Source organism: Flavobacterium sp. RSB2_4_14 (assembly GCF_051547085.1).
In the GTDB taxonomy this organism is placed as follows: Bacteria; Bacteroidota; Bacteroidia; order Flavobacteriales; family Flavobacteriaceae; genus Flavobacterium.
In genome coordinates this window covers 1-57,671 of record NZ_JBPTTL010000010.1, presented here as the reverse complement: position 1 = coordinate 57,671, position 57,671 = coordinate 1, and the positions used below count along the sequence as shown (strand labels likewise).

Here is a 57,671-nt window from a genome sequence, read left to right as displayed (position 1 = left end):
ATCGGCAATTGATCGAGCAAAATTTATGTCTTCATTGTCCCATTCGATTGCTTTTTCTATTTTTTCAAAACACAATATTCCTTTTATTTTTCCATTTATAATTATTGGAGTGTCTAGTAATGACTTAATATTATTTTTGGGTAAATAGTCTTCACAAAGCTCTTTGGTAATGGTATTGTTATAAACATTTGATGCAACAATTTGATTACCAGTTTCTAGATTCTGAAAATAAAAAGGATATTTTAATTTTTCTACAAAAAAGTTTTTTTCAAAACGGTCACCATTGAAATAATACATGTTTTCACAGCGTAATCCTTCAGAATGGTATGCCCAATAACCAATTCTATCAATAGAGCAATTTGTACCAGCTACTTTTAAAATATTTTTGAGAATTCCATTGAATGTATCTTTGTTTGAATAGCTTTGAGAAGTTAATTTCTTTAAAGTTTCATTGTGTTTTCGAACTTTTTTACTTCTATTATAATGTTCAAGTTCTAATTTTTTCACTAAAGTAATATCTCTTGCAATGGCAGAATAACCTACTATCTCTTTGTGTTCATTCTTTTTTAGTGTTACTTTTTGAGATACCCAAACCAAGTCACCGTCTTTTTTTACTAAAGGAAATACTAGATCACTAAATTCGTTCTTTTCCTCAGGAGTATCTTTATAAAAATCTATGACATATTCCAAATATTCTTTCCCTATAAACTTATAGAAAGGTTTGTTTACAATCTCTTCTTTAGGATATCCAAGTGTCTTTTCTGCAAATTGATTTACATATGTAATAGTCGCATTTAAATCTATTTCATAAATTAAATCTGCAGCCGACTCTATTAGACTTCTGTATTGATCTTTTACTTTAATTTGTTCCGTTACATCTTGCCCGATACCGATTAAAATATCATCAGAATATTTTTTGTCTTTCCATTGTATGTATTTGAAATCTCCATTTTTACACCTTAGTTTTCTAACATAAATTCTATCGTCTATATAATTTTCGTGATAAGCTTCTCCAATAAATTCTTTATCTTGTGTTAATTTCCAATATTGATCACCCATTACTTCTTCTGCAGAGTATCCTAAAATATTTTCAATTGATTTACTACAAAATGAAACTTCTCCTTTTCTGTTGGTTGTTAAAATAATTGATGCACCATTGTTTACGACAATATCAGAGAAACTAAATTTGTTGTAATTTTCGATGTAGGTCAAATAATTTCCGATATGGAAAACTATAATCGCAATGAAAGTACTGATTAAAACGATGAAATTGTTTTTTTGGATTAAATCCAATTGATAGGCAGAAATTAATATGCTAAAAACTAATATTGTAAAAAACCAGTAGTGATTTATTTTTTGCGAAACAAAATAGGAAATGAAAAAAAAGAGAATGAAAGCTACATAGGTTGCGAATTCATAGGGATTGAAAAAAACAGTATAGCAAACAAATGAAAAATAAAGAATAAAGAAAAAAGCAAAAAAGGCATATATGTTTTTGGATATAAATGTACTTCTTGTAGAGAAAAAGTAAAGTATCAATAGAAACGCACCAATTGAATAATTGAATGCTAAATAATTAGTAGCGCGTGCCTCAAATAAATATAAAATAGTTTCAATTAGCGGAATTGTAAACCCAAAAAACAGTATGAAAAGTTTGTAGCGTTCATCATTTGTTTTGAACTCTGAATATTTTGCGCTAAAATTTAATTGTTTTTGTATTGTTTTATCTATGGCAAAGTAAAGAATGATGAGAAAAACTACGATACAACCGATTGCAAAGTAATTGTTGAAGAGCAATGAGGATAATAGATTATTCAATGAAATGTAGGTTTTATTGTCAACGATTTAATTTATTATTAAAATATGTAAGCATATGATTTACACAAATATAAAAATACTGTTTACATTTTTTATATTCTTATCCATTATTTTAGGAAAACCATTTTAATAATCGTTTTATAGTCTGTAATTTCCCATCATATGGTGCATATCGTGTAGGTAAATCAAGCCAGTTGGCTTTTTTGACAACTGCTTTGCGATGTGAAAAAATATCGAAACTCAATTTTCCATGATAAGCACCAATTCCACTGTGACCAACACCACCAAAAGGCAATCTTTTATTAGTAAAATGAATTACAGTATCGTTAATACAACCTCCACCAAAAGAGTAATTTTGAATTATTTTTTTGGCAAATGATTTATTTTCACTGAAAATATACAACGAAAGTGGTTTTTCATATTTGGAAATAATTTTATGTAAATCTTCTTCTGTTTTATAACCCAAAATAGGAAGTATTGGACCAAAAATTTCATCGTGCATTACCAAACTTTCCAAACTTGGTTCGTCAAGAAGAGTAGGAGCAATGTAGCAATCTTCCCGAGAAGTTTTTCCGCCTAGAAGTACTGTTTCATTTTCCAACATAGTAGTCAATCGTTTCCAGTTCTTTTCATTAATAATTCTTGGATAATCAGGTGAAACTTCTGGATTTTCTCCATACGCATTAGTGATTTCTAGTTTTAAAAAATCAATCAATTTTGACTTTATATTTTCTTGTACTAAAAGATAATCGGGAGCAATACAAGTTTGTCCTGCGTTGAGGAATTTCCCCCAAACTATTCTTTTGGCTGCTAATTTTAGATTAGCACTACTGTCAATAATACAAGGATTTTTACCGCCAAGTTCAAGAACTACAGGTGTTAAATGCTCTGCAGCCGCTTTAGCCACAATTTTTCCAACTGCCACACTTCCCGTAAAAAAGATAAAATCCCAACGTTGAGAAAGTAATTGTTGTGAAATTTCTAAACCACCTTCAACACATTCGACATGGTTTTTTTCAAAAACTTCACTGATGATTTTTGCAATTATTCGAGATGTGTTTGGTGTAAGTTCCGAAGGCTTTACAACTACTTGATTTCCTGCAGCTACAGCCGCTATTAGTGGGCAAAGTGCTAACTGATAAGGGTAATTCCATGGTGCAATTATTAAAACTTTTCCAAAAGGTTCTTTGTAAATAAAATCGGTTGATGGAAAATTTAATATGGAAGGTAAAACCACCTTTGGTTTAGTCCAATTGTGAATATTTTTTATGGTAAACTTTAATTCAGCTAGAATATAACTCGTTTCAGTCGCTACAGCTTCAAATGCGGGTTTTTTGAAATCATCATACAATGCTTTGATAATATCTTCTTCATAAATCTGAACTGCATTCAGTAGTTTTAGTAAGGATTGCTTTCTGTAATTTACATCTGTTTTGAATGACATTTTAATAGGTATTTGCCATGCTAAGATAGTTTTTTTTAAAGATAAAATTATAATTTTTGAAATCAAATGGAATTCCAAATTGCATCTTTGGGTGTTGGTGCTATAATTTCTATAGTTTCTTTTGTAACAGGATGTGTGAAAACTAATTTACGAGCATGTAGATGAATGCCACCATCAGGATTACTTCTGTCAAAACCATATTTTAAATCTCCTTTAATAGGACAACCTATAGCTGAAAGTTGTGCCCTAATTTGATGGTGTCTTCCAGTATGAAGGTTTATTTCTAGTACAAAATAATTGTTGAGTGTGGCTATGATTTTATAATCCAAACTCGCTTTTTTACTTTCGGGAACTTCTTTTAAATGGGCTTTGGAAGTATTATTTTTTTCATTTCTTTTCAAAAAATGAATAAGAGTATCTTCTGTTTTCTCAGGCCGATTTTTAACTACAGCCCAATAGGTTTTTTTAGTTTCTCTTTTACTGAATAATTCATTTAAACGAGTAAGTGCTTTACTAGTTCTAGCAAAAACTACAATTCCTGTGGTTGGTCTGTCCAATCGATGAACCACGCCAAGGAAAACTTCGCCAGGTTTGTTGTACTTTTCTTTGAGGTATTCTTTTACTACTTCAGATAAAGGTTTATCGCCCGTTTTATCGCCTTGAACAATATCGCCAACGCGTTTGTTGATGACAATAATATGATTGTCTTCGTGAAGAATTTGGAGGTTATCTTTGGTGGAGATTATTTTTTCAATCAAAATGAGCTAATTACTTTTCACTAATCACTTTAATACTGCTCATTCGCATTCGGGAAATCTTTAGCTTTTACATCGGCAACATAATTTCCAATAGCAGTAGTCATTTGCTCATATAAATTCAAATAGCGACGCAAAAATCGTGGACTAAATTCATTGTTCATTCCCAGCATATCATGAATGACCAAAACTTGTCCATCAACGCCACCACCAGCACCAATTCCGATGACAGGAATGGAAATGTTTTTGGCAACTTTTTCGGCTAATGAAGCTGGAATTTTCTCTAAAACTAAGGCAAAACAGCCAATTCTTTCTAACAATCTAGCATCTTCCAATAGTTTTTCGGCTTCGGCTTCTTCTTTAGCACGAACCGTATAAGTTCCAAATTTATAAATAGACTGTGGTGTTAAACCTAAATGTCCCATGACAGGAATTCCAGCATTTAAAATTCGTTTGATACTTTCTTTTATTTCACTTCCACCTTCTAGTTTTACAGCATGTCCACCACTTTCTTTCATGATTCTAATAGCTGAACGTAAGGCTTCTTTCGGGTCAGATTGATAACTTCCAAAGGGTAAATCAACCACTACTAAAGCTCTTTCTATGGCACGAACTACTGACGAAGCATGATAAATCATTTGGTCGAGTGTTATAGGTAATGTAGTTTCATGACCAGCCATAACATTACTGGCAGAATCTCCAACCAAAATTACATCAACGCCAGCAGAGTCAACAATTTTTGCCATGGTGTAATCATAGGCAGTGAGCATTGATATCTTTTCGCCATTGGCTTTCATGTCAAATAATGACTTTGTGGTTATTCTTTTATAATCTTTTTTTGCAGTTGACATGACAATGGGTTTTGATGAGGTAAAAGTATTAAATCTAAATGGATGTTAATGAAATTAAACTTATGGGCTCAATTATTTAAAAGTTTATTTATTATTTACTTTCCAGAGCTTCCTTTGCTTCCTTTGCTTCTTTATTTTTTTTCGCTTTATTTTTACCAATAGGAATTCCAGCATTTAAGTATAAACCTCTGTTGTACTGCGCTGGAGTATTGGCTACTTTATAAATATCTTTTAATCCAAGATAATATTGAACGCCAATATTCATTCCATTTCCTTTCATCAAACGATAACCTGCGCCAAAATTTAATCCAGCATCTATTCGATGATAATTGTCTCTGGTTTCTAATGTATAAGTAAGATCTTCAGAATCTTTTATGGTTTTTGTAAAAACGTCTTTAGCATTGTATAATAATCCAAGCTCAACACCAGCTTTTACGAAAATATTATTTTTAAACTTGTATTTCATTAAAATAGGAACATTAAAGTACTTTAATTTTCTCTCAACAGTTGCTCCTTCAAAAGTATTGTCAAGTTCGGGATTGTTAAGACTATAAGCTGGAAGTCCTTTAATTCCCATGGGTGATTTTACTAATACTCCTGTATTTATCATCCAATTTGGATTTTTCAGTTTAAAATCAAAATAGAAACCAAGATTAAATCCAGTAACGGCTTTTCCTTCACTCAAACCTTGAATGTCTGAAAAATTTAATCCACCGTCAAGACCAAATTCTATTTTGTCTGAATTTAATTTATCTCCAAAAATTAATGAAATAAGAACTTGTGAATTAGCGGTTGAAGTAATAAAAAATAGCCCAATTATGATTATGATTTTTTTCATTGGTTTGTTTATGTTAAAGTCCGAAACGGTATTGAAGGCCGGTAATAAACTGGGTTCGAGTTCCTAAAAATCCTAATTCAGCTCTTATCATAAAATGCTTATTGTATTGATATTGAGATCCTACAAGAAAATTCCACATATCTTTAGGCGCTTTATCAAGTGAATACTGTACCGTTGAACTTTCTAACGTACTCAAAGCACCATCTATACCGGTTAAAAAATTTCCCGCAGTTTCGAGTGCATTATTGGCAGTATTATACCTAGCAGCATTTACAGGATTAGCTTGTTGTGTTGGGGTTAAACCATTCCACCAGGCATCCACCGCTACCTGTTTTTCTTCTACTTTTACAAGACCTGCATCAACTTTGGCTTGCGCATCACTACCTGATATCAGGTCTGATAATGCTAGTGAACCACTAGTCTCACTATTTAAATCAACTCTAAAAGCACCTACCCAAACGTTGATACTACTATCTGGTTTTTTAAAATTGAAAGTTTTTCCCATCCTAGGTCCAAAAACAAAACTTTGTGCCGGTTCAGTTAATCCGTCTAAATCACTCCAAGCAAAGTTTATATCTAATGCTAACCAACCTCCACCAACACCAATGGTAGGAGTCATACCAATTCCAAAAGTCGTACCGCTGAAATCTGCTTTAGTGCTAAAATTATAAATTTCACTCCAATTATTACTCTCATCGGGTACCCAAATCCCTGCGCTGATATCAGTTGAAGATGCAACTTTACCCAAGATACCATAAACATTTAAAAAAGGGAAAACCCAAACATCAGGCCTAATACTAATAGAACTAGCACTTGCTACAGCACTATTGAAACGAACTATTTGGTCTAAATTATATTGTGGTCCATTGTTGAAACCAACATACAAATTATCAATAACGATATCAGATTTTTGCCAGAAATAATTGACTGAAATACCTGCAGAATAAGGCAAATGATAGCCCATTTGTGTTACTTTTTTTCCCCAAATTGGTAAAGAGTAAGGGTATTCAGCAGTCTTTAAACTATCAATTTTAGAAGCATTTTTCTTTCCTACCACTTTATCGCTATAAACTTGAGCAAAAGCAGTACTATTTACTAATAAAAAAATAATTGCTAATAACTTGAATTTTTTCATGGCTTGTGATTTTTAAATTTTAATAATTCTTTAACAAAATTAGTTATTTTATTTGATTCAGAGAGGAAGACTTATTATTTGTAAAATTTTAATTTGAAATTAAATTCATTGAAATAACGCTTTTCATGATTAACTTTGCAGTCTTAAAAAATATAATGAAATGCCTAAAATATTAATCATTGAAGATGAAGCATCTATTAGAAGAGTTTTAACAAAAATTCTTTCTGAAGAGAGCAGTACCTATCATGTTGATGAAGCCGAAGATGGAAATATTGGTTATGAAAAAATCAAAAATAATGATTATGATTTGGTGTTGTGCGATATCAAAATGCCAAAAATGGATGGCGTTGAATTACTCGAAGCAGTAAAAAAAATCAAACCCGAAATTCCTATGGTCATGATTTCTGGTCATGGCGATATGGAAACTGCCATTCAAACCATGCGTCTTGGGGCTTTTGATTATATTTCAAAACCACCAGATTTGAACAGATTGCTTAATACGGTGCGAAATGCATTAGACAAAAAGCAATTAGTTGTTGAAAATAAAATTCTAAAGAAAAAAGTTTCCAAAAACTATGAAATCATTGGGGAAAGTGAACCTATTAATCATATCAAACTAATGATTGATAAAGTAGCACAAACCGATGCTAGAGTTTTAATAATTGGACCAAACGGAACAGGTAAAGAATTAGTAGCACATCAATTACATCAAAAAAGTGAAAGAGTTAACGCACCAATTATTGAAGTTAATTGTGCTGCTATTCCTTCTGAATTAATTGAAAGTGAGCTTTTTGGACATGTTAAAGGCGCCTTTACTTCTGCGGTAAAAGACAGAGCAGGAAAGTTTGAAGCTGCCGATGGCGGAACTATTTTTCTAGATGAAATAGGTGATATGAGTTTATCAGCACAAGCCAAAGTTTTAAGAGCATTGCAAGAAAGTTTAATTCAAAGAGTTGGAGCAGATAAAGATATAAAAGTTGATGTTCGCGTTATAGCAGCTACCAATAAAGATTTGAAAAAAGAAATTGCCGAAGGTCGTTTTCGTGAAGATTTATACCACAGATTGGCAGTCATATTAATCAAAGTACCTTCTTTGAACGAAAGAAGAGATGATATTCCGTTGTTGATAGAATATTTCACCACAAAAATAGCTGAAGAGCAAGGCAATGTTCCCAAATCATTTTCTAAAGAAGCCATCCTGCTTTTGCAGGAATACGACTGGACAGGAAACATTCGTGAATTAAGAAATGTTGTGGAACGATTGATAATCCTCGGTGGAAACGAAATTTCTGAAACTGATGTCAAGTTGTTTGCCAGCAAGTAAGGCATTAGCCAAGAGCCAATAGGCAATAGAATTTTAAAAGTAACGAGCTAATGGCTATTGCCTTTTGCCTAATCACTCAACAATGAATTTAAAAAAAATAAACCCATTACTCCAAAAAGCTCTCATTGAAAACGGTTTAACCGAAGCCAATGAGATGCAACAAGCAACATTTTCTACCATCAAAAGTGGAGCTGATGCTGTTATACAATCTGCTGGTGGCACTGGAAAATCTTCAACTATTGTGATTAATGTGCTACAACGAATGGAAAAATCCATTGGAGAAAGCACCAGAGTTTTGATTATGGTTGAAAATAAAGAGAAAGTACTGGAAATGGAAGAACTTTTTTTAAAGTTTGGAACCTTTCATGATTTGAGCATCCTTGGTGTTCATGACAAAGGCGATATTGATTATGATAAAAATATTATATCCTTAGGATTGGATGTGCTTATTGGCACACCAAACAAAATTAACGCTATGTTTTCCTCAGCAGGATTTAATATAAACACCATTAAAATGTTGATTATTGACGATGCAGAAATTCTTTTTAGAAATCGAATGGATGCTGTCATTTTACGTTTATCCAATAGCATCGAAAAAACACAACGCTTGTTCTTTTGTAATCAAATTACCGAAAGAGTAGAAGTATTGGCAGAAAAAATAATGATTGAACCTACTTTCTTTGAAATGGATGAAGAAGATTAGTCTAAATCATAAACTATAAACCATAAACTATAAACCCGAAACCAAACTCATGGGACTAATAAAAATATTTTCCGGAAACGAAATTTTAGCATTGTCTTTGCAACAAAAAATCGAGGCAATAGGAGTAAATACAGTTATTCGAAATAACAATCAAGCTAACGTCATTCCTAGTATTCAAACCGAGAAAGCAGTGGAATTATTCATTCAAGAAATTGATTTTGGCAAAGCAAATCCAGTAATTGAAGAGTTTCGGTTGAGTATATAAAATTTGTATATTTGTTTCAATATTTATCACATTATCATGGATATAGCAGCAAAAAAAATCGAATTAATGGATTGGTTACTTCATATTAATGATGAAAGTAAGCTCAAAAAAATATTAGCATTAAAATCTATTTTAGATAAAGAGGTTGTGGCACATACAATTAGCGGTTATCCAGTTGATAAACAAGAATATATTCAATTGGTTAAAGAAGCCGATGAAAGAATTTCATCTGGGAAATATACAACAATTGAAGATTTAGAAAAAGAGATTGAAAGTTGGTAGTATGCATAAGCCAATCAAAATTTATTGGGATAATCAAGCCAAAGCCGATTTAAAATTAATCTTTGAATTCATCAAGTTAAAATCACTGCAAGGCGCTAGAAATTTAGTAAAGGATATTGTCAATCAGAGTAAAAATATTCATTTTACGGAACAATACCAAGTTGATGAAATACTTGGAGAGCCATTCAGAAGAATGATTGTTCGAGATTATAAAATCATTTATAAAATTCATTCTGAAACCGAAATCAGAATACTTCAGATTTTTGATTCTCGACAAAATCCTAAAAAACTAAAAAAGTAAATTTAATGGCGGAATAATTTCTGTTTAGTATTTAGTTATTTAAATACTTTCAACCGACTAACCAAAAGTGAAATAAATATTCCGAAAACCCCAATTAGTGCAAACGAATATTTCAAATTGGTTAATTCTGCTATAAAACCTATTAGCGGTGGACCAATTAAAAAGCCAAGGAAACTTATGCTCGTTACTACTGTTAAGGCAATGCCTGTTGGGACTTTTTCATTGTTTCCTGCGATGTTAAATATTATGGGAATTACATTTGAAACGCCAAAACCAACCATCATAAAAGCTATCGAACATGGAATTAAATAAGGCAATAAAACAGCCATGTATAATCCAGATGAAATGACCAATCCGCTTATGATTAGCACTTTTTTGGCGCCAAAATTTGCAACCAAAATATCACTCAAAAATCGTCCAGAAGCCATGCTTATCATGAATATAGTATAACCAAGTACGACTAAAGCGCCAGGTGCTTTTACAATTTCTTTAAAATAAACACCACTCCAATCAAACATAATCCCTTCGCTAGCCATACCACAAAAACAAATTACACCAAGCCAGACCAAATTTTTATCTGGATTTTTCCAAAAGGAATAACTCGATTTTTCTTCTTCCTGTTTTGATTTGCCTTTCAGAATAAATTTATAGTTGAATAGAACTATCAAAAGCACTAAAAAAATGGCAAAAATAAAATGTTGAAATGGACTTAATCCAAATGATATCATCAGAAAACCAACTAATGCTCCAAAAAAACCAGCCAAACTCCACGAACCATGAAAAGAACCAATGATGGGTTTTTCAAAGAATTGTTGGGTGTAAACGCCTTGAGTATTGATAGCAATATTACAGTAATTACTAATAAAGCCAAATAAAAATAATCCTATTGCCAATTGCCAACTGTTAGTTGCTAAACCCAATGAAAGCAAACAAAAACTATATAATAGTAAGCTTATAATTGATATATTCCTACTTCCATATTGGGTAACTGCTTTGCCCGAAAATGGCATAGCAACAAGTTGACCAATCGGTAAAACAAAAAGCAAACTACCTAATACTCCTTCGCTTAAATTTAAAGTCGATTTAATATCTGGAATGCGACTTGCCCAAGTAGAAAAGCAAAACCCCATTCCAACGAAAAACAACGAAGTAGCCAACCGAACTCTATTAAGATAGGATTTTTTGATTTTCCCAAAGGACTTAGTAATCTTAGATTTTGGTTCTAAATTGCTAGGGAAATTATCATTTGTCTGAGGCATAGCAATTGTTTTGGTTGTCTAAAAAAAATAAGTTTTACTTTCAAAATTTCAAATTTAATGCTTTGAATCTAATTTTTCAGGATTTAAACTTCAATTTCTAAATTAAACTATCTTTGCAGCTTTAAAAAAATAAGTAGGTTGAAGTCTTCTAACTTCCATCTTCTAACTTCCAACTAAAATAAAATGATTACAGTTAACGATATCTCCGTTCATTTTGGCGGAACTACTCTTTTTAGCGATGTTTCTTTTGCCATTAATGAAAATGATAAAATTGCCTTGATGGGTAAAAATGGTGCCGGAAAATCAACACTTTTAAAGATAATTGCTGGCGAAGCAAAACCTTCAACTGGGAATATTTCAGCACCAAAAGATGCTGTTATTGCCTACTTACCACAACATTTATTGACTACAGATGGCGCAACGGTGATGGAAGAAGCTTCAAAGGCATTTGGCGAAATCTTTAAAATGAAAGCAGAAATAGATGAAATCAACGAGCAATTAACCATTCGCACCGATTATGAAAGTGATGAATACATGAAATTGATTGAAAGAGTGTCTGATTTGAGCGAGAAATTCTATGCAATTGAAGAAATCAATTATGAAGCTGAAGTTGAAAAAATTCTGGTTGGTTTAGGATTTGAAAGAGAAGATTTTACTCGTCAAACTTCTGAATTTTCTGGAGGTTGGAGAATGCGAATTGAATTAGCCAAAATTCTTTTACAAAAACCAGATTTGATTTTGCTCGATGAGCCAACCAATCACATGGATATTGAAAGTATTCAATGGTTGGAGGATTTCTTGATTAATTCGGCAAAAGCGGTTGTAGTAATTTCGCACGATAGAGCATTTGTAGATAATATTACCAATAGAACTATTGAAGTGACTATGGGAAGAATTTATGATTACAAAGCCAAATATTCTCATTACTTAGAACTCAGAAAAGACAGAAGAATTCACCAACAAAAGGCCTACGATGAGCAACAAAAAATGATTGCTGAAAACCAAGAGTTTATTGATCGTTTCAAAGGAACTTTTTCTAAAACGTTATCAGTGCAGTCACGCGTAAAGATGTTGGAAAAAATTGTTCCTGTTGAAATTGATGAAATTGATACTTCAGCATTGAAATTAAAATTTCCACCTTCAATTCGTTCGGGTCAATATCCTGTTGTGGTGAAGGATTTAGAGAAATCATACGGTGATCATCTAATTTTTAAAGACGCTAATATCGTAATCGAACGTGGTGACAAAGTAGCTTTTGTAGGCAAAAATGGAGAAGGAAAATCGACTATGATTAAAGCCATTATGAAAGAAATTGAGATTAATGGTGGCAGTGTAGAAATTGGACACAATGCGCAAATTGGCTATTTTGCTCAAAATCAAGCCTCATTGTTAGATGAAAATGCTACAATTTTTTCAACCATTGATGACATTGCAGTGGGTGATGTTCGTACCAAAATAAAAGATATTTTAGGTGCTTTTATGTTTCATGGTGATGATGTGACTAAGAAAGTAAAAGTGCTTTCTGGTGGAGAAAAGACACGTTTAGCCATGATAAAATTACTATTGGAACCAGTTAATTTACTTATTCTCGATGAGCCATCAAACCATTTGGATATGAAAACTAAAGACATCATAAAAGATGCTTTACGTGATTTTGATGGAACATTGATTTTGGTTTCTCACGATAGAGATTTTCTTGATGGATTGGCCACTAAAGTTTTTGAGTTTGGTCACAAACGTGTGAAAGAACATTTTGAAGACATCAAAGGTTTCTTAGCACATAAGAAAATGGAAAACTTAAGAGAGATTGAAAAATAAAGATAATTTTTGTAACTTAGCATACTATATTTCGAAAAAATTAATTTGAACAAAATGAAAAATATTTTTTTGCCAATTGCTATTCTATTGATTAGCTTTATTACCGTTCCCTCTTTCTCTCAAACTGATAAGGGTGAACAAGGATTAGGTTTGCCTGGAGACGGTTTAGATCTTTATGCTGTTTTGGAAATTTTCCAAAAGTCAAAAACCATTGAAGATTTCGAGAAAACACTAAACGACGAGAAAACAAAAGTCAATAATTTAGATTTAAACAATGATAAAAATGTTGATTTTATCAAAGTTGTAACCAATAAAGATGGTGATGATTTTTCATTTGTTTTACAAGATCCCATTAGTAAAACTGAAACACAGGATGTAGCTGTTATTTTGGTCTCAAAAGATAAAAATGGTAAAGTCTCAATACAAATTGTGGGTGATGAAGAGTTGTATGGTAAAGATTTTGTAGTGGAACCAAAATCAAGTAGTACAGGTAGCACCGCTAATCCAGGATACACTGGAGAGAGTGTCGCCAAAGAAGTTGAAACGGCAGCTAAAACATCCACAACTACAACAGTTGTAGTAGAATCAACACCAATCGTTCAATATGTGTATTCACCTGTCTATGTACCATATTATCCTCCTTATTATTATGCATATTATCCTCCCTATTTTCATCCATGGCGTACAATAGCATATGGAGTTTATTGGTCCAATCATTCTTATTGTCATGGATATTATCATGGCGGTTATCACGGTAATGTTTATGTTCACAATTCATATCATTATAATAATTATCATAATAATTATAGAAATAATTCAGTTACTGTTAATCACTATAATGTAAATGGGAACTATAGAAATAATGGAAATGTAAGTAATAGACCTGCAACACGTCCTACAACTGGTAATACTGTCTCCAATCGTCCATCAACTGGAAATACAGCAACTACGCGTCCTTCAACAGGAAATACAGCATCAACAAGACCATCAACGGGAACTTCAAATAGTGCTGCATCTAATAGAGCTTCTGTTAGCAATAATTCTGCTTCAACACGTCCTTCAACGGGAACTTCGAATAGTGCTTCGTCTAACAGAGCATCAATGAATAATAATTCTGCATCTTCAAATAGAGCATCGAATATGTCATCTTCTTCAAACAGAGCGTCATCAAGTAGTTATTCTCGACCATCAAGTTCTTCTAGTTCCTATGGTGGAAACCGAAGTAGCAGTAGCTACAGTGGTGGCTCAAGTAGTAGAAGTTATGGTGGCAGCGGATACAGTGGTGGTCGCGGTGGTGGCGGTGGCGGCCGAGGTGGAAGAAGATAACTTAATTTTCTATAATCAATTTAAAAATATCAGTTTCCAAAACATCAGTATCATTATCTTCACAAAGCAGCAATTCAATATGAGTTGCTGTTTTTTTATATAAAGTCAATCCTTCAAATTTATTCTTTTCACTAATCTGAAAATAATTTTCAAGTTTCATGGTTTCTAAATCGATAGTTCCAATGATACTTCCCAAAACTTCGCCATCTTCATAAGTAGAAGTAGTATCTTCGGCAGCAGCCAAAAAATAAATTTTGTTTTCAACTAAAATAGCATCGGTAAAGGAAGTTTCTATATTTTTTATTTTAGGCAATTCAAATGGAATGAATTTAAATTTTGGATTTTCGGGGTCGTCATTGGCATAAATAATTCCATTTTTACTAGTACCACCATTTCCTCGCTGAAATAAATAAATAGTTTTATCTGTAGTAATTAATCCTTCAATATTGAGTTCGTCTTCATTTATGTTTAATTCTGATTTAATTTTTTTATAAAATTCCGCAAAACTTTTCTCTTTTACTTTCTTTGAATTTATATTGAACTTGAAGATTTGATTTCTTTTCTCGGTAGAACCCGAACCTAATAGGATTAAATCATTTCCTTTTAAAGTTATGGACTCAAAATCGGCTTTATCTTTTTTGATTATATTTTCTTGTGGATTTGAAACTAATCCAATTTTATTCAATTTTTCTTCTACAATTTTATATTCATATAAATAGGTGCTATTATCTGAAATAACATAAATTGTATCGTCATGATAAACTAGTCCAGATGCTGAACCAATTCCGATGATTTTAAACAATATTGAAAGTTGAATTTTTTCCATAAGTTTACAAATATAAAAACTAAGAGTATGCAAAATATCAATCCCGAAGATTTTAGAGTAAAAACTGCAATTGATTTGTCCAAAATTCCAACAGAACTCTCCATAAATAGTAGTAAAAAGCAGGAAGAAATTGCACTTGACGAAATTCAAAAAAAGTTGAGTTTGAAACAAGATGCGATGTATGCTCACAACCGTCATGCGTTTTTAATTTGTTTGCAAGGCATGGATACCAGCGGAAAAGATAGTTTGATTCGTGAAGTTTTTAAAGAGTTTAATCCACGTGGTGTGGTCGTTCATAGTTTTAAAACCCCAAATTCTACTGAGTTGGAACACGATTATTTGTGGAGACATTATTTGGCTTTGCCAGAGAAAGGAAAATTTGCTGTTTTTAATAGAACGCATTATGAAAATGTGTTGGTTACAAGAGTTCATCCAGAATATATATTGTTTGAAAATATACCTGGAATTGAGAATGTTTCGGATATCACGCCTCAATTTTGGGAAAACAGAATGGAACAAATAAATAACTTTGAAAAACATATTGCTCAAAATGGAACGACAATTTTGAAGTTTTATTTCCATATGAGTAAAGAAGAACAGCGCAAAAGATTGCTCAATCGATTAGAACAACCAGAAGATCAATGGAAGTTTTCGACAGGTGATTTGAAAGAACGCGAGCGTTGGGATGATTATATGAAGTATTATGAAGAAGCAATAAACAATACCAATACGGATTATGCACCATGGTATATAGTTCCAGCCGATGATAAAGGAATTGCACGTTACATTGTAGCCAAAGCTATTTGGGAAAAATTGAATTCCTTAAAAGATATTGAAGAACCCCAATTAGACCAAAAAGTAAAAGAAAATATTCAATTTTATAAAGACCAATTGAAGAAATAAAAAAAGGTTCGCTGTATGCGAACCTATTTTTTACTGACTATATTTTGATTTACAATTTGAAACCATAAGCCACACGAATACCCAATTGTCCAACACCTTGTCCAACTGTTCCGTTATCGTTCAACATTGGAAAGTCTGAATAATGCTCATAACGTAAACTAATATCGATATGTTTTGTTGCGTAACCAATACTTGGCGCAATTAAAAATGATGTTTTGTCATAATCATTAGTCACTGCAAAAGCTGCACCAGCTTCTCCCATAACATAAAATTGATCATTCCAAACGAATGCTTTGAAACCCGCTTTTACTGGGATAAATCCTAAATCATTATCTTGTCCGCTAACAAATAGGTTAGAAAAACCAGTTGTTAAAGTCACAGAATATCTTTTTGATAAATCGTATTGCAATCTTGCATCAGCACCAAGTGCAAAGTCATAAGGATCTTGAAATATATATCCTGCGTTAATTCCAATTCCTAATTTGAATCCTTGATCATAGTTTTTAGTATCTGTATTCTCTTGCGCTAAAATTGTATTGGCAGAAAAAAATGAAATAGCTAAAATTAATAGCATTTTAAACGTTGTTGTAATCTTCATAATAAATGTTTTTTAAGTTTTTGTCTTGTGTTTGATAGTTTATTTACTATCAAATTAACGGTGGCAAAAATACTTTTTCAAACAGCGAGATTTGTTACATATTTTTTTTCATTTGTTGCAAAATTATTTTGTCAAAAAAATGAAAGTAAAATGGATATTTACCAATTATATTTGTCCACAAATTTTACATTTTGAATTTATCTCAATACACCCGCGAATTTCGTTACAACCTGCAATTAGCTTATCCCGTTATCATAGGAATGCTAGGGCACACCTTAATTGGTATTGTCGATAATATTATGGTTGGCAAATTGGGCAGTACAGAGCTTGCTGCTGTTTCTTTGGGAAATAGTTTAATATTCGTAGCCATGTCTATTGGTATTGGTTTTTCCACTGCGATTACTCCAATTGTAGCAGAAGCCGATGCTGAAAAAAATCCACATAAAATACGTTCTGCTTTTCATCATGGGCTATTTTTATGTACCGTTTTAGGCATTGCACTTTTTGGACTTGTAGTTTTGGCAAAACCCATTATGGAGTTGTTACACCAACCAGAAGATGTAATTGCTTTGGCAAAGCCCTATTTAGATTGGGTCGCTTTTTCCTTAGTTCCATTAATTATTTATCAAGGTTATAAACAGTTTGCTGATGGATTGTCGATGACCAAAGTCTCTATGTATGCTATTATTATGGCTAATATTCTTCATGTTATAATCAATTATTGTTTAATATATGGAGTTTGGATTTTTCCTAAAATGGGAATTATTGGGGCAGGATTAGGAACCGTAATTTCAAGAATAGCGATGGTTGTTTTTATGCATATAATTTTGTCTCGAAAAGAACAACTAAAGCAATATTTTCAAGAGTTTAGTTTTGATGAAATTAAAAAAACAACTCTAAAGAAAATCATTGATTTGGGATTTCCTTCTGCTTTGCAAATGCTTTTTGAGGTGGTACTTTTTACAGCTGCCATCTGGCTTTGTGGTAATATAGGAAAAACAAGCCAAGCGGCCAATCAGATTGCGTTGAGTTTAGCCTCTATGACTTTTATGGTAGCCATGGGATTGAGTGTGGTTTCTATGATTAGAGTGAGTAATCAAAAAGGATTGAAAGAATACAAGCAGCTGATTATTATTGCACGTTCCATCTTCTTATTGGCAATTATTCTTGAAATCATATTTGCTATTTTGTTTGTGGCGTTGCATCAAATCCTACCTTATCTTTTCTTGAATATGGATAACCAATTACAACTTTTGGAGAATAAAGAAGTGATTGCCATTGCTGCCAAATTACTTTTGGTTGCTGCTGTTTTTCAAATTTCAGATGGCATTCAGGTGGTTGTACTTGGTGCGCTGCGTGGTTTGCAAGATGTGAAAATTCCAATGTATATTACCTTTGTAGCGTATTGGGTTGTAGGGTTTCCAATTTCATTTTATTTAGGTGAATACACAGAACTTAAAGCAGTTGGCGTTTGGATTGGGTTGTTAGCAGGATTAACTGTTGCTGCCATTTTTCTGTTTATTCGATTTCATTATCTGACTAAAAAGTTAGTTGTAGAAAATGCTAACTCATAATTTGTAACTTCCCAATAAGAGTTACGTATAACCAACGTATAATTTAAAAATTCATCAAATGATACTTTCACTTATTATTGGTATTATCTTAATTGTTATCAGCTTTACACTTAAAAATAGTGACAATCCGATTTCAAAATTCGCTAATCTTTTTAGGATATTTGGTGTCGTGGTAATTTTAATTGGATTATCAGCTTCTTCATTTAAACAAATTGATGCCGGAAAAGTAGGTGTAAAATCACTATTTGGAAATGTACAACCCGATGTGCTAGAAAGCGGTTTGCATGTTATAAATCCACTTTTGGATATCACTATTTTTGATGTACAAACCCAAAACTATACCATGTCTGCTATTCATTCCGAAGGAGCACAAGAAGGAGATGATGCTATCAGAGTTTTATCCAACGACGGATTGGAAGTAGTGATTGATTTAACCGTTTTATATAGAGTTATTCCAGGCGATGCTCCAAAAATTTTAAAAGGAATTGGCGAAAATTACACTGATAAAATTGTGCGTCCTGTTACCAGAACACGTATTCGTGATAACGCTGTTTTTTATGATGCTGTGGCATTGTATTCCACTAAAAGGGAAGAATTTCAACAACGTATTTTTAAAAGTATTGAAGACGATTTCAAAAAAAGAGGACTACTTTTAGAACAACTTTTAATACGAAATATCAATCTTCCAGCTTCGGTAAAAACAACCATTGAAAGTAAAATTAATGCCGAACAAGATGCACAAAAAATGCAATTTGTATTGCAAAAAGAAAAACAAGAAGCCGAACGTAAAAGAGTAGAAGCGCAAGGTATAGCGGATTATCAAAGAATTATTTCAAGTGGATTGACCGATAAACAACTGCAATACGAACAAATAAAAGCTCAGAAAGAAATTGCTACTTCTGCCAATACCAAAATCATTTTTATGGGAAAAGGTAGTGCGCCAGTAATCTTATCTGATAAATAGTAACTGTTTGTTGTTTAGAGTTGAACGACAAACCATAAACCATAAACAACAAACCAAAAACAACTAATTAAAAATGGAATTACCAAAATTTGTACTAGCCGATAACTCTGATTTTCCCGATGATATCTTTATTATACATCTTGATTTCCCTCGATTTATTATCAATTTAAAAGATGATGAAGTGGAGTTTCTGGAAGATTTAGAAGGAGAAGATGAAAAAGAATTAGAGTCAGAAATGGAGCATTTAATTACCTTGGCTGGCGAATTCTATGACAAAGAAATGGAAGGTTACGAGGAGTAGTTTTTAGTTTATTTCTTTAACTTTTAAAATAAGCATTCAATAAATTCATAGCCGCAGCAAAAGGCGATAGTTCATCATTTGCTACGGCTTTTTTGTTTTCTTCCAATAATTTTATGATTTCTGGATGGTTGTAAAAGCTATTTTTTAACTGTTCATTGATGGTTTCCATCATCCAATATTGGTTTTGTTCTTTACGTTTTTCTTGGAAATAATTATTGGCTTGTACCAATTCAAAATAACTGGAAATCGTTTGCCACACCCCGATAATTCCCTCTTTTGTAATAGAACTACAGGTGGCTACAGTAGGCGTCCATCCCGATTTTTTTGCTGGGAAAAGATGCAAGGCTCGGTTGAATTCGGTTTTTGCCAATTTGGCTTTAGCAATATTATCACCATCGGCTTTATTGATAACAATAGCGTCGGCCATTTCCATAATTCCGCGTTTAATGCCTTGTAATTCATCGCCAGCACCTGATATTTTCAACAACAAAAAGAAATCTACCATACTGTGAACCGCAGTTTCACTTTGACCTACACCAACCGTTTCTATAATAATAGTATCAAAACCGGCTGCTTCACAAAGTATAATGGTTTCACGTGTTTTGCGAGCCACACCACCAAGAGTTTCTCCCGAGGCACTCGGCCGAATATAAGCGTTGGTGTCTTTGACCAATTCTTCCATTCGGGTTTTATCACCAAGAATGCTTCCATGACTTATCGTACTGCTTGGGTCAATAGTCAAAACAGCCACTTTTTTCCCTAATGATGTTAATGTAGTGCCAAATGCTTCAATAAACGTGCTTTTCCCAACGCCTGGAACTCCTGTAATTCCTATTCTAATGGATTGGTTAGCATGTGGTAAGCAGGCGTTGATTATTTCATTGGCTTTGGATAAATGTTCAGGATTGGTGCTTTCCACTAAAGTTATGGCTCGGCTTAGCGCTGTGATGTTTTTAGCCAATATTCCTTTGACCAAATCTTCAGAAGACGGTTGTGCTTTTCTACTTTCCACAATTTTTTCCAAAGCCGATTTACTAAAACTCTCCGGTTGTGGAATTCCGTCTTTTTCTGTTAGTGCCGATTTTTTATTATTGTTTTGCAAGAGATTGTTTGTCTTTTAGTAATTACAAATTTACATTAAAAATAAATTACCACGAAGTTTGAATTATTTCTTTGTTATTTGATTGTTAATTCTTTGATAAAATGTGTTCCTGCATTCAAGTCAAAACTTTACTTTTGCAGCATTAAAATAACCATTGTGGCTTCAGAAACTTCTATTCTAGAAAACAAATCCGAGTTAGTTCAAAAAACCATTTTCTCCATCTTGTTTTCCATCAGTTTTGCTCACTTGCTCAACGATTTAATCCAAGCCATAATCCCATCTGTTTATCCTATTTTAAAGCAAAGTTATAATTTAACCTTTTCGCAAATTGGATTAATAACTTTTGCTTTTCAATTTTCAGCGTCCATTTTGCAACCATTTGTTGGGTATTACACTGATAAAAATCCAAAACCATTTTCACAGATATATGGCATGCTATTTTCAATGGCAGGAATAGTTTCTTTAGCTTTTGCCAATAATTTTTATTGGATTGTAGTTTCAGTTGTTCTAATAGGAACTGGTTCTGCTATTTTTCACCCAGAATCGGCTCGAATATCAAATTTAGCATCGGGAGGAAAACGTGGTTTAGCACAATCAATTTTTCAAGTTGGAGGTAATTTAGGCACTGCTCTTGGACCACTTTTGGTAGCTTTAATTGTAGTTCCCAATTCTCAGAAATACATTTTGGTATTTGTCATTGCGGCATTTATAGCTTTAGGAATTATTTCTAAAATAGCCTTTTGGTATCGTGATCATTTGGTACTTCGGAATAATAAAAAAGGAGAGTTTATCAATTTTCATAACCTGTCCAAAAGCAAAGTCAAATGGGCAATAGCGGTGCTCTTAATTTTGATTTTTTCTAAGTTCTTTTATTCAGCAAGTCTATCAACCTATTATACGTTTTATGTTATAGAAAAATTCAATCTTTCTATACAGCAAGCACAGTTTCACATGTTTATTTATCTTTTTGCCTATGTGCTTGGAACGGTTATTGGCGGACCATTGGGCGATAAATTTGGGCGTAAATATATTATTTGGTTTTCGGTTTTTGGAGCGGCACCTTTTGCGCTTTTATTGCCATACGCTAATCTTTTTTACACCGATGTTTTAATGATAATTATAGGTATTATAATTTCATCTGCTTTCCCTGCTATCATTGTTTATGCACAAGAATTAGTCCCTAAAAAACTTGGAATGGTCTCCGGACTTTTCTACGGTTTCGCTTTCGGAATGGGCGCATTGGGTTCTGCTTTGTTGGGTTTCCTTGCTGATTATACTTCTATACAGTTTGTCTATAAAATATGTTCATTTCTTCCATTGATGGGAATTATATGTTACTTTCTACCCAATTTGAAGAAGAAATAATGTCATACTGAGTTAGCCTGTGCTGACGAAGGAAGTATCGAAGTAAGGAGCGAATCGTCTGCGCATTATTGAATTCCATTTTCCTGCTTTTCGTTCTATCTTTTATACCTGACAGGTTTTAAAAACCTGTCAGGTATAAATTGAAAATACAAATTATGTGAAGTAATCAGGGCTAAATAGGATTTGTCTTTTTCTTTTGTATTCGCTACATTTACCTCTCAATTTTTTATACAATGTCACTCAATCCAGAAGTACTTCAAAAACTCACAGCGTTACTTGGTGAAAATCATGTTTTCACCGATCAAGAAACCTGCAACCATTATGGTCACGACGAAACCGAAGATTATGTTTTTCCTCCAAGCGTAGTGGTTAAACCAGCCAATGCAAAAGAAATTTCAGAAATTTTAAAACTGGCCAACGAATATAAAATTCCAACAACACCCATCGGTGCAAGAACAGGTTTAAGTGGTGGTGCTTTATCCATTTACAAAGGAATTGGTCTCTCTACAGAACGCTTGAATAAAATTCTCGAAATCGACGAACAAAATTTACAAGTTACAGTTGAACCCGCAGTGATTACACAAGTTTTGCGCGAAGCTGTTTCCGAAAAAGGATTGTTTTATCCAGTCGACCCAAGCAGTATGGGAAGTTGCTGGATAGGCGGTAATGTAGCCGAAAATTCAGGTGGAGCACGAGCGGTAAAATATGGTGTAACCAAAGATTATGTTTTGAACCTTGAAGTGGTTTTGCCCAATGGTGAAATTATTTGGACTGGTGCCAATACGTTAAAAAATTCAACAGGATATAACTTAACACAATTGATGGTAGGAAGCGAAGGTACATTGGGTGTTATTACCAAAATTGTTCTAAAGTTATTACCAAAAAACAATCATAATGTTTTAATGCTGGTTCCATTTTACAAAGCCCACGAAGCATGCGAAGCAGTATCAGCTATTTTCCGTGCCGGAATTTTACCTAGTGCTTTGGAGTTTATGGAACGTGATGCTATTGACTGGACAGTTCGATTTGTAGAAGGCATTAGCGTAACCATTAAACCCGAACACCAAGCGCATTTATTGATAGAAGTGGATGGTAATTATCCAGAAATCTTGATGCAAGAAGCCGAGAAAATTTTATCGGTGGTAGAACAATTTGAAATCGATGAGGTTTTGTTCGCTGATACTGAAGACCAAAAAAATGCCTTATGGAAAATGCGTCGTGCTGTAGGTGAAGCGGTAAAATCAAATTCAATTTACAAAGAAGAAGACACCGTTGTGCCGAGATATATGTTGCCCGAATTATTATCAGGAATCAAAAGTATTGGAGCAAAGCATGGTTTCAAATCGGTGTGTTATGGTCACGCAGGCGATGGGAATTTGCATGTAAATATCATTAAAGGCGACATGACAGATAACAATTGGAATACTCAAGTTCCTCTTGGTATTCGTGAAATATTTGAATTGACGGTTTCTTTAAAAGGAACATTATCTGGCGAACACGGGATAGGATATGTGCAAAAAAACTTTATGGATATTGCTTTTTCCAAAGTTCATTTGGAATTAATGGAACGTATAAAACACGTTTTTGATCCTAATAATATTCTCAATCCAGGAAAGATTTTCCCTGATGAACTTTAAGTTCTAAACCACAAAGCTCACAAAGATGTTATTCCTTGTGAGCTTTGTGCCTTCTTAGTGTTCTTCGTGGTTAAATGATTAATCTCTTTTAGGAGTATTTTTTTTATCGCGTTTTTCAGCTTTCTTTTCTTTTGCGGTCTTCAGAGGTTCTTTTTTCACCGCTTTTTGAGTGTCTTTTCCTTTTGCCATGATATAATTTTTAGATTAATTTATAAAAGATAGAAGTAAAGATAAAGAATATTTTGATTACAATCCCAATTCTTTTCTCACGTTTTCATCAAATAATGTTTTAAATGCCGCTAACTGATTGGCATCGTCAAAGTTGAAAAACTTCCATTCATTATTTGTGCTTTCATCCATAACGGCTACAAATGTGGTTGTTTTCTTTACGTTAAAACTATTTCGATTGGGCTCGAAAGTGACCTCTTTTGTTTTGTTGATTTCCTGCAACCAAGTTTTCTTTTCGGTAGCCATTTCTGAAGATAGTTTGGTTTCAAAAAAGTAGCGCATAGGATTTCTACACGTAATGACACAAAACGATTTACCAGTTATTTTTTTAATAGTTCCAAACTGAAACGGAACAGTTTCTACTTGCAATCGCAAACGGTATTCCTCGTTTTCATACTGTTTTTCAATACTTTCTAGCATTATATTGAGACCAATGTCTTGAACCATTTTTGGATAGGAAAACGAGACTATTGTTTCAAAATCCATTAAATAATTGGCTTCGTAAAGTTTTTTTGTAGCCGTTTTTAAGTCAGTACTGTTCTGTGAAAAGCAGTTCCAAAAGACAAATACAAAAAGAAAAGATACGAGTTTTGTTTTCATCAGTATATGATTTTTTATTGAGAATTTAGATTTAAGTATGTGCAATTAAATTGAATAAGCAAGTTTACTCATTCTTAACTCTTGTGGAGTGAAGCATATCTAGTTTCCAACCATTTTCTGTTAAAATAGCGGTGGCACTTTCTAACCAATGAGCTTTTCTGATGATTTTATTATCAACTGAAATTGTTGCATAATTTTGGTAAGCTATCCATGCAGTTTTATCTTTTATTTTAATATCTATAACTTCAATTTTATTAATTCGATTTGGTTTCGGAGTTTTTAGTTTGGCCTTTTCAATATAGTTTACAATAGAGTCATTGTTCCAAATTTCACCATTTTCCAGCAGCAAAAAGTCTTTGGTATAAAATTGTTCAATTTTTTCAGCATTAAATTTAGCCCACAGTTCATCAAAAGATTCTTGGACTAGATTTGTTATTTCCATTTTATGGGTATTATTTGAAACTTGACTGAATGCTATATTTGTTATAAACAGTAACAATATTGTGCTATAAAATTTATTCATATTAGGTACTTTTAAATGAAGTATAAAATTTAGTTTGATAGGCTATTTGTAAAAATTTACATTTGTAAAAATATAAAAAAAATCCTCAATAGTTTTCTAAAGAGGATTGTATGAGTTTTTTTGGTTACAATTCTTCGAGCTGAATTCTTTTTTTGAATTGCTTTAATTGTTTGAAATAGGTTGGTGTTAATCCCGTTACTCTTTTAAATTGGTGTGATAAATGAGCCACACTGCTATATTCCATCAAGAAACTAATTTCAGTAAGCGTTAACTCGTCATACAAAAGCAATTCTTTAACTCGTTCTATTTTATTGATAATGATATAATTGACTATGGTTGTTCCAGTGACTTCTGAAAAAAGATTGGAAAGATGGGTGTAATTATAATCTAATTGTTCGCTTAGGTATTCAGAAAAATTTACTTTCGGATATTTTTCGGCATAATGTATAAGTTCGATAATTACTGTTTTTGTTTTTTCGATTAGCATTGATTTTTTATCATCCATCAATTCTAATCCTTTTTTTAACAATGCTTTGCGAAGTGATTCTCTGTCTTCGGCGTGGATGTTTTTTTTGAGTGTAACTTCGCCTAATTCAATGCTGGTGAACCCCAATTTTAATTTTACTAATTCTTCTTTTACTGCCAATTTACAGCGAAAGGAAACCATGTATTTAATATGTATTTTCAAGATAACTGAATATTTGAGTTAAAATAGATCAAGCTAAAAGTAGCCTATTGTCATTGTCTCAAATTCAAGTAAAGGTACTCTATTTGTGCGCGCAAAATTAATTTGTTTTTTTAGCCCTCAATTATACATTTCTAATTTAGATTTATATATTTTACAGTTTTAGTGAAATAAAAAATACTCAACAGTTTTCACAGTTGAGTATTAATTCTGATATTATGATAAATTTCAATGGGATACAATCCAAAAGTAGTTTATATAAATAGTAGTTAGGACTTTTTAGAAACTTATCTGATATGATTTTTATCATGAATATTACCATAATAAATTAAGAAATTTGAGGTAATATTTAATTTAATACACGATACTTATGGCAAATTTTGATATTAAACACATTAAAAATGTTGTTTTAGTTGGACACACGGGTAGTGGTAAGACAACGCTTACTGAGTCAATGCTTTTTGAAGCTGGGTTGATTAACAGAAGAGGAACTATTTTGGATAAAAATACAGTAGCTGATTATACTGATATTGAACATGAAAAAGGAAAAACGTTCTTCTCAAAATTGGTAAACACAAAATGGGAAGGCTATAAAATTAATTTATTAGATACTCCAGGATATGATGATTTTGCAGGTGAAATAGTTGGCGCTATGCGAGTTGCCGATTGTGGTTTGATGTTATTGAATGCAGCAATGGGAGTTGAGGTTGGAACGGATATTATTTGGGCTTATTCCGATGAATTTAAGTTACCAATGTTATTGGCTGTGAATCATTTGGATAATGAAAAAGCAGATTTTGATAAAACTGTAAACGAAGCCAAATCTCATTTTGGAAATAATGTTGTTATTGTACAATATCCACTAAATCAAGGTAATCAATTTGATACCATTATCGATGTTTTGAATATGATAATGTGTAAATATCCAAAAGAAGGTGGTACTCCTGAAGTGTTACCTATTCCAGACTCTGAAAAAGAAAAAGCAAATCAACTACACCAAGAATTGATTGAAACCATTGCAGGAAATGATGAAACTTTAATGGAGCTTTATTTTGAAAAAGGCGAATTGAATGAAGATGAAATGAAATTAGGATTACATCATTCTTTGATTAAACATGAGATTTTCCCGGTATTCTGTGTTTCAGCTAAAAATAATATGGGTTGTGGTAGAATCATGAGTTTTATAGATAATGTTTGTCCTTCGGCTTATGAAATGCCTAAACAAAAAACTATTGATGGAAAAGAAATTGAATGTAGTGAAAATGGTTCAACCGCTATTTTTATATACAAAATTTTATCAGAGCCACATATTGGTGATATGAGTTTCTTCAAAGTGCTTTCTGGTAAAATTAGAGTGGGTGATGAGTTGACAAACGAAAATACAGGTCAGATAGAAAGAATTAACCAATTATATGAAGTTGAAGGAAGTAAAAGAACTGCTGTAAATGAATTGGTTGCCGGTGATATTGGAGCAACTTTAAAATTAAAAGATACGCATACCAACAATACACTGCATGAAAAAGGAAAACATATCGAAATAGTTCCAATTAAGTTTCCAACTCCTACTCTAACGATTGCAGTAGAAGGAACCAAAAAAGGAGAAGAAGAAAAATTATCGGTTGCTTTACATCAATTGGTTGAAGAAGATCCAACTATAAAAGTGGAAGTTTCTCCTGAGTTAAAACAAACTTTAATTCACTGCCACGGCGAGTTACATTTAACAGTTATCAAATGGAAATTAGAAAACGCTTATAAATTATCAGTAGATTTTAAAACGCCTAAAATAGCTTATAGAGAAACCATTCGTAAAAGTGCGGATACTATTTACAGACACAAAAAACAATCAGGTGGTAATGGTCAATTCGCAGAAGTTTCCATGAAAATTGAACCTTGGTATGAAGGAATTGAAGAACCAACAGGTTATAATATTAGAGGAAAAGAAGAACACGATTTGCCTTGGGGTGGAAAATTAGTGTATTATAATTGTGTTGTTGGTGGTGCTATTGATACTCGTTTTCATCCATCAATTATGAAAGGAATTATGGAAAAAATGCATGAAGGTCCGCTTACAGGTTCTTATGTTAGAGACGTTCGAGTTATTGTATATGATGGAAAAATGCATACCGTTGATAGTAATGATTTGTCTTTTAAAATAGCTGGAATGATGGCGTTTAAAGAGAATTTCCATAATGCCGACCCACAAATATTAGAGCCATTTAGTAAAATTAAAATACATGCTCCAGAAGACTTGACAGGTACGATAATGAGTAGTATTCAAACTCACAGAGCTGTTGTGGGAGGATTGGATTCTGAAGGGCAGTTTTCCATTATTAGTGCTAATATCCCTAATGCCGAAATAACTCAATTCAGTGGAGATTTACGTTCCTTGACACAAGGAAGAGCACGATTTGAAATGCAATTTAGCCACTATGAGCCAGTACCTTTTGATATGCAAAAAGAATTAATTACAATGTTTAAAAAACAGGAAGAGTTAGTTTAAAATAGATTTTATTAGAAAAAACCTCGAGTTAGTAATAATTCGAGGTTTTTTTATGCGGTATCGAAAACACTTTTTATGTGCCTCACTTTTTTTTTATAAAAAAATCCTCAACAGTTTTCACTGTTGAGGATTAGATTATGATAATCTGACTGAGACTTTAAAAACTATTCATGAACCAAAACCCATTCGCCAGAAGCCAACATACTTTCGGCTTTTTTGAATTTCATAGCTTCTGTTTTACCACTCATTACATGTTTAATAGTAACGGTATCGTTACGGTTAATTTTTGGAGTTTCACGAACAATTGTTTCCGTTACATGTGGTCGTTGTTGGGTTTGACTTGCTTCACGATTGGCGCTTTCACTGCTTGTTATTTCGTCTTTCGTTTCGGTGTAATTTTGTTTTTCGCGAACTTGTCGTGCTTCTTGAATATTTTGGTTTTGCTGAGGCAAATCGCCTTTAAACAAGAACGAAATCACTTCTTTATTCACACCATCAAGCATTGAACTAAACAATTTAAAAGCTTCCAGTTTATAGATAAGTAATGGGTCTTTTTGTTCGTGAACGGCTAATTGAACAGATTGTTTCAACTCGTCCATTTTGCGTAAATGCTTTTTCCAAGCTTCATCCACAATGGCTAGTGTGATGTTTTTTTCAAAATCAGCGACTAACTGTGCTCCATTCGAATCGTATGCTTTTTTCAAGTCGGTTACGACATTCAATGTTTTAATTCCATCAGAAAATGGCACAACAATTCGTTCAAATTTGTTTCCTTCTTTTTGATACACATCTGCTATGATAGGAAATGCTTCACGAGCGCTTCTTTCGGTTTTCTCAGTATAATAGGCCATTGCAGCTTTATATACTTTACCTGTAATTTCTGTTTCAGATAATTTATCAAATTCACTAGCAGAAATTGGAGAAGTTATAGAGAAATAGCGAATCAATTCAAATTCAAAATTTTTGAAATCATTTCTTCCTTTGTTGTCACCTACAATTAATTCGCAAGTGTCATACATCATGTTGGCAATATCCAGTTTCAAACGCTCACCGTGTAACGCATGACGACGACGTTTGTAAACTACTTCACGTTGTGCATTCATAACGTCATCATATTCAAGCAAACGTTTACGAGTTCCAAAGTTGTTTTCCTCTACTTTTTTCTGAGCACGTTCTATAGACTTGGTCATCATGGAATGTTGGATTACTTCGCCTTCTTTCAATCCCATTCTGTCCATAATTTTGGCTACTCTGTCAGAACCAAATAAACGCATCAAGTTATCTTCTAACGATACATAAAACTGTGAACTTCCTGGATCACCTTGACGACCAGCACGACCACGCAACTGACGGTCAACACGACGAGAATCATGACGTTCTGTACCAATAATTGCCAAACCACCAGCCGCTTTTACTTCTGGAGTTAGCTTAATATCGGTTCCACGACCAGCCATGTTGGTAGCAATGGTTACCACTCCAGGTTTTCCTGCTTCTTCCACAATTTGAGCTTCTTGTTTGTGCATTTTTGCATTCAAAACGTTGTGAGCCACACCTCGAATTTTCAACATTCGGCTCAATAATTCTGAAATTTCTACAGAGGTTGTTCCAATTAAAACTGGTCTTCCAGCTTGAGATAATTGCGTAACATCTTCGATTACGGCATTGAATTTTTCGCGAACTGAGCGATAGATTAAATCCTCTTTGTCAATTCTTGACATTCCTCTATTGGTTGGAATTTCAACTACATCTAATTTATATATTTGCCAAAGTTCTCCAGCTTCTGTAACTGCAGTTCCAGTCATACCAGCTAATTTGCTGTACATACGGAAATAATTTTGCAATGTAATCGTAGCAAAAGTTTGGGTTGCTGCTTCAATCGTAACTTGCTCTTTCGCTTCAATAGCTTGGTGTAATCCGTCAGAATAACGACGACCATCCATGATACGTCCTGTTTGCTCATCAACAATCAAAATTTTGTTGTCCATGATAACGTATTCTACATCTTTTTCAAAAAGTGTGTATGCTTTCAATAACTGAGTGAGCGTATGTATTCTTTCTGATTTGATACCGAAATCTTGGAACAATTTTTCTTTGGCTTCAGCTTCTTTGTCTTTGTCTAAATTTTGTTTTTCGATGTTGGCAATTTCAGTACCAATATCGGGTAAGATGAAGAAACTTTCATCAGTATCTTTAGAGAGGAATTTTATACCGTTATCGGTCAATTCTACTTGATTGTTTTTCTCTTCGATTACAAAATACATGGCTTCGTCAACTTCTGGCATTCTGCGATTGTTGTCTTGCATGAATTCGTTTTCGGTTTTTTGAAGCAATTGTTTGATACCTTCTTCACTTAAAAACTTGATTAACGCTTTGTTTTTTGGTAACGAACGATAAGCTCTCAATAATTGAAATCCACCATCTTTGGTATTTCCTTCTTTAATCAATCGTTTGGCTTCGGTTAAAAATCCGTTGGCCAATTGACGTTGCAAATTATATAGATTTTCAATTTTTGGTTTCAATTCATTGAATTCATGACGGTCACCATCAGGAACTGGACCCGAAATAATTAATGGTGTACGAGCATCATCGATTAACACCGAGTCAACCTCATCCACAATAGCATAGTTGTGTTTTCTTTGAACTAAATCATCTGGCGAATGTGCCATATTATCACGAAGGTAATCGAAACCAAATTCGTTATTGGTTCCATAAGTAATATCGGCTTCGTAAGCTTTTCTTCGGGCGTCTGAGTTTGGCGAATGATTATCAATACAATCAACAGTTAATCCATGAAACTCAAATAATGGTGCTTTCCAAGTGCTATCACGTTTTGCCAAATAGTCGTTTACGGTAACAAGGTGAACACCATTTCCAGTCAAAGCGTTTAAGTAGAGTGGAAGAGTAGCTACTAATGTTTTTCCTTCACCCGTTTGCATTTCGGCAATTTTTCCTTCGTGCAAAACAATACCACCAATCAACTGAACGTCATAGTGTATCATGTCCCAAGTGATTTCTTTTCCTGCAGCATTCCATTGGTTTGCCCAAATGGCTTTGTCACCGTCAAGAGTTATGTAGGTTTTCGTAGCTGAAAGTTCTCTATCTTTTGCAGTAGCAGTTACAGTTAAAGTAGAGTTTTCTTTAAATCGACGAGCTGTTTCTTTGATTACCGCAAATGCCTCAGGAAGTATTTCGTTCAATACTTTTTCTGAAATTTCGTAGGCCTCTTTTTCTAAAGCATCAATAGCGTTGTAAATGTCTTCTCTTAAATCAATATCTGAAGTATTTTCTGCTTCTGCTTTTTTAGCTTCGATTTCTGTGTCTTGTTTTGAACGCGCTTGTTTTATTTTTTCTTTAAATGCCACAGTTTTTGCTCTTAACTCGTCATGAGAAAGTTTAGCTAATTCTGGTTCTAAAGCTTTAATTTTTGTGATATAGTGTTGTGTAGCTTTGACATCTTTTTGAGATTTGTCACCTACAAATGCTTTAATAATACTATTGATGAAACTCATAATGGGTTTGTATTTTATTTTTTTAAATTCCTAGTAAAGGAGTGCAAATTTAAACAAAAAAAAAGCCCAAAATGGACTTTTCTTCTCTTGTAATTGTTTATTTTCTAATATTCATCCTCGTTCCAAAGATAATCTTCGTCGGTAGGATAATCTGGCCAAATTTCTTCCATAGATTCGTAAATCTCACCTTCGTCCTCTATAGATTGTAAATTCTCCACTACTTCAAGCGGAGCACCAGTTCGTATAGCATAGTCAATAAGTTCATCTTTGGTAGCTGGCCAAGGCGCATCGCTTAAATAGGATGCCAATTCTAATGTCCAATACATCTTCTGTCGATTTTTAGTTTATGCAAAAATAAATTTTATACTGAAAAAGTCAAGTAAAAAATGATTTATTTTAAAAAAAAGTTAAGAACGTCTTGATTTTTGATTTAAGAATAGTGACTTTTGATTTTTGATTTCAATTTTTATGTAAAGAATTTTAATTCTAAAATACTAAAATCGTTAATCAACAATCTTAAATCATTACTTTCTAGGTATCCATTTCACCTCATCTGCGTTCAGGTCAAGGGACAACTTTCGTGCCAAGACAAAAAGATAGTCAGAAAGACGGTTTAAATATTTTATGACTTGCTCATCTGTAGGTTCTAACTCATGAAGATGTACTGCTAGGCGTTCGGCTCTTCGGCAAACACAGCGTGCGATATGACAATATGACACCGTTGTATGTCCGCCAGGAAGTACAAAATGTGTCATAGGAGGTAAATTAGCTTCCATTGTATCAATTTCATTTTCTAGAAATTCGATGTCGGTTTCGAGAATTCCTAAATTTTTTAGTCGTTTTTCTCCGTTTTTCTTCACTTCTTTTTCTGGTGGTGTTGCTAGAATAGCGCCAACAGTGAATAATCGGTCTTGTACTTCTATCAAAACATTTTTGTACAATGTATTGATGTCTTGGTCACGAATTAATCCTATGTGGGAATTGAGTTCATCAACAGTTCCATAGCTTTCTATTCTAATATGATGTTTTGGGACACGTGTTCCTCCAAAAAGCGCTGTAGTTCCTGTGTCACCAGTTTTGGTATAGATTTTCATTATTTAGTAATTAGTGAGAAGTATGTAATTATTTGTTTGCCAAAGGTAGCAAAAATTAGAATGGATTATTATATAGCCCTGATCTTGTCATTGTTGGAGCTCTTGTCATGTCTCGTTTCTAAAAACGAGACGAGACAAAGCGACTGACGAGAGCAGGAACATGGATTTCTGATGAATCCCAAGCGATTCGCTTATAGCTTTATAAATGATTCTTGTTTTCGGTATCACTTTCAATTAATCCATCACGCAAACGAATAATTCTGTGGGCATATTTGGCAATCTCTTCTTCGTGAGTTACCAAAATTACAGTGTTTCCGTTCTTGTGAATATCATTGAATAAGTTCATGATTTCTTCGGATGTTTTACTGTCTAGATTTCCTGTGGGTTCATCGGCAAGGATGATGGATGGCTTGTTAACCAATGCTCTGGCAATGGCAACACGTTGGCGTTGTCCTCCAGAAAGCTGGTTCGGTTGGTGATCCATTCTATCGGCAAGGTTTACTTGTGTTAACACTTCGGTGGCTCTTTTGCTGCGATCGGATTTTGAGTATCCAGCATAAATCATGGGTAGAGCCACGTTATCAAGAGCTGTTGTTCTTGGTAACAAGTTGAAAGTTTGAAAAACAAATCCAATTTCTTTGTTTCTTATTTCGGCTAAATCATCATCGTGCATTTGACTAACATCTTTGCCATTCAAAACATAACTTCCAGAGGTTGGCGTGTCCAAGCAACCTAAAAGGTTCATTAATGTCGATTTTCCCGAACCTGATGGTCCCATTAAAGCTACATATTCGCCTTTATTGATTTGTAAATCGATACCTTTTAAAACGTAGATGGTTTCGTTTCCTAATTGAAAATCACGTTTAAGATTTTTTATTTTGATTAATGGATTTGCCATTTTTATTTTTAAATGAAGATTTACGATTTTAAATTTATGATTGTAAATATAAGTAATCTAAAATAAGGATTTGTTACAAATTATATACTCCAATCACAAAATCTTCGTTCTTTAGTTTATATTAACTTCAACCGCAACCTTTCATAATATTTAGTATCTTTAAAAAAAAATTAGTTACTTTATGAAAAAAGCAATCCTTTATATATTCTTTTTTAATTTCTTTTGTATAAGTTATTCGCAATGTTGGAAATCTGCTTCAGCTAGTATTTACAATACTTTAGCAATTAAAAATGATGGAACTTTATGGGCTTGTGGAGGAAATTATTATGGACAACTGGGCGATGGAACAACAGTAGATAAAAACACCTTAGTACAAGTTGGCATTACTAATGATTGGAAAATGGTATCCGCAGGTGGAAATTATACAATGGCGGTAAAGAATAATGGTACTTTATGGGCATGGGGAAATAATAGTGGTGGATTATTAGGTGACGGAACTACTATTGATAGACTTATTCCAACTCAAATAGGAAATGCTACAGATTGGAAGTTAGTTTCGGTAACTTATTATGCTTGTTTGGCAATTAAAAATAATGGAACATTATGGGCTTGGGGTTTTAATGAAAATTATGGACAATTGGGAGATGGAACAATTATCAATAGATTTGTACCCACTCAAATTGGAACAGCTACTGATTGGCTAAAAGTTTCATCTGGACCAACACATACAGTAGCTATAAAAACAAACGGGACATTATGGGCTTGGGGTAATAATACTTATGGACAATTTGGTAATGGAAATAATATTAATTCTTATGTACCCATTCAAATTGGGACTGCTACCAATTGGCAGGAGGCATTAGCTGGAGAATATCATACAATAGCTCTAAAGACGAATGGAACAATTTTTTCAACAGGTGTAAATTCAGATGGTCGATTAGGAGGAGGATCTTTAAATGGTAGAAATAATTTAACTCAAATAGGAAGTGATAGTAATTGGCAAAGCATAGGAATTGGGAAATACAATTCAATTGCCATCAAGATAAATGGAACTTTATACGCTTGTGGAATGAATTATAATGGTTTGTTAGGCGATGGAACATCTATAGAAAGGAATGTTTTAACTCAAATTGGTACAGCTTTTAATTGGAAGTTTGCTCAAACGGGAGAATACCATACCGTTGCTTTAAAAACAGATGATTCACTGTCAACTTGGGGAAATAATTCTTATGGTCAATTAGGGATAGGTACATTTGATGCTTATTCTTTTATTCCAACAAATGTTAGCTGTACAAGTTTATCAATCGACGAACAAGAAGCAATATCCTTTTCTTTATTCCCAAATCCTACTAATTCAGTTTTAAACATTACTTTTTCAAATAGTGAAGCTATTCAAAAGATTTCGGTTATTGATATGACTGGCAAGTTAGTCTTACAGGAGTTAGGAGACATTACCCAAATAGATGTTCAAAATTTGGCTAATGGTTTGTATATTATTTCTATTTTAACTGAAGGAAAAGTAATCAATCAAAAGTTCATAAAAGAATAATTATTAAACTCTAATTATAAAATGTTCTTTCTTTTGTTCTGTTCTAAAAAAAACAATTCCCCATTGAAAAGTATCAATAGTTACGGTAACTGTTGAGTGATTTTTTATAATTTTCCAAGCTTCTTCCATGTCAGTTGACCAATGAATATCGTCAAAAATCCAAACGGTTTCATTGGTTATTGTGGGTAATAACAACTCAAAATAGTCAAGAGTGGCTTGTTTGGAGTGGTTGCCGTCGAAATAAACCAAATTGAATATTTGATGTTTCGAGTTTAAAGTTTCGGGTTTAAAGTTTTTTAGATAATCTTCAAATTTTGTTTGTACGCATTCAACATTATTGATATTGAATTTTTGTAATTCTAATTGGCATAAATAAATTGTATTTGGACAACCTTCTAATGTGATGATTTTTGCCTTTTTATTTCCAAGTGATAAAGCGGAAGTCGCTAATCCTAATGAAGTTCCGATTTCTAAGATACTTTTTGGTTGAAAATAATTGACAATTCTAAATAATAATTTTGCTCTTTTTGGAGATATTCCTGCGGTTTTAGCAATTTTAGAGATTTGTCTTTTGTTGCTTTTAAATATTTTTGAACCAGCACCATAATCTGTTACTTCAATGAAATTTTTATTGGCTAAAAGTGACTTTCTGTATTTTTTTAGAACAGCATATTCGGGATATTGTTTTTTATCATAAAAACATTTAGTTACTAAATCAAATACAAATGGAGAATGCACTCCATGTTGGTTTTTGGAGTTGTAGAGGAATTTTAGGTATGATTTTATTATTTGTAACATTTGTTTTTTGTTACACAGAGATACTCAGAGTTAGCACAGAGATGCACGGAGTATTTTCTCGGTGAGTCTCATTTTTTTCTCTGAGAATCTCTGTGAAATAATTTACTCCATTTTACTCGAAAGTTCAAACCAGCGTTCTTCTTTTTGTTCTAGTTTAGTAATAATAACTTGAAGTTCATGTGCTTTAGCTGTTATATCAGAATCGGCTACTTTTCCTTCTGCAAAATGATTTTCAATTTGTTTTTTCTCGTATTCTAAATCTTTGATTTCGCGCTCAATTTTACTAAATTCTTTTTGTTCATTAAAATTCAAACCTGAATTAGTGGAACTGTTTTGCTTCCAGCTATTCTTTTCAGTACTAACATTGGATAACGTTTTTGGTTCAGCGGAATCTTCATAAGCTCTAAAATCGGAATAATTTCCGGGAAAATCTTCAATTTGTCCTTCACCTCTAAAAATGAATAAGTGATCTACAATTTTATCCATAAAATACCTATCGTGAGACACTACTAATAGGCAGCCAGGATAATCCAACAAGAAGCTTTCCAATACATTCAACGTTACAATATCTAAGTCATTCGTTGGCTCATCGAGTATCAAAAAGTTAGGATTTTGAATCAAAACTGTACATAAATACAAGCGTTTCAATTCGCCACCACTCAATTTTTCAACAAAATCATATTGTTTTTTTGGATCAAATAAAAAGCGTTCTAATAATTGTGAAGCCGAAATAATTTTCCCTTTTGTTAGCGGAATGTATTCGCCATATTCTTTAATAATATCAATAACTTTTTGGCCAGGTTTTGGATTAATTCCACTCTGTGTATAATATCCAATTTTAATGGTGTCACCAATAATAACTTTGCCCGATTCTGGCAACATTGTTTTAGTTAAGATATTTAAGAAAGTTGATTTTCCAGTTCCGTTTTTACCAATAATTCCAATGCGTTCGCCACGTTGGAAATCATAAGTGAAATTATCAAGAATTACTTTATCCTTGAATTTCTTATTCAGTTTGTGAAGCTCAATAATTTTGCTTCCCATACGTTCCATGTTGATTTCAAGTTCTACTACATTTTCTTTTCTACGACTTTCGGCAACTTCTTTGATTTTATAAAAATCGTCTTGTCTTGATTTTGATTTGGTTGTTCTAGCTTTTGGTTGACGACGCATCCAAGCCAATTCTTTCACAAAAAGGTTTTGTGCTTTGTCAATTGTGGAGTTTTCCATGGCAATACGTTCTTCTTTTTTCTGCAAATAATAAGAGTAATTGCCTTTGTATTGGTATAGTTTTCCGTTGTCCAATTCAATGATTTCATTACAAACGCGTTCCAAAAAGAAACGGTCGTGCGTTACCATGAACAACGTGATATTTTCTTTAGCAAAATAACTTTCTAGCCATTCAATCATTTCTAAATCCAAGTGATTGGTTGGCTCATCCAATATCAATAAATCAGGACGATTGATCAAAATAATAGCCAATGACAAGCGTTTCTTTTGTCCACCTGAAAGCGATTTTACTTTCAGTTTTAAATCGTCCAATTTTAGTTTGGAAAGAATTTGTTTGAACTGAGTTTCAAAATCCCAAGCATTGTGTCGATCCATTTCATCAAAAGCCAATTGGTATTTTTCCTCATCTTCTGGATTTTCCAACGCTTTTTCATATTGCTCAATGACATGTAGAATTTCATTATCCGAAGCAAAAATACTTTCCTCGATAGTCAATTCATCTTGTAAATTATTTTTTTGAGAAAGAAATGCCATTCTCAACCCTTTTCTAAGCACTATTTGTCCTGTGTCTGGTTCATCTTCGCCATTGATGATGTTCATGATACAAGTTTTTCCAGAACCATTTTTGGCAATGAAAGCAATTTTTTGGTCTTTGTTGATGCCAAAAGAAATGTTTTCAAACAAGGTTCTTTCGCCAAAGGATTTTGATATGTTTTCTACTGAAAGGTAATTCACAACGCTATTTTTTTGCAAAAGTAATCAATTACAGTCATTAAAGATAGCTTTAAATAGCAGTATAAACATATTTTAAAAATGACTATTTAGGTTTGAGAAGTAACCCAAAAATTAGTTTATTTTTGTAAATAATTCCACTATAAAAAAAGTGTAAATGAATCACTTTGTATCTATAACTTTGTTTTTGTTTTTTTTCACAACTAGTTGTTTTTCTCAAAATGATTCGGTAAAAAATAATAGTGTCGATGTTAGGGATTATTACAAAAAATATTTTTTAAAAGGGAAAGATTTTAAACAGAATACTGATAAAAAAGTGGCTTTTTCCTTGATGCCTCTTCCTTCTGAGTCTAATACTAAAGGAGGTTTAGTAATATCATTTTTAACCACATTTTACTTAGGTCACAATAAGGAAACAACTAAAATGTCTGAAGTGAGTTTTACTCCTTATTTTAGCTTCACAGGTCAGTATGTTTTTCCAATTCAAAGCTATATTTACACAAATAATAACACCTATAATTTTACAGGCGATTATCGTTACATGATTTATCCACAATCAACATTCGGTATAGGAAATAATAATCTAGAAAAACAAATGTCAATCTTGAATTATCAACAGTGGCGTTTTTATCAGTTTGCAACCCGCAAAATTGTGGGTGATTTTAGAGCAGGTTTGGGATTTTTATATGACAATTATAGAAACATTTCTGAAGAGTCTGAAATAGATGGTGAAACGGATTATGTTAAATATATGAAGGGAGATTTTTCAGATATAACTTCATTTGGAATAGCGATTCAGGCTTTATATGATTCTAGAATCAACACTATCAATCCTGAACAAGGCCATTATGTTGAAATTGATTACAGGATAAATTTTAATGGTGGTTTGGAAAATGAAAGTTGGAAATCGATTTATATTGATGCTAGGAAATACATTTCATTAAGTCAATATCGGCACAAAGTTTTTGCTACAAGAGCTTTTTATTGGTCAACATTTGATGGCAATCCTCATTATTTAGACTTGCCGAGTATTGGTTGGGATCGCTATGGAAAAACCGGAAGAGGCTTTACTAGAAACAGGTTTAGAAGCAATGCCTTATTGTTTTTTGAAGGAGAGTACAGAACAGACATTACCAAAAATGGGTTTTTAGGAGCTGTATTTTTTACTAACATTTCTTCCGTTTCCGCAATAGATACTTATAATTTTACGAGATGGAATCCTGCTGTTGGCACAGGTCTTAGAATGAAATGGAACAAGAAAAATAATAATAACCTTTCATTAGATTTAGGAGTTAGTAAATATGATTGGTCTTTGCGATTTAGTTTAGCAGAAAACTTTTAACTTTCCTTTGTCTGTTACGTCTTAACCATTAATAGGTTCATTAAACAGGTATTTCCTGAACTGTTTTTTGAAAAATAAGCTGCCATTTCTGATAGCTTATTTTAGCTTATTTTAGAATATCAACTTCTAAATGACTTTCATCTAATATTTTAATAAATGCTTTGGTGTAATCTTCCTTTTTTGCTTGATATGGATTTTCTATAAATTTTTGAGAATTCACAGCAATTAATGGATACCAAGTACTCTGAATTTGTATTTGAATTTTATGTCCTTTTTTAAAGGTGTGTAAAACATCTTGTACTCTAAAATTAACTTCGGTGGTTTTATCTGGTGTCAAAGGTTCCGGTTTTTCAAAACTATTTCTAAAACGCGCTGGCATTACTTCACTTCTTACCATTTGATGATAATTAGCATAAAGAACATTTGGTTTATCCTTATCTTGAGGTTCGTCAGCAGGATAAATATCAATAAGTTTTACGATGAAATCGGCATCTGTAGCTGTTGTCGCTATTTTTAGTTTTGCCATAATTTCACCAGCTAATGTAACGTCATCGGTTAAATAATCAGTTGTAAAGGATACAACATCGGGTCTACTCAACGCAAAACGCTGGTCTTCGGACATATAATTTCTAGGTGTAAAACCATTATATTCTGCATAATTAATACTACTAGGGACTGGTTTATTTGGGTCGCTATAATATTCAGAATATGAATTAGTAGTAGATTTTTCATTTGCTAATTTTCCATTTGAGCTAAAATAAAAATTGAGTTTGGAACTTTCTTTTGGAGGCCAAGTAGCAAATTGTTTCCATTCTTTTTTCCCAGTGTCAAACATAAATGCTTCTGGAAGTGCAGCAGCCTCTTTTGATTTTTCTTTTAAATAATGATTGAAGAATTTATATTCAATATTTTTTTGATAATAAGTGGCGATGCTATCTCCAAAATAAATGTCGTTATGATAAAGCTTTCCATTTTCTCTAGACCAACCGCCGTGAGAAAATGGTCCCATAACGATTGTATTTTTTGCTTTTGGATTGTTCTTTTCTATGGTTTTGTAAATATTCAAAGGTCCAGCTAAATCTTCCGCATCAAACCAACCACCAACGGTCATCACGGCGTGATTTATACCTTTTAAATGAGGTAACAAATTTCTGGATTGCCAAAATTCATCATAATTAGGATGACTAACAATTTCTTGCATGAAAAAGTTGTCTTTGTAATATTTGTCAACACCATCTTTTAATGTTCCTATTTCATTGTAAAAAATTGAGCCGTCTTTAGAAGTGGTTTTGATAGATTGGTCTGTATACCATGCTTTATTTTCAGCTTTTGTTTTTTGAACTCCAAAAACAGGAAAAGTTTTGAAATAACCCATCATGAAAGCACCATTATGATGAAAATCATCAAAAAACACATCAGAAATTGGAGCTTGTGGCGACGAAGCAACTAAAGCGGGATGATTCGCTAGTGTTCCAACTGCTGCATAAAATCCGGGATACGAAGTTCCATATTGTCCGACTTTACCGTTATTATTTTTAATATTTTTAATTAACCAATCGATGGTGTCATTAGTATCGGTACTTTCGTCAATATCTTTTTTTGTTTTGTGCGCCACTTGTGGTGTCATGTTTGTAAAAATGCCTTCGCTCATATATCTACCTCTAACATCTTGGTAAACATATATGTATTTGTCTTTTTGTAAATATTGATTTGGTCCCAATGATTTTTTGAAATTTTCTTCTCCATACGGTGCAATACTGTAACACGTTCTTTGCATTAAAATGGGATATTTTTTTTCTTTTGAAATGTCTTTTGGAGTGTAAATTACCGTGAATAATTTTGTTCCATCACGCATTTCAATATAAACTTCTTTTTTGTCAAAATTATTTTTAACGTCCTCTTGAGAAAAAACAGTGATTGATAAAAAAAGTAAAAGGGTTGTTATTAAAAATTTCATAGTTGATTTTTTTTGAATTTCGAAGATAATAAGTTTTTCTATAAATAATCATTGGTGAGTGTTAAAATTAAAGTTTTAATTATATTCGCATCATGCAACTATCAGTAATTATTCTCAACTATAATGTGCGCTATTTTTTAGAGCTATGCGTCATGAGTGTGCAAAAAGCCATTCAAAATATGGATGCCGAAATTATAGTCGTTGATAATAATTCATCTGATGATAGTTGTGCCATGATGAACCGTTGTTTTCCCGATGTAAAACTCATTCAAAACAATGAAAATTTAGGATTTCCAAAAGGCAATAACATCGGAGTAGCTCAAGCCAAAGGAGAATATATTTGCATCTTAAATCCTGATACAGTCGTTGCCGAAGATACTTTTGAAAAAGTATTGGCTTTCTCCAAAAGCAAAACCGATTTAGGAATTGTTGGATGCAAACTCATTGACGGAACAGGAAACTTTCTTCCCGAAAGCAAACGTGGAATTCCAACACCTTGGGTAGCTTTTACCAAGATTTTTGGTTTGTATAAATTATTTCCATCCCGAAGCGTCGGGACATCATTGTTTACTAAATATTATGCCCAACATTTAACCCAAAATCAAACGGGAAAAGTAGATATTCTTGTTGGTGCTTTTATGGTTATGAAACGCGAATTGTATACTGAAATTGGCGGTTTTGATGAAAATTGCTTTATGTATTCCGACGATATTGACCTAAGTTATATGGTGTTGCAAAAAGGGAAAAATAACTACTATTTTCATGAAACAACGATTATTCATTATAAAGGAGAAAGCACGGTTCGAGATGGAACGTATATGAAACGCTTTCAAGAAGCGATGAATTTCTTTTATAAAAAGCATTTCAATCCTTCTTTTTTCTTTACTTTTTTTATGAAAATTGGAAGTTTTATTTTTAGTCTGTTTAAGAAAAGCCAACAAAAGAACAAAGCAATTTCTGTTGATGAAACAATTTTATTTTCAAAAGAAATTACAAATTTGCCAAATTTTGAAAAGATTAGTAACTATACTAATTTGGAGGAATTCAACGAAAATCCGAACCATTCATGTCAACTTATTTTTGATATTAATTCATTTAGTTTTATTGAAATAATTGATGCTATGCAAATACTGAAAGCCAAAAACATCACATTTAAAATGTATCTAGCACAAAATAATTATGTTATTGGAAGCAACAGCGCAAACGATATAGGAGAAATTATAAATTTATCAAAAATTGCATAATTCTTAGTGTTTGCTCAAAACAATTAGTATTTTTGCACCCAAAATAAAACTACACAACTTTAGTTTACATATATGGCAAAGTTTGAATTGAAATTACCTAAAATGGGTGAAAGCGTTGCAGAAGCAACGATTACAAATTGGCTCAAAAACGTTGGCGATTCTATTGCTATGGATGAAGCTGTTTTAGAAATAGCTACGGACAAAGTGGATAGTGAAGTGCCAAGTGAAGTTTCGGGAATTTTGATAGAACAACTTTTTGGAAAAGATGACGTAGTTAAAGTGGGTCAAACTATTGCTATTATTGAAACAGAAGGTGGTTCGGTTGAAATTGCTCAATCAGAATCAGTTGTTACACCGAGTGTAGTCGAGGTTCAAAAAACCATAGAAGTTGCTAAAGAAGCTGTTGCTCCAGCCGATTTCAAAACATCGGATAAATTCTTTTCTCCACTAGTAAAAAATATTGCTACTGCAGAAGGTATTTCTATTTCTGAATTGGAAAGTATCTCTGGTTCGGGAAAAGATGGAAGAGTCACCAAAGAAGATATTTTGAAATTTGTCGAAAATAGAAAGTCAGGAGCAGGAAGTCAACCAGTTGTTGTTTCAGCACCAGTTTCACAACCCGAAACTCGCAACTCGCAACCTGCGACACAGGCTGTTCCAGTTTCTGTTAATGGTGGTGACGAAATCATTGAAATGGACAGAATGCGAAAGCTGATTTCAGGTTACATGGTTGCTTCGATACAAACTTCGGCACACGTTCAATCGTTTATTGAAGTTGATGTTACCAATATTGTAAAATGGAGAGATAGAGTTAAAAATGCTTTCGAAAAAAGAGAAGGCGAAAAATTGACTTACACACCAATATTCATGGAAGCTGTGGCAAAAGCCATAAAAGATTTTCCTGGAATAAATATTTCGGTTGATGGCGATTACATTATTAAAAGAAAAAACATAAACCTCGGAATGGCGGCAGCGTTACCTAACGGAAACTTAATTGTTCCGGTTATAAAAAATGCAGACCAACTAAACCTTGTTGGAATGGCAAAAGCCGTGAATGATTTAGGAAACCGTGCTAAAGCCGGAAAATTAAAACCAGACGATACACAAGGCGGAACTTATACTGTTACAAACGTAGGGACTTTTGGTTCTGTGTTTGGAACACCAATTATCAACCAACCACAAGTGGGTATTTTAGCACTTGGCGCCATTAGAAAAGTACCAGCCGTTATTGAAACTCCAGAAGGTGATTTCATTGGAATTCGTCAAAAAATGTTCTTGTCACATAGTTATGATCACCGAGTTGTTGATGGCGCTTTAGGTGGAAGTTTCGTGAAACGTGTAGCGGAATACTTAGAAGCTTTTGATGTAAATAGAGAATACTAAATACAAGTAATTATAAATCAATCCCGATTTCACAATCGGGATTTTTTATTCTAAAAAAATCATAAAATCGACCATCGGTAACTTCAATATTTTATATTTGTCCACTTAACATTTTACAATGGAATTAAAACTGAACAGACCTATTTGCTTCTTTGATCTTGAAACTACGGGTATTGATGTTGCTAAAGATAGAATCGTAGAAATCTCAATTTTTAAAGTCTATCCTAATGGCAACAAAGAAAGCAAAACATGGTTAGTCAACCCGACAATTCCAATTCCAGCATTTGCAACAGCAGTACACGGAATTACCAATGAGAAAGTAGCCAATGAACCCACTTTTGCCGCACTTGCAGGTCAAATTCATACAATGATTAAAAACTCGGATTTGGCTGGATTTAATTCCGATAGATTTGACATTCCATTGTTGGCCGAAGAATTGCTTCGTGCCGAAGTTGATTTTGATATGAAGAACAGAGTTTCGGTTGACGTGCAAACCATTTTTCATAAAAAAGAAGAGCGAACATTAAGCGCAGCCTATAAATTTTATTGTAACGAAAGTTTAGAAAATGCTCATAGTGCAGAGGCAGATACGATGGCAACGTATGAAATATTGAAAGCACAATTAGACCGATATGAAGATTTAGAAAATGACATGAAAACACTTTCTGAATTCACTACTCGAAAAAAATCAGTTGATTTTGCAGGTTTCATCGCTTTAAATGCCGAAGGGAAAGAGATTTTTACTTTCGGAAAACATAAAGGAGCTTTGGTTGACGATGTTTTGGATAAAGAACCTGGCTATTTTAGTTGGATACAAAACGCAGAATTTCCATTGTATACCAAAAAAGTTTTGACAGGAATAAAGTTGAGAAAATTGAATAATAAATTGAGTTAATTTTCGTTATACAACCATGAAAATAATTTGCATCGGTAGAAATTATGTTGATCACATTAAGGAGTTAAAAAATGAACGTCCAGATGAACCTGTGATTTTTTTAAAACCAGATACTGCCATTTTACCCAAAAAAACTCCTTTTGTAATACCAGAATTCAGTAATGAAATTCACCATGAAATAGAGATTTTGGTCAAAATAAATAAAGTTGGAAAATATATTGACACTAAGTTTGCTCATAAATATTACGACGAAATTGGATTAGGAATAGATTTTACCGCAAGAGATGTTCAAAATAAGCTAAAAGAAAAAGGCTTGCCTTGGGAAAAGGCCAAAGCTTTTGACGGTTCAGCGATTATTGGTGATTTTCAACCAAAAAATAATTTTCTTTCGATGGAAAATATTACTTTTGAATTAACCAATAATGGACAAAGTGTTCAAAAGGGAAATACAAGTTATATGTTGTGGAAAATTGATGAAATTGTTTCTTATGTTTCTCAATATTTTACATTAAAAAAAGGAGATATTATATTTACTGGAACACCAGAAGGCGTTGCAAAAGTTTCTCCAAACGATTATCTTGAAGGATTTATAGAAAATAAAAGAGTATTAAGATTACACATTAAATAATGGCAATAAACTACAACCTAGCAAAAGTATATGCACTTTCAGACAATGATCCTGAATTTGTTATGCAAATCATCACTTTGTTCATCACAGAAGTTCCATTGGACATGAAACAAATTGATTTGGGCATCAAAACCAAAGACCACAAATTAGCTTATTCTTATGCGCACAAAATAAAACCAAGTCTGGATTTATTGGGAATGTCTGTGGCATTTGAGGAAATTCTTCAAGTGGAAGCTTGGACCAAAAGAGAAGGTAAACGAAAAGAAATTGTCGATACTTTTGAAAGTATTCAAAATCAAGTAGAAAAAGCGGTAAAAGAAATCAAAAAAGATTTCGAACTGTAGTTTTCAATATTTCGAACTGTAAAAAGTAAAAATTGATTATTTTAGACAAATGAAAAATCAATTTTTACTTTTTTTGTGCATGCTCTTTTTTCAGTTTTCATTTTCACAAAAGAAATATGTATTCGATTACATGATTGAATATGATTTTCAACTTTCAGATACTTCAGAAGTTGAAAAGGTTGTTTATTTAACCAATTCTAATGATAATAGTTATTTTTTGGAACTTCGTGATAAGGATAATATGAGTTTTAAAGTATTCTTTATGGATAATAGTGGAATAACTTCTACTAATTACTTAAATAAAATCGATTTTTCAAAATCAGAAAGCCTAACAATTTCATGTGAATTTGTTTCAAAATTTGATAATCCATATAAATATCAGATTAAAAATTATTTTTTTAAAAATAAGAATGATACATTAATTGATGGGGAAAATTGCTCTCAATATATTTTGAGCTCAAATGATTCAAAAAGAGAGAAAAAAAATAAATTAGCTAAGAATTTTTATTTTACAAAGAGAAATACGGATTTCCATTTACCACTTCTTACTTTTTCTACTGCCTATGAAGAGTATAAATTAGAAAAGAATATTCCAAACGGAATTATTAAATTGCTCTACACAATTAATTACAATTCACCCAAAAAGCATTCTATTTATCATTTAAAATCGTTTTCCAAAAGCACAAGGTATGTCATCATACCTAAAGAATATAATTATTCAAAATCTTAAAAATGAAAGCAACCATAGTTACCATTGGAGACGAAATTCTCATCGGACAAATTGTAGATACTAATTCGGGTTATATTGCCAAAGCATTAGATAAAATTGGTGTGCAAACTCACGAAATGCTCTCTATTTCTGATGATAAAAAACACATTTTAGATACGTTTGAATCTTTGCAAGATAAAGTTGATTTGGTTATTATTACAGGTGGTTTAGGACCAACAAAAGATGACATTACCAAGAAAACGTTTTGCGATTATTTTGAGGATGTTTTTGTCAGAAATCAAGCAGTAGAAGATCATATTGTAGCGTTGTTTACCAAGCTGAATTTTAATCCAACACAAGTTAATAAAGACCAAGCGTTGTTGCCTTCAAAAGCTCAAGTGCTAATGAATAATTATGGAACTGCTGCTGGAATGTGGATGCAAAAGGGTAAAACAGTTTTTGTTTCGATGCCAGGCGTTCCTTATGAAATGAAAGGTATCGTAGAGGAACAACTTATCCCTAAAATTGTATCTGAATTCAAAAGACCTTACATAGTTCACAAAACAATTTTAACTTACGGACAAGGTGAAAGTATCGTTGCAGAACGAATAGAACACTGGGAAAATAGTCTTCCAGAATTTATAAAACTCGCCTATTTACCAAGCCCAGGAAGAGTTCGTTTACGCCTAACGGCTCGTGGGGAAAACAAGGAATTATTGGAAAACACTATTCAAGATTTGGTGTTATCATTAACTAAAATTATTGGTGACATTATCGTTGGTTTTGATGAAGACGAAACAATAGAAGTAGTAATTGGAAAATTGCTAAAACAACAAGGGAAAAGCATTTCCACAGCAGAGAGTTGTACTGGCGGAAAAATTGCTCAAATGCTGACTTCAGTTGCTGGTGCTTCTCATTATTTTCGGGGAAGTGTGGTGAGTTATGCCACAGATACCAAAGTTTCTGTACTAGGAGTGTCACAAGCTACCATTGATAAACATTCAGTAGTGAGTGCGGAAGTTGCCAAGGAAATGGCTCTAGGAATTCAAAAACTCATGAAAACCGATTATGCTATTGCTACAACAGGAAACGCAGGACCAAGCAAAGAAGAGGGTAAATCAGAAATTGGGACTGTTTTTATAGCTATCGCCACTCCAAATGAATTATTTGTTGAAGAATTTAATTTTGGTCAACCACGTGTAAAAGTGATAGATAGAACAGTAAATAAAGCATTGGAAATGGTACAGAAAGAAATTTTAAAAAATGTGCTGTAATTTTTTTGTTACTACAATTAATTTTCATTAAGTTTGCACCCTCGAATTGAATAACGATAAAAGAAAAGCATAATGTCAAGAGTTTGTGACCTTACAGGTAAAAGAGCGATGGTAGGAAATAATGTTTCTCACGCTATGAACAAAACTAAGAGAAAATTTTCTGTCAACTTAGTTAAAAAACGTTTCTATCTTGCTGAAGAAGACAGATGGATTACGCTAAGAGTAGCTGCGTCTACAATTAAAACAATCAATAAAAATGGATTGGCTGCTGTTTTGAAAAAAGCAAAAGTTGAAGGATTTATTAAATAATCTAATCCAGTAAAAATAAAGCAAGATGGCAAAGAAAGGTAATAGAATACAAGTTATTTTAGAGTGTACTGAGCATAAAGGAACTGGACTTCCAGGAACTTCTCGTTACATTACAAACAAAAACAAAAAAAATACTCCAGACAGATTAGAGATTAAAAAATTTAATCCAATCTTAAAGAGAATGACTGTTCATAAAGAAATTAAATAATTAAAGATTTTAAGAAAATCTTAAATGTTAACATTAGAGATTATTAAAATTTTAAATACTCATTAATCATGGCAAAGAAAACCGTAGCATCGTTACAAACAGCTTCAAAAAGATTAACCAAAGCTATTAAAATGGTTAGGTCTCCAAAAACAGGTGCATATACTTTTCAAGAAAGTATTATGACGCCAGAAGAAGTAGATAGTTTCCTTAACAAGAAATAATTCAACAAACTCTATATATCAAAGCTACTTTCAATCGGAAGTAGCTTTTTTATTTTATATATTTGCTTCGCCAGTTCGCTTTCGCTCGGGTGCTCAACATTTTTGAATTTTCAATCCATTACCAATGAGTTTTTTTAAAAAATTATTTTCTTCCGAAAAAAAAGAGACTTTAGACAAAGGCTTGGAACAAACCAAGACCTCATTTTTTTCTAAACTTACCAAAGCCGTTGCTGGGAAATCTAAAGTTGACGATGAGGTTTTAGATAACTTGGAAGAAGTGCTGGTTTCCTCCGATGTTGGAGTAAATACTACTTTAAAAATTATTGAGAGAATTGAAGAACGTGTTTCCAACGACAAGTATTTGGGAACAGATGAATTAAATAAAATTCTTCGTGAAGAAATTGCCGGTTTACTTTCTGAAACCAAATCAGGAGAAGAAACCGAGTTTACTATTCCAGCCAATAAAAAACCTTATGTGCTTATGGTTGTTGGTGTAAATGGTGTTGGAAAAACCACTACCATCGGGAAGTTAGCGTATCAATTCAATAAAGCCGGTTATAAAGTAGTGCTTGGTGCTGCCGATACTTTTCGGGCTGCTGCGATTGACCAATTACAAATTTGGGCTGATAGAGTAGGAGTTCCATTGGTAAAACAACAAATGGGAAGTGATCCAGCTTCTGTAGCTTTTGATACACTACAAAGTGCTGTTACTCTAAATGCTGATATCGTAATTATTGATACTGCTGGACGTTTACACAATAAAGTAAATTTGATGGCTGAGTTAACCAAAGTAAAACGCGTGATGCAAAAAGTACTGGAAGACGCGCCACACGATGTGTTATTAGTTTTGGATGGTTCAACGGGTCAAAATGCTTTTGAGCAAGCCAAACAGTTTACCGCTGCAACCGAAGTATCTTGCCTTGCCGTTACTAAATTAGACGGAACTGCAAAAGGTGGTGTTGTAATCGGTATTTCAGATCAGTTTCAAATCCCGGTGAAATATATTGGAGTAGGAGAAGGAATTGAAGATTTGCAAGTGTTTAATAAGTATGAATTTGTAGATTCGTTTTTTAAATAATATTATAAAATATAAGCCATGAAAAAAATTAGCACTTTAGTTATTTTACTAATTTCTATTCTCAGTTATAGCCAAAAAAGTTTTGTCAAAGGATATTATATAGATCAAGCTAATAACAAAAAGGAAGGATTTATTGAAGATACTAATCCATATAATAATCCTGAAAAAATTTACTTTAAAACTTCTCTTGAAGATAAATACAGCGAGATTTCAATTGATAATATTATAGAATTTAAAGTTAATGAAAACTACAAGTATGTCAAATACACAGTAGACTACGATTATGATCAAGTAGTTAATAGTAATGAAATTAAAATTTTTGGCAAAGAACCAAATTTAAAGCAAAAAGTGGTTTTACTTAAGGTTTTAGTTGAAGGAAATGTGTCGTTATATAAAGCAATTATTGATGATGAAATTTTTTTCTATGTTAAAAATAGTAATGATGTAAATCCAAAATTATTAGTTCACAGAAAGTATAATAATGACAAATCAATTGTTGAAAATAATGATTTTAGAAAAATGTTATATGATGAATTAAAATCAGATAAACTGTTATTCAATGATTTTTTGGATATAGATTATAAAGAAAATGAATTGTCAGCAATTTTTATAAAAGCAAATACCGAAAATAATTCTTTAGTTGAACAAAACGTTGCAACCGAAAAATGGAAAAATAAATTATATTTTAAAATACTCGCTGGTGTCAGTTCCTATAAGTCGCCATATGTTTACAAAAATGTTTATGAGTTGACTCCTACGAATGTTAGTTTTAATGATCCTATGATTGGAGTTGAGTTTTCTAATGTTTTTGGTGTAAATTCTAAACGTTCAGAGCTATTTGCTAGACTTTTTTATCAAATGGTAAAAACTCAATCAAATTATTTTGCTGTGGGCAATGGTGGTTTTAATGTAGAATATTTTTTTAAATCAGATTTTAGTTCAATTAACTTAACAACTGGTTATAGATATGCAATTATTAAAAAAGGAAAAAATAAATTGTGTATTGATGGTTCAGTAGGAATTTCTGAAGTTATAAACGGAGACTTTAAAATAGATTATTTAGTTACATATACTGGACCAGATCCAATTCCTTCCCCAGCAGAAACCTATGTTTTTGATGTAGTATCAACAATATTATATTACAACATAGGAGTTGGTTATGTTTTTAATGATAAATTTGGATTGAATTTAGAATATTCTTCTAATAAAAATTATCTAAATAAATATTCTAATTTAAGTGGTTCATTTTCCAATTTCAATTTAATATTTAGTTACACTTTAAATAATTAGATTAACATGAATAAAATTATTTCATTTTTTAGTAACTCCTCTCCAGTAAAATTAATACTCATTTCTTTCGGAATAGGTTTAGTATCTGTTTTTCTTGAGAAACCGTTCCCTAATGTTTTTATGGGTATGCGATTAATTACTTTTTTACTTTTTATTTACGCAGTAATAAAATATTTCAACTCAAAATAGTTTGCTATCTATTGGTACAAAGCACTAATTTTTGTCCAAAGTGTTTCGTCAAAGTCAGATAGAGCCATAGTCACATCGTCTGCAGCATCACCCATTCTGATTACTACCATCTTTTTACTTGGTACAACATAAATTTTTTGGTCATTCTTACCCAAAGCAGCATACATATCATTTGGAGCATTTGGGATTAATTCACCGCTAAATTCAAATTGGGTTTGTGGCAAATGATAACTGGTTTTTCCGTTAAGCCACCACAAATATCCATAAGCCTGATTAATAGATTGAGATGTTGTGGTCGCTTGGTTAAAATAATTTTCATTTACAATCGTTGTTCCGTTCCATTTTCCTTTGTTGAGTGACAATAATCCGAAACGAGCCATATTTCTACTGGTGCTCCAATAAACACTCAAGCCATCACCACTGTTTATCCATGCTCCGCCAGTCATCCCGATTTTATCTCTTAATTTAGTATTGAAATAATTTGTCCATGATTGTCCGCTCGCTGTAGCCACAACATCTTGTAATTTGACGTACACATTATGATAAGCCCATCGCGTTCCTGCATCAGCAACATATTGCAAATTGGCAGGAGAGACATCATCGCCCAATGCATCATTCAATCCTGAGTTCATTGACAATAAGTTTTTGCAGGTAATTAAGTTTTCTTTTGCCAACGGTGCGCTGGTCCAACCCGTTCCAATATAATCCGAAACTTTATTATTGATGTTTAGTAATCCTTCGTCCTGAGCAATTCCCGTAACGGTTGCTGTTAAGGTTTTTCCCGCACTTGCCCAATACCATGGAGTTGATGCAGAGTGTCCGTTGAAATAGTTTTCCATCACTATTCTTCCGTTTACTAAAATGATAAAGGATTTTGAATGTTTCAATTCCAAATAATTCAAAAGTGGTTGAACCGCATTTTGATTCCAACCTAACTCTGCAATGGTTTTGGTTTCCCAAGTGGTACTTCCATCATTGGGTGGAAAATACATTTGTTCTTGGGGAGTTGAAGATGAGTCGGAACTGCAACTAAATAAAGAAACAGCGAATAGCGAAAGAAGGAATATTTTTCTCATAATAGCATTTTATTTGTCGTAAGACTATAAATGTATAAAATAGTTTAATGTTGATAACATTAATTTCATTTCATATGACTTTATAAAGTTAAAAAATTAAATTTGTGAAATAAGTAAATTTCATGTCAACGTTAGGTTCATTAGCTTTAAACTCCATTCATCAAGGCGATTGTGTTGCTTTGTTAAAACAAATTCCAGATAATTCAGTCGATTTAATTTTTGCTGATCCACCTTATAATTTACAATTGAATGGCGAATTGACCAGACCCAATCAAACTAAAGTTGATGCTGTGAACGATGAATGGGACAAGTTTGCTAGCATGGAAATCTATGATAAATTTACTAACGATTGGTTGAGAGAATGCCGCAGAGTGTTAAAAAACACTGGAAGCATTTGGGTAATCGGAACGTATCACAATATTTTTAGAGTGGGTGCATCGTTGCAGGATTTAGGGTTTTGGATGCTGAATGATGTCGTTTGGATAAAGACCAATCCGATGCCGAATTTTAAAGGAACACGATTTAACAATGCTCATGAAACCATGCTTTGGGCTACCAAATCGGAGAAATCGAAATACACGTTTCATTATCATTCTATGAAAACTATGAATGAAGATTTGCAGATGCGAAGCGATTGGTTAATCCCAATTTGTCAAGGCGAAGAACGCATTAAAGTGAATGGACAAAAAGCACATTCTACCCAAAAACCTGAGGAATTATTGTATCGTGTGATTTTATCCACTTCCAATGTGGGTGATGTCGTGCTCGATCCATTTTCGGGAAGTGGCACAACCGCTGCGGTTGCTAAGAAACTTGGTAGAAAATTTATTGCTTTCGAAAGAGAACAATTTTATATCGATGTGGCCAATAATCGTTTGAAGGAAATTGTTCCTATAAAAGATAATTTATTGGAATATAAAGTGGAAGTCAAAAAACCAAAAGTGCCTTTCATCAATTTGATAGATAAAGGATTTGTAAAGGTTGGCGATTTTCTTTTTTCCAAAGACGAGAAACACTCAGCTCAAATTCAAGCCGATTCATCAATTGAAAGCAAAGGTTTTGTAGGTTCAATTCACAAAGTGAGCGCACAACTTTTGGGCAAAGAAAGCAACAATGGCTGGACGTTTTGGTATGTAAAACAAAAAGGCAAATTGGTATCAATTGATGATTTAAGAGAAGGATTTGCTAAACAATATTTGAAGTAAGATGACATCGCCACTAAAAATTAGTTTGTTGCAAACAAACTTCATTGAATTAAAGGCGATTGCATATGACCTTTAAAAAACAAATAAAAGCGACATATGAAAAAAATTGGATTATTATTTATCAGCATCGTATTAATTTCTTGTCAATCTGATGTAAAGAAAGAAGACTTGACAAAACTCAATGGCTATTGGGAAATTAAACAAGTCAAACTAGCTGATAGCGAAAAGAAAGACTATAAAGTCAATGAAACCATTGATTTTTTTGAACTCAAAGACAATATTGGATACCGTCAAAAAGTAATGCCTCAGTTTGATGGAACATACAGAACCAATGGAATCAAGGAAAATATAAAGATTATAGAAAAAGAAAAGACTTTTTTTATTGAATATAAAACTAGCTATGGAAAGTGGCAAGAAGAAATTCTTGAAATTGCTGACTCTACATTGGTTTTAAAAAACAAAGCCAACTTAGAATACACTTATAAAAAATACAAACCCTTCTCCTTAAAGTAATACTGACACGAGCGTAGCGAACTGACGCAGTAAATAAATTCAGCACAAATGGCAAAAAGACGAAGCAACGAAAGTCCAATTGGAGACATTTTAAAAGAGTTTATTCAAATAAATAAACTCCAAAGTGGCATGGATGTAATCGATGTGGAAGCTGCATGGAAATCGTTGATGGGCAATGGTGTCAACAGTTACACGAAAGAAGTAGTGCTGAAAGGTTCTACACTTTATGTGTCGTTAACGTCGGCAGTATTGAGAGAAGAGTTGAGTTATGGCAAACAAAAAATCATTACAATGATTAATGAGGAATTGCGTAAAGAAGTCGTAACCGCTATTGTGCTTCGTTAAGTATTTATTTCTAAATCTTTGATATACTCTTCGTATTCATAAAAGAAACGCTCAAACTGCTCCATCGTTTCGTTGAAAAAATCAAAAATAGCAGGCCAATAACTTCTGTTATTTAAATTCACATCCAGTTTTTCAATCCAAATTCTACTGATTACTTTGCCTGTTTCTAGGTAATAATTGCGTTCCAAAATAGCTTCGGGAAGATAGTCTTCCAACAAAATAGTTTTGAGCGACTCTATTTTTTCAAAGTAAATTTTTCGCTTTTCTTCGTCTTTGGGTTCAATGTCTAAAAGTACTTGCGCCTTTTTGTTATCGATGAAGAATTTGAAGGTAACATCTTTAATTTTAGTATCATACAGCAACCATTTTCGAGGATAAGCCTCCGCAAAAGCCGTCCAAAATTCTTTTTTTATGCGTAGGGCTTCTTCTTTGCTGTACATTTTATGGGTGTAAAATTGGATTGCTTTATTTTTTTAAAGTAACTTTATATTTCAAAACTAACGAACATGCACTTTGATGCCTTTCTAAAATATACGCCAAAAATACTAAATGTTGACCTTTCAGCAACGCATGCGCATGGAAAAATGGCACCTGCCAATAGAATTGACTTATTGAAAAACATCGATTTCAATACCATAAAGCCCAAAAAAGCAGCCGTTATGATGCTTTTTTATCCTAAAAATTCCCAAACGCATCTAGCTTTAATTCTCCGAACGTCCTACAATGGTGTTCATTCTTCCCAAATTGCTTTTCCTGGTGGAAAAGTAGAGAAGAACGATATTGATTTGGAACAAACGGCTTTGCGCGAAACTCACGAAGAAATAGGCATTCATCCCAATCATATCAAAGTAGTTCGCCCTTTTACCGAAGTGTATATTCCGCCAAGCAATTTTATGGTCTATCCTTTTATGGGTTATAGCGAAAACGAGTTGGATTTTTCTTTGCAAGAAGAAGAAGTAGCCGGAATGGTAGAATTGCCATTGGTTGATTTTTTGAATGACAACATTGTAATGAATGTGGTCATGCAAACTTCTTATGCTGGCGCTATCGATGTTCCCGGATTTCGTGTAAACGAACATTTTATTTGGGGTGCAACGGCTATGATGATGAGCGAATTGAAAGAAACGCTGAAATTAGTTTTATAAAGTTTTAGTATTTAAATTTGCCTCCCAATTTATAGGGACTAACACAAATAGAAGTTATGGGTTTAGTGAAGAAAAATCCTTTTGGTCATGTACTTTTTGTAAAAAGAATGCTCATTTTAGTATTTGGTGTCATCACGCACAGAAGATACCGAGGATTTAACGAGTTGCATATTGAAGGTTCTGAAATCATCAATACATTGCCCGATACCAATGTTTTGTTTATCTCCAATCATCAAACGTATTTTGCCGATGTGGTGGCGATGTTTCATGTTTTCAATGCCAGTCTTTCGGGTAGAGATGACAGCATCAAAAACATAGGGTATTTGTGGAAACCCAAGATGAATATTTATTATGTAGCTGCCAGCGAAACCATGAAATCGGGGTTGTTGCCTAGAATTTTATCCTATGTTGGCGCTATCAGTGTGGAGCGAACTTGGCGTGCTGGAGGCAAAGATGTAACCGAAAAACGAGAAGTAAATCCTAACGATACCGAGAATATTAGAATAGCACTCCAAGACGGTTGGGTAATTACTTTTCCGCAAGGAACTACCAAGTCTTTTAAACCCGTTCGAAAAGGAACAGCGCATATTATCAAACAATACAAACCTGTGGTTGTGCCTATTGTTATTGACGGTTTTCGTCGTTCGTTTGACAAAAAAGGATTGCGTATGAAAAAGAAAAATATCCTCCAATCTTTTATCATCAAAGAACCGTTGGTGATAGATTATGACAACGAAACCATAGAACAAATTGTTGAAAAAGTAGAATATGCCATAGAGCAACATCCATCCTTCCTGAAAGTAATTCCTGCCGAGGAAATTGCCGAAAAAGAACGATTGCATAAACTGAGAAAATGGCAAGTGGATAAAAATGACACCGATCAAGAGAACTAACGAAGAAAATCCCTCCATAAGAGGGATTTTTTTGTGGGTGTGGATTAAAATCCGCGTTATCGGGAGTTTTTTAGTCAACAAATATTTCCATTTCTTTTTCCACTTTCCAAGATTCCAAAAATATTGGTTTGCCTTCAACCATTTTATATGCATAAAAAAATGTATAAGCTAGTTTTTCTTCTTTCTGCTCAACTAAAACCGCAACTGCATCTGTTTGTTTTTCTTTGAGAGTTATATCATAAAATATCGCAATCGCTTTAAATTCATTTCTATTCCAGCGTAATTCCTTTTTTAACTCACCAATTACTGTACTTGATTTTGGAAAATCATTTTCTTCATCTTCTTCACGAACAATTTGCTCAACTTCGCCATTGTTATTTACGGCTGAAGCTAAAGGATAAAATTCTCCATAATCAGTTAATAGAATTTCTACAAACGGAAAAGTTATGTCTAATATTTTTTGAACTTCTGTCATTCTGTTTTTTCTATGCAAATTGGTGTAATCTTACCGCTAACGTTCTCGCGCTACAGCGGGTTTGGGACTAAATTAAGCCCTATTTTCGGATTTGCCAAATCATCACAAATACAAAACTAATTTTCCATTAAGCCAATTGCCCAAATCCGTTGTAGCGTGTGTTAGCACTAGTACTTATTCCGATTCTGTTATATGCTGTCAATATAGCATTCAAAAAAAGGTCTCTCTCGATAAACTACAGCATCTTTGTATTCTTCAGGTCTTGTTAGCGGACCTTCTCGATGCGACCGCAATTCTCCATTTTTGAGAACATAACTATGATTAATAACTTCTTCAATATCATCTACCGAATAACCATCTGGCATTTGAAAAAACTCCCAAAGAAATGTTGTTCCAAAACCAAAATGTTTTCCATCTTTCATTTTAACCGCAAAACCTGTCCAACCCATTGTTGTTTCGCCTTTGATTTGTTTTTGAATTGTCAACGGAAAAGCGAACTTGCTTTTTTCTACTCTATCAATATCGTATTCATTTATACAATTGCCATTTGTGACAAAATTTTTCACAATGTTGTAATAACTAACTCCCGAAGAACGATTAAAAAGACCTTTTTTAGTTTGCTCTTCTTTAAAACGTCTAATTGCTAAATTTACAACTGTCTTTGGGTTTCGGAAAATTACACAAGGCAAAAATGTTCCATCTGTCAAATAAACAGATGCTCTATATCCAAACCCAAAAGAATTGTCTTCCAATGGCTCAATATTATCCTTCAAAAATTTGATTATATCTTCCGTTTTATTTCGTCTCATTGGTGTATTAGTGCTAACTACTTTATAGGCGATATAAAACTTCGCCAATCTACCCCTATTTGGGTGTATAGGCGAAGTTTTGTTTCGCTTTATTTTTCAAATATATAAAAATAACTTTCCGCATCAACCAAGTTATTAAACACAAAGTATAGAAATCTTAAATACTGAGTTTTCAGCCCCAATCCACCTCTAGGGAAGGTAAACGCGCTGCGTATAGCTTCAATTTACTTTGCGGGAAGGTAAACGCGTTGCGTCTAGCTCTAATTTACTTTGCGGGATGGTAAACGCGCTGCGTCTAGCTTCAAATCACCTTGCGGGATGGTAAACGCGTTGCGTCTAGCTCCAAGTTACCTCTCGGCAAACTAAACGCACAGCTTTTCATAGTAAAACACTAAGTGATACCA

Annotated in this window: 57 protein-coding genes (1 of these 57 running past the window's edge); 33 read left to right on the top strand and 24 right to left on the bottom strand. The window is 33.0% G+C overall.

Going from position 1 to position 57,671, the window contains the following annotated elements; all coding sequences use genetic code 11:
• From ACSVH2_RS13735 to ACSVH2_RS13710, 6 genes are all read right to left on the bottom strand, one after another.
• Nucleotides 1-1,818, bottom strand: partial view of a PAS domain S-box protein gene (locus tag ACSVH2_RS13735; RefSeq protein ID WP_438093754.1) — the 5' end (the start) only. Its footprint begins 2,145 nt before the window's first position; the window shows 1,818 of its 3,963 coding nt (coding positions 1-1,818); its start codon is at nt 1,816-1,818; the stop codon falls past the left edge of the window.
• Nucleotides 1,819-1,930: 112 nt separating this feature from the next.
• Entirely contained in the window at nt 1,931-3,262 is a 1,332-nt protein-coding gene (locus tag ACSVH2_RS13730) for an aldehyde dehydrogenase (RefSeq protein ID WP_438093753.1), read from the bottom strand.
• Between the two features lie 62 nt (nt 3,263-3,324).
• On the bottom strand, nt 3,325-4,020 hold the full coding sequence (locus ACSVH2_RS13725) for an RluA family pseudouridine synthase (protein WP_438093752.1): 696 nt from the start codon (nt 4,018-4,020) through the stop codon (nt 3,325-3,327).
• 29 nt (nt 4,021-4,049) lie between these two features.
• Nucleotides 4,050-4,868 carry a 3-methyl-2-oxobutanoate hydroxymethyltransferase gene (gene panB, locus ACSVH2_RS13720; protein ID WP_438093751.1) on the bottom strand — a complete coding sequence of 273 codons (819 nt, stop codon included), beginning with the start codon at nt 4,866-4,868 and terminating at the stop codon, nt 4,050-4,052.
• A gap of 91 nt (nt 4,869-4,959) precedes the next feature.
• A complete protein-coding gene (locus ACSVH2_RS13715) occupies nt 4,960-5,706 on the bottom strand; it encodes a porin family protein (protein WP_438093750.1) in 747 nt (248 codons plus the stop codon).
• 13 nt (nt 5,707-5,719) lie between these two features.
• Nucleotides 5,720-6,841 (bottom strand): hypothetical protein, encoded by a 1,122-nt coding sequence (locus tag ACSVH2_RS13710; RefSeq protein WP_438093749.1) that lies wholly within the window; start codon nt 6,839-6,841, stop codon nt 5,720-5,722.
• A 160-nt stretch (nt 6,842-7,001) separates the two neighbouring features.
• Between ACSVH2_RS13710 and ACSVH2_RS13705 the strand changes: the two genes are divergently transcribed.
• The 5 genes from ACSVH2_RS13705 (at nt 7,002) to ACSVH2_RS13685 (ending at nt 9,716) form a co-directional block, all read left to right on the top strand.
• Nucleotides 7,002-8,165, top strand: a complete 1,164-nt coding sequence (locus ACSVH2_RS13705) for a sigma-54-dependent transcriptional regulator (protein ID WP_438093748.1) — start codon at nt 7,002-7,004, stop codon at nt 8,163-8,165.
• Nucleotides 8,166-8,247: 82 nt separating this feature from the next.
• Nucleotides 8,248-8,868, top strand: coding sequence for a DEAD/DEAH box helicase (locus ACSVH2_RS13700; RefSeq protein WP_438093747.1), 621 nt, complete (start codon nt 8,248-8,250; stop codon nt 8,866-8,868).
• A 49-nt stretch (nt 8,869-8,917) separates the two neighbouring features.
• Nucleotides 8,918-9,133 carry a DUF2007 domain-containing protein gene (locus tag ACSVH2_RS13695; RefSeq protein ID WP_438093746.1) on the top strand — a complete coding sequence of 72 codons (216 nt, stop codon included), beginning with the start codon at nt 8,918-8,920 and terminating at the stop codon, nt 9,131-9,133.
• A 36-nt stretch (nt 9,134-9,169) separates the two neighbouring features.
• Nucleotides 9,170-9,415 (top strand): hypothetical protein, encoded by a 246-nt coding sequence (locus tag ACSVH2_RS13690; RefSeq protein ID WP_438093745.1) that lies wholly within the window; start codon nt 9,170-9,172, stop codon nt 9,413-9,415.
• 1 nt (nt 9,416) lies between these two features.
• On the top strand, nt 9,417-9,716 hold the full coding sequence (locus ACSVH2_RS13685) for a type II toxin-antitoxin system RelE/ParE family toxin (protein WP_438093744.1): 300 nt from the start codon (nt 9,417-9,419) through the stop codon (nt 9,714-9,716).
• Between the two features lie 35 nt (nt 9,717-9,751).
• On the opposite strand, the gene ACSVH2_RS13680 is transcribed toward ACSVH2_RS13685, so the two are convergent.
• A complete protein-coding gene (locus tag ACSVH2_RS13680; RefSeq protein WP_438093743.1) occupies nt 9,752-10,975 on the bottom strand; it encodes an MFS transporter in 1,224 nt (407 codons plus the stop codon).
• Between the two features lie 183 nt (nt 10,976-11,158).
• Here ACSVH2_RS13680 and ACSVH2_RS13675 point away from each other — a divergent pair, with 183 nt between their 5' ends.
• Nucleotides 11,159-12,793: an ABC-F family ATP-binding cassette domain-containing protein gene (locus ACSVH2_RS13675; RefSeq protein ID WP_438093742.1), complete on the top strand. Its 1,635-nt coding sequence runs from the start codon at nt 11,159-11,161 to the stop codon at nt 12,791-12,793.
• 54 nt (nt 12,794-12,847) lie between these two features.
• Nucleotides 12,848-14,119, top strand: coding sequence for a hypothetical protein (locus ACSVH2_RS13670; RefSeq protein WP_438093741.1), 1,272 nt, complete (start codon nt 12,848-12,850; stop codon nt 14,117-14,119).
• A gap of 1 nt (nt 14,120) precedes the next feature.
• Here the strand turns inward: ACSVH2_RS13670 and ACSVH2_RS13665 are convergent, their stop codons facing one another.
• Nucleotides 14,121-14,945 (bottom strand): DUF6929 family protein, encoded by an 825-nt coding sequence (locus ACSVH2_RS13665; RefSeq protein WP_438093740.1) that lies wholly within the window; start codon nt 14,943-14,945, stop codon nt 14,121-14,123.
• A 27-nt stretch (nt 14,946-14,972) separates the two neighbouring features.
• Here ACSVH2_RS13665 and ACSVH2_RS13660 point away from each other — a divergent pair, with 27 nt between their 5' ends.
• Nucleotides 14,973-15,848, top strand: coding sequence for a PPK2 family polyphosphate kinase (locus ACSVH2_RS13660; RefSeq protein ID WP_438093739.1), 876 nt, complete (start codon nt 14,973-14,975; stop codon nt 15,846-15,848).
• A 49-nt stretch (nt 15,849-15,897) separates the two neighbouring features.
• Here ACSVH2_RS13660 and ACSVH2_RS13655 read toward each other — a convergent pair whose 3' ends face one another.
• Nucleotides 15,898-16,446, bottom strand: a complete 549-nt coding sequence (locus ACSVH2_RS13655; protein WP_438093738.1) for a hypothetical protein — start codon at nt 16,444-16,446, stop codon at nt 15,898-15,900.
• Between the two features lie 191 nt (nt 16,447-16,637).
• Between ACSVH2_RS13655 and ACSVH2_RS13650 the strand changes: the two genes are divergently transcribed.
• From ACSVH2_RS13650 to ACSVH2_RS13640, 3 genes are all read left to right on the top strand, one after another.
• Nucleotides 16,638-18,020, top strand: a complete 1,383-nt coding sequence (locus tag ACSVH2_RS13650) for an MATE family efflux transporter (protein WP_438093737.1) — start codon at nt 16,638-16,640, stop codon at nt 18,018-18,020.
• A 58-nt stretch (nt 18,021-18,078) separates the two neighbouring features.
• The gene (locus tag ACSVH2_RS13645) at nt 18,079-18,984 is read left to right on the top strand and encodes a prohibitin family protein (RefSeq protein ID WP_438093736.1); all 906 of its coding nucleotides are present in this window, start codon (nt 18,079-18,081) and stop codon (nt 18,982-18,984) included.
• A gap of 73 nt (nt 18,985-19,057) precedes the next feature.
• Complete coding sequence (locus tag ACSVH2_RS13640) at nt 19,058-19,285, top strand: hypothetical protein (RefSeq protein WP_438093735.1); 228 nt, start codon at nt 19,058-19,060, stop codon at nt 19,283-19,285.
• 16 nt (nt 19,286-19,301) lie between these two features.
• Here ACSVH2_RS13640 and meaB read toward each other — a convergent pair whose 3' ends face one another.
• Entirely contained in the window at nt 19,302-20,387 is a 1,086-nt protein-coding gene (gene meaB / locus ACSVH2_RS13635; protein ID WP_438093734.1) for a methylmalonyl Co-A mutase-associated GTPase MeaB, read from the bottom strand.
• Between the two features lie 156 nt (nt 20,388-20,543).
• On the opposite strand from meaB, the gene ACSVH2_RS13630 reads away from it, so the two are divergent.
• Together ACSVH2_RS13630 and ACSVH2_RS13625 are read left to right on the top strand one after the other, a co-directional pair.
• Complete coding sequence (locus ACSVH2_RS13630) at nt 20,544-21,752, top strand: MFS transporter (RefSeq protein ID WP_438093733.1); 1,209 nt, start codon at nt 20,544-20,546, stop codon at nt 21,750-21,752.
• Nucleotides 21,753-21,985: 233 nt separating this feature from the next.
• Nucleotides 21,986-23,389: an FAD-binding oxidoreductase gene (locus tag ACSVH2_RS13625; RefSeq protein WP_438093732.1), complete on the top strand. Its 1,404-nt coding sequence runs from the start codon at nt 21,986-21,988 to the stop codon at nt 23,387-23,389.
• Between the two features lie 246 nt (nt 23,390-23,635).
• Here the strand turns inward: ACSVH2_RS13625 and ACSVH2_RS13620 are convergent, their stop codons facing one another.
• The 3 genes from ACSVH2_RS13620 to ACSVH2_RS13610 form a co-directional block, all read right to left on the bottom strand.
• Nucleotides 23,636-24,217: a hypothetical protein gene (locus tag ACSVH2_RS13620; protein WP_438093731.1), complete on the bottom strand. Its 582-nt coding sequence runs from the start codon at nt 24,215-24,217 to the stop codon at nt 23,636-23,638.
• Between the two features lie 64 nt (nt 24,218-24,281).
• On the bottom strand, nt 24,282-24,740 hold the full coding sequence (locus tag ACSVH2_RS13615; protein ID WP_438093730.1) for a DUF4440 domain-containing protein: 459 nt from the start codon (nt 24,738-24,740) through the stop codon (nt 24,282-24,284).
• A gap of 124 nt (nt 24,741-24,864) precedes the next feature.
• The gene (locus ACSVH2_RS13610) at nt 24,865-25,428 is read right to left on the bottom strand and encodes a helix-turn-helix domain-containing protein (RefSeq protein WP_438093729.1); all 564 of its coding nucleotides are present in this window, start codon (nt 25,426-25,428) and stop codon (nt 24,865-24,867) included.
• Between the two features lie 367 nt (nt 25,429-25,795).
• Between ACSVH2_RS13610 and ACSVH2_RS13605 the strand changes: the two genes are divergently transcribed.
• Complete coding sequence (locus ACSVH2_RS13605) at nt 25,796-27,925, top strand: elongation factor G (RefSeq protein WP_438093728.1); 2,130 nt, start codon at nt 25,796-25,798, stop codon at nt 27,923-27,925.
• Nucleotides 27,926-28,089: 164 nt separating this feature from the next.
• Here ACSVH2_RS13605 and secA read toward each other — a convergent pair whose 3' ends face one another.
• From secA to ACSVH2_RS13585, 4 genes are all read right to left on the bottom strand, one after another.
• The gene (gene secA, locus ACSVH2_RS13600) at nt 28,090-31,434 is read right to left on the bottom strand and encodes a preprotein translocase subunit SecA (protein WP_438093727.1); all 3,345 of its coding nucleotides are present in this window, start codon (nt 31,432-31,434) and stop codon (nt 28,090-28,092) included.
• A 104-nt stretch (nt 31,435-31,538) separates the two neighbouring features.
• Complete coding sequence (locus tag ACSVH2_RS13595; RefSeq protein ID WP_002986941.1) at nt 31,539-31,760, bottom strand: DUF2795 domain-containing protein; 222 nt, start codon at nt 31,758-31,760, stop codon at nt 31,539-31,541.
• A gap of 198 nt (nt 31,761-31,958) precedes the next feature.
• Complete coding sequence (locus tag ACSVH2_RS13590) at nt 31,959-32,528, bottom strand: cob(I)yrinic acid a,c-diamide adenosyltransferase (RefSeq protein WP_438093726.1); 570 nt, start codon at nt 32,526-32,528, stop codon at nt 31,959-31,961.
• A gap of 199 nt (nt 32,529-32,727) precedes the next feature.
• Nucleotides 32,728-33,426 (bottom strand): ABC transporter ATP-binding protein, encoded by a 699-nt coding sequence (locus tag ACSVH2_RS13585; RefSeq protein ID WP_438093725.1) that lies wholly within the window; start codon nt 33,424-33,426, stop codon nt 32,728-32,730.
• A 181-nt stretch (nt 33,427-33,607) separates the two neighbouring features.
• On the opposite strand from ACSVH2_RS13585, the gene ACSVH2_RS13580 reads away from it, so the two are divergent.
• Entirely contained in the window at nt 33,608-34,975 is a 1,368-nt protein-coding gene (locus ACSVH2_RS13580; RefSeq protein WP_438093724.1) for a T9SS type A sorting domain-containing protein, read from the top strand.
• Between the two features lie 3 nt (nt 34,976-34,978).
• Here the strand turns inward: ACSVH2_RS13580 and ACSVH2_RS13575 are convergent, their stop codons facing one another.
• Both ACSVH2_RS13575 and ACSVH2_RS13570 read right to left on the bottom strand, forming a co-directional pair.
• Nucleotides 34,979-35,773 carry an O-methyltransferase gene (locus ACSVH2_RS13575; RefSeq protein WP_438093723.1) on the bottom strand — a complete coding sequence of 265 codons (795 nt, stop codon included), beginning with the start codon at nt 35,771-35,773 and terminating at the stop codon, nt 34,979-34,981.
• A 102-nt stretch (nt 35,774-35,875) separates the two neighbouring features.
• Entirely contained in the window at nt 35,876-37,738 is a 1,863-nt protein-coding gene (locus tag ACSVH2_RS13570) for an ABC-F family ATP-binding cassette domain-containing protein (protein WP_438093722.1), read from the bottom strand.
• 154 nt (nt 37,739-37,892) lie between these two features.
• On the opposite strand from ACSVH2_RS13570, the gene ACSVH2_RS13565 reads away from it, so the two are divergent.
• On the top strand, nt 37,893-39,077 hold the full coding sequence (locus ACSVH2_RS13565; RefSeq protein ID WP_438093721.1) for a hypothetical protein: 1,185 nt from the start codon (nt 37,893-37,895) through the stop codon (nt 39,075-39,077).
• 106 nt (nt 39,078-39,183) lie between these two features.
• Here ACSVH2_RS13565 and ACSVH2_RS13560 read toward each other — a convergent pair whose 3' ends face one another.
• Nucleotides 39,184-41,034, bottom strand: coding sequence for a CocE/NonD family hydrolase (locus tag ACSVH2_RS13560; RefSeq protein ID WP_438093720.1), 1,851 nt, complete (start codon nt 41,032-41,034; stop codon nt 39,184-39,186).
• A 92-nt stretch (nt 41,035-41,126) separates the two neighbouring features.
• Here ACSVH2_RS13560 and ACSVH2_RS13555 point away from each other — a divergent pair, with 92 nt between their 5' ends.
• The 12 genes from ACSVH2_RS13555 (at nt 41,127) to ACSVH2_RS13500 (ending at nt 50,617) form a co-directional block, all read left to right on the top strand.
• Nucleotides 41,127-42,278, top strand: coding sequence for a glycosyltransferase family 2 protein (locus tag ACSVH2_RS13555; protein ID WP_438093719.1), 1,152 nt, complete (start codon nt 41,127-41,129; stop codon nt 42,276-42,278).
• Nucleotides 42,279-42,350: 72 nt separating this feature from the next.
• Nucleotides 42,351-43,661 (top strand): dihydrolipoamide acetyltransferase family protein, encoded by a 1,311-nt coding sequence (locus tag ACSVH2_RS13550; RefSeq protein ID WP_438093718.1) that lies wholly within the window; start codon nt 42,351-42,353, stop codon nt 43,659-43,661.
• 118 nt (nt 43,662-43,779) lie between these two features.
• Nucleotides 43,780-44,556: an exonuclease domain-containing protein gene (locus ACSVH2_RS13545; RefSeq protein ID WP_438093717.1), complete on the top strand. Its 777-nt coding sequence runs from the start codon at nt 43,780-43,782 to the stop codon at nt 44,554-44,556.
• A 16-nt stretch (nt 44,557-44,572) separates the two neighbouring features.
• The gene (locus tag ACSVH2_RS13540) at nt 44,573-45,184 is read left to right on the top strand and encodes a fumarylacetoacetate hydrolase family protein (RefSeq protein ID WP_438093716.1); all 612 of its coding nucleotides are present in this window, start codon (nt 44,573-44,575) and stop codon (nt 45,182-45,184) included.
• Nucleotides 45,184-45,528, top strand: a complete 345-nt coding sequence (locus ACSVH2_RS13535) for an Hpt domain-containing protein (protein ID WP_438093715.1) — start codon at nt 45,184-45,186, stop codon at nt 45,526-45,528. The genes ACSVH2_RS13540 and ACSVH2_RS13535 overlap by 1 nt, the downstream gene beginning before the upstream one ends.
• Nucleotides 45,529-45,658: 130 nt before the next feature.
• The gene (locus ACSVH2_RS13530) at nt 45,659-46,258 is read left to right on the top strand and encodes a hypothetical protein (protein WP_438093714.1); all 600 of its coding nucleotides are present in this window, start codon (nt 45,659-45,661) and stop codon (nt 46,256-46,258) included.
• 2 nt (nt 46,259-46,260) lie between these two features.
• A complete protein-coding gene (locus ACSVH2_RS13525; RefSeq protein WP_438093713.1) occupies nt 46,261-47,511 on the top strand; it encodes a CinA family nicotinamide mononucleotide deamidase-related protein in 1,251 nt (416 codons plus the stop codon).
• 72 nt (nt 47,512-47,583) lie between these two features.
• A complete protein-coding gene (gene rpmB / locus ACSVH2_RS13520) occupies nt 47,584-47,820 on the top strand; it encodes a 50S ribosomal protein L28 (RefSeq protein WP_121313180.1) in 237 nt (78 codons plus the stop codon).
• Between the two features lie 25 nt (nt 47,821-47,845).
• Complete coding sequence (rpmG, locus tag ACSVH2_RS13515; RefSeq protein WP_035126304.1) at nt 47,846-48,028, top strand: 50S ribosomal protein L33; 183 nt, start codon at nt 47,846-47,848, stop codon at nt 48,026-48,028.
• A gap of 68 nt (nt 48,029-48,096) precedes the next feature.
• Nucleotides 48,097-48,249: a DUF4295 domain-containing protein gene (locus ACSVH2_RS13510; RefSeq protein ID WP_396176567.1), complete on the top strand. Its 153-nt coding sequence runs from the start codon at nt 48,097-48,099 to the stop codon at nt 48,247-48,249.
• Nucleotides 48,250-48,373: 124 nt separating this feature from the next.
• Nucleotides 48,374-49,327 carry a signal recognition particle-docking protein FtsY gene (gene ftsY, locus ACSVH2_RS13505; RefSeq protein ID WP_438093712.1) on the top strand — a complete coding sequence of 318 codons (954 nt, stop codon included), beginning with the start codon at nt 48,374-48,376 and terminating at the stop codon, nt 49,325-49,327.
• Between the two features lie 18 nt (nt 49,328-49,345).
• Nucleotides 49,346-50,617 (top strand): hypothetical protein, encoded by a 1,272-nt coding sequence (locus tag ACSVH2_RS13500; protein ID WP_438093711.1) that lies wholly within the window; start codon nt 49,346-49,348, stop codon nt 50,615-50,617.
• Nucleotides 50,618-50,814: 197 nt separating this feature from the next.
• On the opposite strand, the gene ACSVH2_RS13495 is transcribed toward ACSVH2_RS13500, so the two are convergent.
• Nucleotides 50,815-51,882: a serine hydrolase domain-containing protein gene (locus ACSVH2_RS13495; RefSeq protein WP_438093710.1), complete on the bottom strand. Its 1,068-nt coding sequence runs from the start codon at nt 51,880-51,882 to the stop codon at nt 50,815-50,817.
• A 122-nt stretch (nt 51,883-52,004) separates the two neighbouring features.
• Between ACSVH2_RS13495 and ACSVH2_RS13490 the strand changes: the two genes are divergently transcribed.
• From ACSVH2_RS13490 to ACSVH2_RS13480, 3 genes are all read left to right on the top strand, one after another.
• Nucleotides 52,005-53,087 carry a site-specific DNA-methyltransferase gene (locus ACSVH2_RS13490; RefSeq protein ID WP_438093709.1) on the top strand — a complete coding sequence of 361 codons (1,083 nt, stop codon included), beginning with the start codon at nt 52,005-52,007 and terminating at the stop codon, nt 53,085-53,087.
• 96 nt (nt 53,088-53,183) lie between these two features.
• A complete protein-coding gene (locus ACSVH2_RS13485; RefSeq protein ID WP_438093708.1) occupies nt 53,184-53,600 on the top strand; it encodes a hypothetical protein in 417 nt (138 codons plus the stop codon).
• Nucleotides 53,601-53,648: 48 nt separating this feature from the next.
• Entirely contained in the window at nt 53,649-53,945 is a 297-nt protein-coding gene (locus tag ACSVH2_RS13480) for a DUF721 domain-containing protein (RefSeq protein ID WP_438093707.1), read from the top strand.
• On the opposite strand, the gene ACSVH2_RS13475 is transcribed toward ACSVH2_RS13480, so the two are convergent.
• Nucleotides 53,942-54,385, bottom strand: coding sequence for a DUF4268 domain-containing protein (locus ACSVH2_RS13475; RefSeq protein WP_438093706.1), 444 nt, complete (start codon nt 54,383-54,385; stop codon nt 53,942-53,944). The genes ACSVH2_RS13480 and ACSVH2_RS13475 overlap by 4 nt on opposite strands.
• Nucleotides 54,386-54,451: 66 nt before the next feature.
• Here ACSVH2_RS13475 and ACSVH2_RS13470 point away from each other — a divergent pair, with 66 nt between their 5' ends.
• Together ACSVH2_RS13470 and ACSVH2_RS13465 are read left to right on the top strand one after the other, a co-directional pair.
• A complete protein-coding gene (locus ACSVH2_RS13470; RefSeq protein ID WP_438093705.1) occupies nt 54,452-55,090 on the top strand; it encodes an NUDIX hydrolase in 639 nt (212 codons plus the stop codon).
• 56 nt (nt 55,091-55,146) lie between these two features.
• Complete coding sequence (locus ACSVH2_RS13465; RefSeq protein WP_438093704.1) at nt 55,147-55,983, top strand: lysophospholipid acyltransferase family protein; 837 nt, start codon at nt 55,147-55,149, stop codon at nt 55,981-55,983.
• Between the two features lie 70 nt (nt 55,984-56,053).
• Here the strand turns inward: ACSVH2_RS13465 and ACSVH2_RS13460 are convergent, their stop codons facing one another.
• On the bottom strand, nt 56,054-56,458 hold the full coding sequence (locus ACSVH2_RS13460; protein WP_438093703.1) for a hypothetical protein: 405 nt from the start codon (nt 56,456-56,458) through the stop codon (nt 56,054-56,056).
• Nucleotides 56,459-56,646: 188 nt separating this feature from the next.
• Entirely contained in the window at nt 56,647-57,315 is a 669-nt protein-coding gene (locus ACSVH2_RS13455) for a hypothetical protein (protein WP_438093702.1), read from the bottom strand.
• Between the last annotated feature and the right edge of the window lie 356 nt (nt 57,316-57,671).

What these genes read in the sequence shown, in the direction of transcription:
- ACSVH2_RS13730 (WP_438093753.1), bottom strand. Translation starts at nt 3,262, where the DNA reads ATGTCATTCAAAACAGATGTAAATTACAGAAAGCAATCCTTACTAAAA.
- panB (WP_438093751.1), bottom strand. Translation starts at nt 4,868, where the DNA reads ATGTCAACTGCAAAAAAAGATTATAAAAGAATAACCACAAAGTCATTA.
- ACSVH2_RS13715 (WP_438093750.1), bottom strand. Translation starts at nt 5,706, where the DNA reads ATGAAAAAAATCATAATCATAATTGGGCTATTTTTTATTACTTCAACC.
- ACSVH2_RS13710 (WP_438093749.1), bottom strand. Translation starts at nt 6,841, where the DNA reads ATGAAAAAATTCAAGTTATTAGCAATTATTTTTTTATTAGTAAATAGT.
- ACSVH2_RS13705 (WP_438093748.1), top strand. Translation starts at nt 7,002, where the DNA reads ATGCCTAAAATATTAATCATTGAAGATGAAGCATCTATTAGAAGAGTT.
- ACSVH2_RS13700 (WP_438093747.1), top strand. Translation starts at nt 8,248, where the DNA reads ATGAATTTAAAAAAAATAAACCCATTACTCCAAAAAGCTCTCATTGAA.
- ACSVH2_RS13695 (WP_438093746.1), top strand. Translation starts at nt 8,918, where the DNA reads ATGGGACTAATAAAAATATTTTCCGGAAACGAAATTTTAGCATTGTCT.
- ACSVH2_RS13690 (WP_438093745.1), top strand. Translation starts at nt 9,170, where the DNA reads ATGGATATAGCAGCAAAAAAAATCGAATTAATGGATTGGTTACTTCAT.
- ACSVH2_RS13685 (WP_438093744.1), top strand. Translation starts at nt 9,417, where the DNA reads ATGCATAAGCCAATCAAAATTTATTGGGATAATCAAGCCAAAGCCGAT.
- ACSVH2_RS13680 (WP_438093743.1), bottom strand. Translation starts at nt 10,975, where the DNA reads ATGCCTCAGACAAATGATAATTTCCCTAGCAATTTAGAACCAAAATCT.
- ACSVH2_RS13675 (WP_438093742.1), top strand. Translation starts at nt 11,159, where the DNA reads ATGATTACAGTTAACGATATCTCCGTTCATTTTGGCGGAACTACTCTT.
- ACSVH2_RS13670 (WP_438093741.1), top strand. Translation starts at nt 12,848, where the DNA reads ATGAAAAATATTTTTTTGCCAATTGCTATTCTATTGATTAGCTTTATT.
- ACSVH2_RS13665 (WP_438093740.1), bottom strand. Translation starts at nt 14,945, where the DNA reads ATGGAAAAAATTCAACTTTCAATATTGTTTAAAATCATCGGAATTGGT.
- ACSVH2_RS13660 (WP_438093739.1), top strand. Translation starts at nt 14,973, where the DNA reads ATGCAAAATATCAATCCCGAAGATTTTAGAGTAAAAACTGCAATTGAT.
- ACSVH2_RS13655 (WP_438093738.1), bottom strand. Translation starts at nt 16,446, where the DNA reads ATGAAGATTACAACAACGTTTAAAATGCTATTAATTTTAGCTATTTCA.
- ACSVH2_RS13645 (WP_438093736.1), top strand. Translation starts at nt 18,079, where the DNA reads ATGATACTTTCACTTATTATTGGTATTATCTTAATTGTTATCAGCTTT.
- ACSVH2_RS13640 (WP_438093735.1), top strand. Translation starts at nt 19,058, where the DNA reads ATGGAATTACCAAAATTTGTACTAGCCGATAACTCTGATTTTCCCGAT.
- ACSVH2_RS13625 (WP_438093732.1), top strand. Translation starts at nt 21,986, where the DNA reads ATGTCACTCAATCCAGAAGTACTTCAAAAACTCACAGCGTTACTTGGT.
- ACSVH2_RS13620 (WP_438093731.1), bottom strand. Translation starts at nt 24,217, where the DNA reads ATGAAAACAAAACTCGTATCTTTTCTTTTTGTATTTGTCTTTTGGAAC.
- ACSVH2_RS13615 (WP_438093730.1), bottom strand. Translation starts at nt 24,740, where the DNA reads ATGAATAAATTTTATAGCACAATATTGTTACTGTTTATAACAAATATA.
- ACSVH2_RS13605 (WP_438093728.1), top strand. Translation starts at nt 25,796, where the DNA reads ATGGCAAATTTTGATATTAAACACATTAAAAATGTTGTTTTAGTTGGA.
- secA (WP_438093727.1), bottom strand. Translation starts at nt 31,434, where the DNA reads ATGAGTTTCATCAATAGTATTATTAAAGCATTTGTAGGTGACAAATCT.
- ACSVH2_RS13595 (WP_002986941.1), bottom strand. Translation starts at nt 31,760, where the DNA reads ATGTATTGGACATTAGAATTGGCATCCTATTTAAGCGATGCGCCTTGG.
- ACSVH2_RS13590 (WP_438093726.1), bottom strand. Translation starts at nt 32,528, where the DNA reads ATGAAAATCTATACCAAAACTGGTGACACAGGAACTACAGCGCTTTTT.
- ACSVH2_RS13585 (WP_438093725.1), bottom strand. Translation starts at nt 33,426, where the DNA reads ATGGCAAATCCATTAATCAAAATAAAAAATCTTAAACGTGATTTTCAA.
- ACSVH2_RS13580 (WP_438093724.1), top strand. Translation starts at nt 33,608, where the DNA reads ATGAAAAAAGCAATCCTTTATATATTCTTTTTTAATTTCTTTTGTATA.
- ACSVH2_RS13575 (WP_438093723.1), bottom strand. Translation starts at nt 35,773, where the DNA reads ATGTTACAAATAATAAAATCATACCTAAAATTCCTCTACAACTCCAAA.
- ACSVH2_RS13565 (WP_438093721.1), top strand. Translation starts at nt 37,893, where the DNA reads ATGAATCACTTTGTATCTATAACTTTGTTTTTGTTTTTTTTCACAACT.
- ACSVH2_RS13560 (WP_438093720.1), bottom strand. Translation starts at nt 41,034, where the DNA reads ATGAAATTTTTAATAACAACCCTTTTACTTTTTTTATCAATCACTGTT.
- ACSVH2_RS13555 (WP_438093719.1), top strand. Translation starts at nt 41,127, where the DNA reads ATGCAACTATCAGTAATTATTCTCAACTATAATGTGCGCTATTTTTTA.
- ACSVH2_RS13550 (WP_438093718.1), top strand. Translation starts at nt 42,351, where the DNA reads ATGGCAAAGTTTGAATTGAAATTACCTAAAATGGGTGAAAGCGTTGCA.
- ACSVH2_RS13545 (WP_438093717.1), top strand. Translation starts at nt 43,780, where the DNA reads ATGGAATTAAAACTGAACAGACCTATTTGCTTCTTTGATCTTGAAACT.
- ACSVH2_RS13540 (WP_438093716.1), top strand. Translation starts at nt 44,573, where the DNA reads ATGAAAATAATTTGCATCGGTAGAAATTATGTTGATCACATTAAGGAG.
- ACSVH2_RS13535 (WP_438093715.1), top strand. Translation starts at nt 45,184, where the DNA reads ATGGCAATAAACTACAACCTAGCAAAAGTATATGCACTTTCAGACAAT.
- ACSVH2_RS13530 (WP_438093714.1), top strand. Translation starts at nt 45,659, where the DNA reads ATGATTGAATATGATTTTCAACTTTCAGATACTTCAGAAGTTGAAAAG.
- ACSVH2_RS13525 (WP_438093713.1), top strand. Translation starts at nt 46,261, where the DNA reads ATGAAAGCAACCATAGTTACCATTGGAGACGAAATTCTCATCGGACAA.
- rpmB (WP_121313180.1), top strand. Translation starts at nt 47,584, where the DNA reads ATGTCAAGAGTTTGTGACCTTACAGGTAAAAGAGCGATGGTAGGAAAT.
- rpmG (WP_035126304.1), top strand. Translation starts at nt 47,846, where the DNA reads ATGGCAAAGAAAGGTAATAGAATACAAGTTATTTTAGAGTGTACTGAG.
- ACSVH2_RS13510 (WP_396176567.1), top strand. Translation starts at nt 48,097, where the DNA reads ATGGCAAAGAAAACCGTAGCATCGTTACAAACAGCTTCAAAAAGATTA.
- ftsY (WP_438093712.1), top strand. Translation starts at nt 48,374, where the DNA reads ATGAGTTTTTTTAAAAAATTATTTTCTTCCGAAAAAAAAGAGACTTTA.
- ACSVH2_RS13500 (WP_438093711.1), top strand. Translation starts at nt 49,346, where the DNA reads ATGAAAAAAATTAGCACTTTAGTTATTTTACTAATTTCTATTCTCAGT.
- ACSVH2_RS13495 (WP_438093710.1), bottom strand. Translation starts at nt 51,882, where the DNA reads ATGAGAAAAATATTCCTTCTTTCGCTATTCGCTGTTTCTTTATTTAGT.
- ACSVH2_RS13490 (WP_438093709.1), top strand. Translation starts at nt 52,005, where the DNA reads ATGTCAACGTTAGGTTCATTAGCTTTAAACTCCATTCATCAAGGCGAT.
- ACSVH2_RS13485 (WP_438093708.1), top strand. Translation starts at nt 53,184, where the DNA reads ATGAAAAAAATTGGATTATTATTTATCAGCATCGTATTAATTTCTTGT.
- ACSVH2_RS13480 (WP_438093707.1), top strand. Translation starts at nt 53,649, where the DNA reads ATGGCAAAAAGACGAAGCAACGAAAGTCCAATTGGAGACATTTTAAAA.
- ACSVH2_RS13475 (WP_438093706.1), bottom strand. Translation starts at nt 54,385, where the DNA reads ATGTACAGCAAAGAAGAAGCCCTACGCATAAAAAAAGAATTTTGGACG.
- ACSVH2_RS13470 (WP_438093705.1), top strand. Translation starts at nt 54,452, where the DNA reads ATGCACTTTGATGCCTTTCTAAAATATACGCCAAAAATACTAAATGTT.
- ACSVH2_RS13465 (WP_438093704.1), top strand. Translation starts at nt 55,147, where the DNA reads ATGGGTTTAGTGAAGAAAAATCCTTTTGGTCATGTACTTTTTGTAAAA.
- ACSVH2_RS13460 (WP_438093703.1), bottom strand. Translation starts at nt 56,458, where the DNA reads ATGACAGAAGTTCAAAAAATATTAGACATAACTTTTCCGTTTGTAGAA.